Source organism: Burkholderia ubonensis, assembly GCF_001718695.1.
GTDB lineage: Bacteria > Pseudomonadota > Gammaproteobacteria > Burkholderiales > Burkholderiaceae > Burkholderia > Burkholderia ubonensis_B.
Map to the genome: position 1 here is coordinate 1264442 of NZ_CP013422.1, position 57671 is coordinate 1322112.

The 57671-nt window shown below is 66.9% G+C and carries 51 protein-coding genes and 1 pseudogene (2 of these 52 running past the window's edge); 28 read left to right on the top strand and 24 right to left on the bottom strand.

Translation table 11 applies throughout. The features are described from left to right. Window positions 1-435, bottom strand: partial view of a glutamate/aspartate ABC transporter substrate-binding protein gene (locus WJ35_RS25325; protein ID WP_069240275.1) — the beginning only. Its footprint begins 462 nt before the window's first position; 435 of the gene's 897 nt are visible here — the first part of the coding sequence; the start codon lies at window positions 433-435; the stop codon falls past the left edge of the window. A 427-nt stretch (window positions 436-862) separates the two neighbouring features. Here WJ35_RS25325 and WJ35_RS25330 point away from each other — a divergent pair, with 427 nt between their 5' ends. From WJ35_RS25330 to mgtA, 3 genes are all read left to right on the top strand, one after another. Beyond that, window positions 863-2509 (top strand): S8 family peptidase, encoded by a 1647-nt coding sequence (locus WJ35_RS25330; RefSeq protein ID WP_069240276.1) that lies wholly within the window; start codon window positions 863-865, stop codon window positions 2507-2509. A gap of 514 nt (window positions 2510-3023) precedes the next feature. After that, complete coding sequence (locus WJ35_RS31920) at window positions 3024-3182, top strand: hypothetical protein (protein WP_196222106.1); 159 nt, start codon at window positions 3024-3026, stop codon at window positions 3180-3182. A gap of 47 nt (window positions 3183-3229) precedes the next feature. Further along, entirely contained in the window at window positions 3230-5989 is a 2760-nt protein-coding gene (gene mgtA, locus WJ35_RS25335; RefSeq protein WP_080484450.1) for a magnesium-translocating P-type ATPase, read from the top strand. Between the two features lie 47 nt (window positions 5990-6036). Here the strand turns inward: mgtA and WJ35_RS25340 are convergent, their stop codons facing one another. Both WJ35_RS25340 and WJ35_RS25345 read right to left on the bottom strand, forming a co-directional pair. Then, window positions 6037-6321: a hypothetical protein gene (locus tag WJ35_RS25340; protein ID WP_034195131.1), complete on the bottom strand. Its 285-nt coding sequence runs from the start codon at window positions 6319-6321 to the stop codon at window positions 6037-6039. Between the two features lie 71 nt (window positions 6322-6392). Next, on the bottom strand, window positions 6393-7268 hold the full coding sequence (locus WJ35_RS25345; RefSeq protein ID WP_069240277.1) for a LysR family transcriptional regulator: 876 nt from the start codon (window positions 7266-7268) through the stop codon (window positions 6393-6395). Between the two features lie 93 nt (window positions 7269-7361). Between WJ35_RS25345 and WJ35_RS25350 the strand changes: the two genes are divergently transcribed. The 6 genes from WJ35_RS25350 (at window position 7362) to WJ35_RS25375 (ending at window position 11783) form a co-directional block, all read left to right on the top strand. Continuing rightward, window positions 7362-7604, top strand: coding sequence for a hypothetical protein (locus tag WJ35_RS25350; RefSeq protein ID WP_230459727.1), 243 nt, complete (start codon window positions 7362-7364; stop codon window positions 7602-7604). A 179-nt stretch (window positions 7605-7783) separates the two neighbouring features. Further along, window positions 7784-8875 carry a serine hydrolase gene (locus WJ35_RS25355; RefSeq protein ID WP_069240279.1) on the top strand — a complete coding sequence of 364 codons (1092 nt, stop codon included), beginning with the start codon at window positions 7784-7786 and terminating at the stop codon, window positions 8873-8875. 30 nt (window positions 8876-8905) lie between these two features. Next, a complete protein-coding gene (locus tag WJ35_RS25360; protein ID WP_046426382.1) occupies window positions 8906-9142 on the top strand; it encodes a DUF7661 family protein in 237 nt (78 codons plus the stop codon). A 115-nt stretch (window positions 9143-9257) separates the two neighbouring features. Then, entirely contained in the window at window positions 9258-9713 is a 456-nt protein-coding gene (locus WJ35_RS25365) for a MarR family winged helix-turn-helix transcriptional regulator (RefSeq protein ID WP_069240280.1), read from the top strand. A gap of 70 nt (window positions 9714-9783) precedes the next feature. Then, the gene (locus WJ35_RS25370) at window positions 9784-10347 is read left to right on the top strand and encodes an isochorismatase family protein (protein WP_069240281.1); all 564 of its coding nucleotides are present in this window, start codon (window positions 9784-9786) and stop codon (window positions 10345-10347) included. After that, window positions 10344-11783: a DHA2 family efflux MFS transporter permease subunit gene (locus WJ35_RS25375; RefSeq protein ID WP_034195136.1), complete on the top strand. Its 1440-nt coding sequence runs from the start codon at window positions 10344-10346 to the stop codon at window positions 11781-11783. Before WJ35_RS25370 ends, WJ35_RS25375 begins: the two co-directional genes overlap by 4 nt. 76 nt (window positions 11784-11859) lie before the next feature. On the opposite strand, the pseudogene WJ35_RS25380 reads toward WJ35_RS25375, so the two are convergent. Beyond that, window positions 11860-13277, bottom strand: a pseudogene (locus WJ35_RS25380) (PLP-dependent aminotransferase family protein). A gap of 162 nt (window positions 13278-13439) precedes the next feature. On the opposite strand from WJ35_RS25380, the gene WJ35_RS25385 reads away from it, so the two are divergent. The 4 genes from WJ35_RS25385 to WJ35_RS25400 all read left to right on the top strand — a co-directional run bounded on the left by WJ35_RS25385 (window position 13440) and on the right by WJ35_RS25400 (window position 18938). Beyond that, the gene (locus WJ35_RS25385; protein ID WP_069240282.1) at window positions 13440-15770 is read left to right on the top strand and encodes an FdhF/YdeP family oxidoreductase; all 2331 of its coding nucleotides are present in this window, start codon (window positions 13440-13442) and stop codon (window positions 15768-15770) included. Between the two features lie 13 nt (window positions 15771-15783). Further along, the gene (locus tag WJ35_RS25390) at window positions 15784-16704 is read left to right on the top strand and encodes a bestrophin family protein (protein ID WP_069240283.1); all 921 of its coding nucleotides are present in this window, start codon (window positions 15784-15786) and stop codon (window positions 16702-16704) included. Between the two features lie 197 nt (window positions 16705-16901). Next, window positions 16902-17231 carry a sugar ABC transporter ATPase gene (locus WJ35_RS25395; protein ID WP_069240633.1) on the top strand — a complete coding sequence of 110 codons (330 nt, stop codon included), beginning with the start codon at window positions 16902-16904 and terminating at the stop codon, window positions 17229-17231. 108 nt (window positions 17232-17339) lie between these two features. Then, window positions 17340-18938: an ABC transporter substrate-binding protein gene (locus WJ35_RS25400; RefSeq protein WP_060236611.1), complete on the top strand. Its 1599-nt coding sequence runs from the start codon at window positions 17340-17342 to the stop codon at window positions 18936-18938. Between the two features lie 45 nt (window positions 18939-18983). Here WJ35_RS25400 and WJ35_RS25405 read toward each other — a convergent pair whose 3' ends face one another. From WJ35_RS25405 to WJ35_RS25420, 4 genes are all read right to left on the bottom strand, one after another. Next, window positions 18984-20291 (bottom strand): Nramp family divalent metal transporter, encoded by a 1308-nt coding sequence (locus WJ35_RS25405; protein ID WP_060236613.1) that lies wholly within the window; start codon window positions 20289-20291, stop codon window positions 18984-18986. A 75-nt stretch (window positions 20292-20366) separates the two neighbouring features. Then, window positions 20367-21623 (bottom strand): oxalate decarboxylase family bicupin, encoded by a 1257-nt coding sequence (locus tag WJ35_RS25410; RefSeq protein WP_069240284.1) that lies wholly within the window; start codon window positions 21621-21623, stop codon window positions 20367-20369. A gap of 314 nt (window positions 21624-21937) precedes the next feature. Further along, on the bottom strand, window positions 21938-23272 hold the full coding sequence (locus WJ35_RS25415; RefSeq protein ID WP_059568403.1) for a type II toxin-antitoxin system HipA family toxin: 1335 nt from the start codon (window positions 23270-23272) through the stop codon (window positions 21938-21940). 3 nt (window positions 23273-23275) lie between these two features. Beyond that, on the bottom strand, window positions 23276-23524 hold the full coding sequence (locus tag WJ35_RS25420) for a helix-turn-helix domain-containing protein (protein ID WP_059453648.1): 249 nt from the start codon (window positions 23522-23524) through the stop codon (window positions 23276-23278). A gap of 255 nt (window positions 23525-23779) precedes the next feature. On the opposite strand from WJ35_RS25420, the gene sapR reads away from it, so the two are divergent. From sapR to WJ35_RS25460, 8 genes are all read left to right on the top strand, one after another. Beyond that, window positions 23780-24673, top strand: a complete 894-nt coding sequence (sapR, locus tag WJ35_RS25425; RefSeq protein WP_069240285.1) for a sap1 transcriptional regulator SapR — start codon at window positions 23780-23782, stop codon at window positions 24671-24673. A 16-nt stretch (window positions 24674-24689) separates the two neighbouring features. Then, the gene (gene ddpX / locus WJ35_RS25430; protein WP_014724757.1) at window positions 24690-25253 is read left to right on the top strand and encodes a D-alanyl-D-alanine dipeptidase; all 564 of its coding nucleotides are present in this window, start codon (window positions 24690-24692) and stop codon (window positions 25251-25253) included. Between the two features lie 73 nt (window positions 25254-25326). Beyond that, window positions 25327-26928, top strand: a complete 1602-nt coding sequence (locus WJ35_RS25435; RefSeq protein WP_069240286.1) for an ABC transporter substrate-binding protein — start codon at window positions 25327-25329, stop codon at window positions 26926-26928. Window positions 26929-26938: 10 nt separating this feature from the next. Further along, window positions 26939-28009, top strand: coding sequence for an ABC transporter permease (locus tag WJ35_RS25440; RefSeq protein WP_059952506.1), 1071 nt, complete (start codon window positions 26939-26941; stop codon window positions 28007-28009). A 75-nt stretch (window positions 28010-28084) separates the two neighbouring features. Further along, a complete protein-coding gene (gene nikC / locus WJ35_RS25445; protein ID WP_060236629.1) occupies window positions 28085-28999 on the top strand; it encodes a nickel transporter permease in 915 nt (304 codons plus the stop codon). Continuing rightward, a complete protein-coding gene (locus WJ35_RS25450; protein ID WP_060236631.1) occupies window positions 28989-29873 on the top strand; it encodes an ABC transporter ATP-binding protein in 885 nt (294 codons plus the stop codon). Before nikC ends, WJ35_RS25450 begins: the two co-directional genes overlap by 11 nt. Then, window positions 29870-30631 carry an ABC transporter ATP-binding protein gene (locus WJ35_RS25455; RefSeq protein ID WP_069240287.1) on the top strand — a complete coding sequence of 254 codons (762 nt, stop codon included), beginning with the start codon at window positions 29870-29872 and terminating at the stop codon, window positions 30629-30631. Before WJ35_RS25450 ends, WJ35_RS25455 begins: the two co-directional genes overlap by 4 nt. 137 nt (window positions 30632-30768) lie before the next feature. Further along, window positions 30769-31023, top strand: a complete 255-nt coding sequence (locus tag WJ35_RS25460; RefSeq protein ID WP_010089594.1) for a GlsB/YeaQ/YmgE family stress response membrane protein — start codon at window positions 30769-30771, stop codon at window positions 31021-31023. A 147-nt stretch (window positions 31024-31170) separates the two neighbouring features. Here WJ35_RS25460 and WJ35_RS25465 read toward each other — a convergent pair whose 3' ends face one another. Beyond that, the gene (locus WJ35_RS25465) at window positions 31171-32067 is read right to left on the bottom strand and encodes a LysR family transcriptional regulator (RefSeq protein ID WP_011882396.1); all 897 of its coding nucleotides are present in this window, start codon (window positions 32065-32067) and stop codon (window positions 31171-31173) included. Between the two features lie 117 nt (window positions 32068-32184). Here WJ35_RS25465 and WJ35_RS25470 point away from each other — a divergent pair, with 117 nt between their 5' ends. The 3 genes from WJ35_RS25470 (at window position 32185) to WJ35_RS25480 (ending at window position 34460) form a co-directional block, all read left to right on the top strand. Continuing rightward, entirely contained in the window at window positions 32185-33120 is a 936-nt protein-coding gene (locus WJ35_RS25470; protein WP_059464068.1) for an NmrA family NAD(P)-binding protein, read from the top strand. Between the two features lie 336 nt (window positions 33121-33456). Next, complete coding sequence (locus WJ35_RS25475; RefSeq protein WP_011882398.1) at window positions 33457-33765, top strand: hypothetical protein; 309 nt, start codon at window positions 33457-33459, stop codon at window positions 33763-33765. Between the two features lie 359 nt (window positions 33766-34124). Beyond that, window positions 34125-34460: a hypothetical protein gene (locus tag WJ35_RS25480; RefSeq protein ID WP_069240288.1), complete on the top strand. Its 336-nt coding sequence runs from the start codon at window positions 34125-34127 to the stop codon at window positions 34458-34460. Between the two features lie 25 nt (window positions 34461-34485). On the opposite strand, the gene WJ35_RS25485 is transcribed toward WJ35_RS25480, so the two are convergent. The 3 genes from WJ35_RS25485 to WJ35_RS25495 form a co-directional block, all read right to left on the bottom strand. Then, window positions 34486-35358 carry a LysR substrate-binding domain-containing protein gene (locus WJ35_RS25485; RefSeq protein ID WP_059706989.1) on the bottom strand — a complete coding sequence of 291 codons (873 nt, stop codon included), beginning with the start codon at window positions 35356-35358 and terminating at the stop codon, window positions 34486-34488. A 133-nt stretch (window positions 35359-35491) separates the two neighbouring features. Next, on the bottom strand, window positions 35492-36388 hold the full coding sequence (gene bla, locus WJ35_RS25490; protein ID WP_060236643.1) for a class A beta-lactamase: 897 nt from the start codon (window positions 36386-36388) through the stop codon (window positions 35492-35494). Window positions 36389-36531: 143 nt separating this feature from the next. Continuing rightward, a complete protein-coding gene (locus tag WJ35_RS25495) occupies window positions 36532-37353 on the bottom strand; it encodes a peptidoglycan DD-metalloendopeptidase family protein (protein ID WP_060236645.1) in 822 nt (273 codons plus the stop codon). Between the two features lie 468 nt (window positions 37354-37821). Between WJ35_RS25495 and WJ35_RS25500 the strand changes: the two genes are divergently transcribed. Beyond that, the gene (locus tag WJ35_RS25500) at window positions 37822-38718 is read left to right on the top strand and encodes a LysR substrate-binding domain-containing protein (RefSeq protein WP_069240289.1); all 897 of its coding nucleotides are present in this window, start codon (window positions 37822-37824) and stop codon (window positions 38716-38718) included. 53 nt (window positions 38719-38771) lie between these two features. Next, window positions 38772-39158 (top strand): ester cyclase, encoded by a 387-nt coding sequence (locus tag WJ35_RS25505; RefSeq protein ID WP_046426362.1) that lies wholly within the window; start codon window positions 38772-38774, stop codon window positions 39156-39158. A gap of 55 nt (window positions 39159-39213) precedes the next feature. Here the strand turns inward: WJ35_RS25505 and WJ35_RS25510 are convergent, their stop codons facing one another. Further along, window positions 39214-40386: a porin gene (locus tag WJ35_RS25510; protein ID WP_069240290.1), complete on the bottom strand. Its 1173-nt coding sequence runs from the start codon at window positions 40384-40386 to the stop codon at window positions 39214-39216. Window positions 40387-40728: 342 nt separating this feature from the next. On the opposite strand from WJ35_RS25510, the gene WJ35_RS25515 reads away from it, so the two are divergent. Together WJ35_RS25515 and WJ35_RS25520 are read left to right on the top strand one after the other, a co-directional pair. Continuing rightward, window positions 40729-41868 (top strand): OpgC domain-containing protein, encoded by a 1140-nt coding sequence (locus WJ35_RS25515; RefSeq protein WP_069240291.1) that lies wholly within the window; start codon window positions 40729-40731, stop codon window positions 41866-41868. 64 nt (window positions 41869-41932) lie between these two features. Beyond that, entirely contained in the window at window positions 41933-42814 is an 882-nt protein-coding gene (locus WJ35_RS25520; protein ID WP_069240292.1) for an alpha/beta hydrolase, read from the top strand. An 89-nt stretch (window positions 42815-42903) separates the two neighbouring features. Here WJ35_RS25520 and WJ35_RS25525 read toward each other — a convergent pair whose 3' ends face one another. The 11 genes from WJ35_RS25525 to WJ35_RS25570 all read right to left on the bottom strand — a co-directional run. Continuing rightward, window positions 42904-43236, bottom strand: a complete 333-nt coding sequence (locus tag WJ35_RS25525; protein WP_069240293.1) for a cupin domain-containing protein — start codon at window positions 43234-43236, stop codon at window positions 42904-42906. Between the two features lie 69 nt (window positions 43237-43305). Next, window positions 43306-44784 carry a sensor domain-containing diguanylate cyclase gene (locus WJ35_RS25530; protein ID WP_069240294.1) on the bottom strand — a complete coding sequence of 493 codons (1479 nt, stop codon included), beginning with the start codon at window positions 44782-44784 and terminating at the stop codon, window positions 43306-43308. A gap of 311 nt (window positions 44785-45095) precedes the next feature. Then, window positions 45096-45365: a PAAR domain-containing protein gene (locus tag WJ35_RS30755; protein WP_224056530.1), complete on the bottom strand. Its 270-nt coding sequence runs from the start codon at window positions 45363-45365 to the stop codon at window positions 45096-45098. Between the two features lie 128 nt (window positions 45366-45493). Continuing rightward, on the bottom strand, window positions 45494-46135 hold the full coding sequence (gene tssJ / locus WJ35_RS25535) for a type VI secretion system lipoprotein TssJ (RefSeq protein WP_069240295.1): 642 nt from the start codon (window positions 46133-46135) through the stop codon (window positions 45494-45496). Window positions 46136-46181: 46 nt separating this feature from the next. After that, on the bottom strand, window positions 46182-47162 hold the full coding sequence (tssG, locus tag WJ35_RS25540; protein ID WP_069240634.1) for a type VI secretion system baseplate subunit TssG: 981 nt from the start codon (window positions 47160-47162) through the stop codon (window positions 46182-46184). A 98-nt stretch (window positions 47163-47260) separates the two neighbouring features. Beyond that, a complete protein-coding gene (tssF, locus tag WJ35_RS25545) occupies window positions 47261-49075 on the bottom strand; it encodes a type VI secretion system baseplate subunit TssF (protein WP_060235350.1) in 1815 nt (604 codons plus the stop codon). Window positions 49076-49091: 16 nt separating this feature from the next. Next, complete coding sequence (locus tag WJ35_RS25550; protein WP_069240296.1) at window positions 49092-52658, bottom strand: ImcF-related family protein; 3567 nt, start codon at window positions 52656-52658, stop codon at window positions 49092-49094. 1 nt (window position 52659) lies between these two features. Beyond that, the gene (locus WJ35_RS25555; protein WP_011881744.1) at window positions 52660-53820 is read right to left on the bottom strand and encodes a hypothetical protein; all 1161 of its coding nucleotides are present in this window, start codon (window positions 53818-53820) and stop codon (window positions 52660-52662) included. 34 nt (window positions 53821-53854) lie between these two features. Then, window positions 53855-54673, bottom strand: coding sequence for a hypothetical protein (locus tag WJ35_RS31625; protein WP_124260072.1), 819 nt, complete (start codon window positions 54671-54673; stop codon window positions 53855-53857). Window positions 54674-54705: 32 nt separating this feature from the next. Beyond that, on the bottom strand, window positions 54706-56859 hold the full coding sequence (locus WJ35_RS25565; RefSeq protein ID WP_011881741.1) for a hypothetical protein: 2154 nt from the start codon (window positions 56857-56859) through the stop codon (window positions 54706-54708). A 12-nt stretch (window positions 56860-56871) separates the two neighbouring features. Next, a protein-coding gene (locus WJ35_RS25570) for a type VI secretion system Vgr family protein (protein WP_069240297.1) crosses the window boundary here: on the bottom strand, window positions 56872-57671 show its 3' end. Its footprint extends 1747 nt past the window's final position; 800 of the gene's 2547 nt are visible here — the last part of the coding sequence; the start codon falls outside the window, past its right edge; the stop codon is at window positions 56872-56874.

Below are 57671 nucleotides of genomic sequence, written 5' to 3' on the forward strand. Positions count from 1 at the left end.
CGGAAAGTCCTTCACGCCCGAATCCTTGCGCGTGCTGAAGCGGATGCCGTACAGAAAGATGCTGTTCGAGAACGCCGCCTGCTTCTGCCGTTCGAGCGTGTTCGTCGTCGATCCGCATTCGAAATCGATCGTGCCGTTCTGCAAGAGCGGAATCCGGTTCTGCGACGTGATCGGAATCTCCTTCACCGCGAGGCCGGGCAGGTTCAGCTCCGTCTTCAGCTGCTCGACGATGCGCGACGCGATGTCCCGCGAATAGCCGATGTTCTTCTGCTGGTTGTCCGAGTACGAGAACGGCACCGACGATTCGCGGATGCCGAGCGACACGACGCCCGTGTCCTTGATCTTCTTCAGCGTGCCCGTGAGCGCCTGCGCGTGCGCGGCGCCGGCCAGCGCACCGGCCAGCACGAGGGCCAGCCAACGAAAGCGGCGATCCATGCTTTTCTCCTGACGAAACGTTGATCGAATCGCGATCCTACGCCCGACAATATTCGCGCCGCATCGGCCAACGCGTAGTGACGCGTCGAGCCGGCGGCCCGCCGCGCGGGCGCGAGCGTTGCCGTGGCGCGCAAACCTCGTCCTCTCCGTCATCAGGGCCGCCGCAGCGCATCCGGTCGCGCACGGGCGAGCGCGCGGCCCGACAGGAATCGCAAACACCGCTGCGATGCAGCAACGAAATCGTTTGCGCAAACGCTGCCTTTTCTACCAAAACATACTCAAGAACCCCGCTGGACGGCCGTTACCCAATGCGTGGCGCTTCGCAGCAAGCCGCTGCAATCGCCAGACAAAAAAGACCAGATCCGGCATCGGCCGGACCATGCACTACCGCCGGCACGACGGTTATCCACGAGGACGAAGTTTCACCATGAGAGCCAATCGTTTCGATTTCGCACTGGCCCGCTCCGCTCACGCGCGCGTGCTCGCCGGCATGTTGTCGGCAGCCGCCCTGCTCCCCATCGCCGGCTGCGGCGGCGGTGGCGGCGACGGCTCGAGCCCGGCGACCGCAGCGCCGGCCCCCGCGCCGACGCCGGCTCCCGCACCTGCTCCGGCGCCCGCGCCCGCGCCGACCAACGGCACCACCTGTGCGGCCCAGCAGGCCGCGGTGCAGATGGCCGCGCAAACGGTCGCGCCGACCGAGCCGCCTGTCGATCATCTGATCGTCCGGCTGAAGCCGTCGACGGGAACGCGCGCGATGGCCGCGCTCGACGTCGGCACGCGGCTCGACGCGGTGATCCAGCGCTCGATGACGCGCTGGAGCGCGCCGACGACCACCGGCGCCGCGCGTGCCTATGCGGCCGCGACGACGTCGCTGAACGTGCAGGTCGAGCGGGCGATGGCGAGCGGCGCGGCCGTGCTGTCGATCGGTCAGCGCATCGCATCGGACGACGCGGCCGCACTGGCCGCCGCATTCGCGGCCGACAGCGACGTCGACTACGCGGAGCCGGATCACCCGATGCACGTCCGCGACACGCCGAGCGACCCCTCGTACAGCCAGCAATGGTATCTGTCCGACCCGGCGGTCGGCATCAACACGCCGCCCGCATGGACCCGCACCAAGGGCGCGCCGACCGTCGTGACCGCCGTGCTCGACACCGGCTTCCGTCCGCACGGGGATCTCGCGTCCAACCTGCTGCCGGGCTACAGCTTCATCACCAACGTCAACACGAGCAACAACGGCAAGGGGCGCGACCGGGACGCGACCGATCCGGGCGACTGGGTCACGCAGCAGGAGCTCGACGACGCAAGCGGCCCGTTCTATCACTGCGCGAGCAGCCCGAGCGACAGCAGCTGGCATGGCACCCGCGTCGCAGGCCTGATCGGCGCAGTCGCGAACAACAACACGGGCATCGCCGGCGTGTCGTGGCTCGGCAAGGTCCTGCCGGTGCGCGTGCTCGGCAAGTGCGGCGGCACGACGAGCGACATCGCCGACGCGATGCGCTGGGCGGCCGGCATTCCGGTCAGCGGCGTACCGACGAACTCGAATCCGGCGAAAGTCATCAACCTGAGCCTCGGCGGCACCGGCGCGTGCAGCCAGACGTTCCAGCAGGCGATCGACGACGTGACCGCGCTGGGCGTGACCGTCGTCGTCGCGGCCGGCAACGACGGTGTCTCGACGGCGTTCGACCAGCCCGCGAACTGCCGCGGCGTGATCGCCGTCGGCGCGAACGACGCGACCGGCCGGCGGGCGTCCTTCAGCAACTTCGGCAGCGACGTCGCGCTGAGCGCGCCCGGCGTCAACATCCTGTCGACGTCGAACAGCGGCAAGACCACGCCCGGCACCGACGTCTACGGCCTCGCGGACGGCACGAGCCTCGCGGCGCCGCAGGTGGCGGGCGTCGCGGCGCTGATGCTCGCCGTGAACGGCAACCTCACGCCGGCCCAGATCCAGCAGAAGCTGCAAGGCGGCGCACGCGCGGCGATGCTGCCCGCCGCCACGACGTCGTGCACCGCCCTGCCGGCCGGCGCCGGTATCGCCGATGCGGGCGCGGCCGTCACGGCCGCCGCGCAATAAGCGCTGCGTCGCCGCGACACGAACGCGCGCATGCCGGCCCGGCGTGCGCGCGTTTTTTCATCGCCGCGAGTTGCGGCTGCACGCCGATGCATCGATGAAAACGCCGTAAAAACGCGGGTAAAGCGGGTAAAGGGTTGACGCTTCGCGCAACGAACCATTACCATCGCCCCCGTCTAAACACATGGAGTGTTCTGTGAACACCGATGCGAGTTGTAGTTGGTGCTTGACCAACATGACTGCCGCCTGAGGAAACTGCGCAGAGCCTCGTCTTCTGCCGCATCCCGGGAAGCAGGATGCGGCGTCCTTCCGGCCTGACCGGCCAGAATCCCCGCCCGATTTTTCGCTGACGCCGAAGCGCGTCGCCGCGCAGCGCCACGCTGACGCGCGCGTGCATTCGCGCGACGCACTGCGCGCTGCCGCGCGTATTTCATTCACGTGCCGACCGGCCGTGCGCACGCTCGCGTGCGCGGCCGCCGATCGCTCGTGCCGCCCATCCACGACCGAAGGAGCGCAGATGAACTCCGACGACAGTAGTCGATTACCGCTCGCCGGCGCGGCGTCGCGCATCGGCTCTGCGCGCGCAGTCGCCGCGCCGGCGAGCGGTCCCCTCTTCACCGATCAACAGCCGATCGCGCCTGACGCGACGCGGCGGGGAGCGTTCGTTCGTCGATAACGTCGCGACCGCTCCCGGCGCGCCGCCGCATGCGCCAGGAGCGAGTCATGACACAACGAAACCCATCCAGGAACCCGCAGCGCGGCTTCGTCGGCGCCGGCAACGGCCGGCAGAACGAACCGCGCATCATGCGCATCGCGCAGGAAGCCGGCCGTCCGCTCGAGCAGACCTTCGAGGCGCTGCGTACCGGTGCACGCGGCCTCACGCACGGCCAGGCCGCCGACCGCCTGCAACATCACGGCCCGAACGAGATCGCGCACGACAAGCCGCCGCACTGGACCCGCCAGCTGCTGATGTCGTTCCACAATCCCTTCGTCTACGTGCTGCTGGTGCTCGCCGCGATCAGCTTCTGCACCGACGTCTGGTTCGCGGCGCCCGACGATCGCGACTACGTCGGCATGACGATCCTGCTGACGATGGTGACGATCAGCGCGCTGCTGCGCTTCGTGCAGGAATTCCGCTCGCTGCGCGCCGCCGAGAAGCTGAAGGCGATGGTGCGCACGACCGCGACCGTGCAGCGCGCGGTGACCGACACCGCCGAGCCTGCGCGGCGCGAAGTGCCGATGCGCGAAGTGGTGGCCGGCGACATCGTGCATCTGTCGGCCGGCGACATGATCCCCGCCGACGTGCGCCTGCTCGCATCCCGCGACCTGTTCATCAGCCAGGCCGTGCTGACCGGCGAAGCGCTGCCGGTCGAGAAATACGACACGCTCGGCGCCGTCGCCGGCAAGTCGGCCAATGCGCACACGGCCAGCGCGAACGACGCGTCGGCGTCGCCGCTCGATCTGGAGAACGTCTGCTTCATGGGCACCAACGTCGTGAGCGGCACCGCGACGGCGGTCGTCGTCGCGACCGGCGAGGACACCTACTTCGGGTCGCTCGCGCGCAACGTCGTCAGCCACAAGCGCATCGAAACCAGCTTCGACCGCGGCGTCGCAAGCGTGAGCTGGCTGCTGATCAAGTTCATGTTCGTGATGGTGCCGATCGTGTTCATGATCAACGGGCTGACCAAGGGCGACTGGCTGAGCGCCCTCACCTTCGCGCTCGCGGTGGCCGTCGGCCTGACGCCCGAGATGCTGCCGATGATCGTCAGCGCGAACCTCGCGCGCGGCGCGGTCGCGATGGCGCGCCGCAAGGTCGTCGTCAAGCGGCTGAACTCCGTGCAGAACTTCGGCGCGATGGACGTGCTCTGCACCGACAAGACCGGCACCCTCACGCAGGACAGGATCATCCTCGAACACCATCTCGACCTGTCCGGCCACAAGAACGAGGAGATCCTGCGGCTCGGCTGGCTGAACAGCTTCCACCAGAGCGGCCAGAAGAACCTGATCGACATCGCTGTCGTCAATCGCGCGAACGAGATCGGCGAGCGCGTGAAGCCGCAGGGCTACAGGAAGATCGACGAGCTGCCGTTCGATTTCGTGCGGCGCCGCCTGTCGGTCGTCGTCGAGGACACGCGCGGCACGCACACGCTGATCTGCAAGGGCGCCGTCGAGGAAATGCTCGCCGTGTCGACCCACGTGCAGGACGAGGACGGCGTGCGGCCGCTCGACTTCGTCGCCCGCAAGCGGCTGCTCGAACAGGCGAACGCGTACAACGAGGACGGCTTCCGCGTGCTGGTGCTGGCCACCCGCGCGATCCCGCGCGGCGACGAGCGCGAGCAATACCGCACCGCCGACGAGCGCGACCTCGTCGTGCGCGGCTTCCTGACCTTCCTCGATCCGCCGAAGGAATCGGCCGCGCCCGCGCTCGCCGCGCTGCGCGAGAACGGCGTCGCCGTGAAGGTGCTGACCGGCGACAACCCGACCGTCACGATCAAGGTCTGCCGCCAGGTCGGACTCGAACCCGGCAAGCCGATGCTCGGCGCCGAGGTCGACGCGCTCGACGACGCGACGCTCGCGCAGGCCGTCGAACGCACGACCGTGTTCGCGAAGCTCACGCCGCTGCAGAAGGCGCGCATCGTCACGGCGCTGCAGGCGAACGGCCACACCGTCGGCTTCCTCGGCGACGGCATCAACGACGCGCCCGCGCTGCGCGACGCCGACGTCGGCATCTCCGTCGACAGCGGCGCGGACATCGCGAAGGAAACCGCCGACATCATCCTGCTCGAGAAGAGCCTGATGGTGCTCGAGGAAGGCGTGATCAAGGGCCGCGAAACGTTCGGCAACATTCTCAAGTACCTGAACATGACGGCCAGCTCGAACTTCGGCAACGTGTTCTCGGTGCTCGTCGCCAGCGCGTTCCTGCCATGGGAGCCGATGCTCGCGACCCAGCTGCTGGTGCTGAACCTCGTCTACGACACGTCGCAGATGCTGCTGCCGTGGGACAGGATGGACCCCGAGTTCCTGAAGAAGCCGCGCAAGTGGGAAGCCGGCAACATCAAGCGCTTCATGCTGTGGGTCGGGCCGACGTCGTCGGTGTTCGACATCACCACGTACCTGCTGATGTGGACCGTGTTCGGCGCGGGCGCGCTGTATCACCTGCACGGCGGCGCGAGCGGCCAGATCGTGATGAATTCCGGCTGGTTCATCGAGAGCCTCGTGTCGCAGACGCTCGTCGTGCACCTGCTGCGCACGCAGAAGATTCCGTTCCTGCAGAGCACGGCCGCGCTGCCGGTGCTGCTGTCGACGGTCACCGCGATCGCGATCGGCTGCTGGCTGCCGTTCTCGCCGTTCGCGGACGCGCTCGGCTTCATGCATCTGCCCGGCAGCTACTGGCTGTGGCTCGCGGCCACGATGGTCGGCTACATCCTGCTCGCGCAGACGGTCAAGACGATCTACGTGCGCCGGTACAAGCAGTGGTTCTGAACCGCGTCGAACGTAGCGCAGCGGGCCGCCTTCGGGCGGCCCGCTTTTTATCGCGCATCGTTCGCGCCGAACAGCTGCGCGGCGAGCACGCGGCCCTCGTCGGTCAACGCGGCGCGGCCGGTGCCGTCGTCGTTCAACGTCGTCGCGGTGATCCCGGCCGCGTCGAGCTGCGTCAGCACGCGACGCAGCATGCTCATCGGCAACTGCGCGCGCTTCGCGATCTTCGGCAGCGACCACGTACCGCCGGACGGCGCGTGCGCGGCCTCGTTCAGCGTCGCGAGCGTCGCCACGAGCGCGGGGTCCAGCGGGGAGTCGTCAGGTTCTGAAGTCATGGATCGAGATCGGTGCGCCGGTGCCGACCGGCATTCAGGCAGCAGGTGCGTGGCGGACGCGCTGCGTGCGCTCACGCGCCCTTCAACGCCGCGCGCATGAACGACACGAAGCGCGTGGTCACGGGATCGTCGCGGCCGGACAACCACGCCAGGCCGACGCGCCATTTCGCGTCGCGACCGGCGAGCGGCAGCACCGTCGCGTCGCGCAGCAGGTGCTGCGCGCGCGAAGGAATGAATGCGACTCCCACGCCCGCGGCGACCGACGTGAGCACCGACTGGACGTCTTCGGCCTGCTGCGTCACGTTCGGCACGAAGCCGCGTTCGATGCACCACCGGTCGACCTGCGCGGCGAGGCCGGCGCCGCGCGCACGCTGCAACGCGATGAAGCCGATTTCATTGAGCGCGTCGAGATCGGCCGGCACGCGCTTGAAGCCGAGATGCGGCGGCGCGGCGAGCGCGAGCGCCTCGTCGGTCACCCTGAACGAAGACAGGCCTTCGTCGGCCGGCAAGCGCAGGAAGCCGGCATCGAGCTTGCCGGAACGCAGCCGGCGCGCCTGCTCGGCGGACGACAGGTCGCTCAGCGTGATCGCGATGCCCGGATTGCACCGCCGGAATTCCGCGATCAGCTTCGGCACGAGCGTCAGCACGGACAGGCAGATGCCGAGCCGCAACTGCCCGCGCTGGCCGCTCGTGACCTCGCGCGCACGCGCGAGCATCTCGTCCGCGTCGCGCACGAGCGCCTGCGCATCCGACAGGAAGCGCTCGCCGAACGGCGTGAGCGCCGCACCGTGCCGCCCCCGTTCGAACAGCCTGCCGCCGAGGCTCGCTTCCAGCGCGCCGATCTGCTTGCTGAGCGCCGGCTGGCTCATGTGCAGCGCGTCCGCCGCGCGGCTGAAATGACGCAGCTCGGTCACCGTCAGGAACGTCCTGAGGAGTTTCAGTTCCATTCCGGAAAAGAATCGTATCGGTCAAAACATTCATTTTACTGATCGAATCCGATGGCGTTCAATACGCACATGCCCTTCCTTGAACATACCGCGATGACCTTCGATCCTGCGGCCGCATGCGCGGCCGATCATTCATCCGACACGGCGGTCGTCGGCGAATCCGCAGCAAAGCCCGACGCCGACGCGACAGCGAACGAGCGGCGCGCGGCGCGCGCGGGCGGCCGCGGCCGCCGCGTCCGCTTCGGCGACGTGCCCGACGACGCGCCGCCGCAACGCGTCACGGGTGCGATCGCGATCAGCTTCGCCGTCGTGTCGCGGCGACACTGGCCGCGCTGACGTCGCCGACGATTACCTCGCACGTTCCGCTCCGATCGGCCGCGACGCATCGCAGGAACCCTCACGAACCCGCATGCATCGATCGTCATCGCCCTGCGATCGACCGTATAATTTCCCGCTCCCGTCCACTGTCCACGTGTTTCGCGCTGCCGTCGCGCACGCGAGAAGGAGTACTTCGCTTGATCGGCCTCATCGCGCGCCTGCGCCGCGCCCGCACCCCTCTGATCATCGCGCTGTCGTTCGTGACGCTCGCGTTCGCGGCCAATGCGTCGGCCGCGAACGCGCATCGGACCGCGTCGACGCACGCGCATCCCAAAGTCGTCAAGAGCAAGGCCGCGCATCGCGCGCACAAGGCCATCAAGCACCGCCGGCCGCGCGTCACGCACCATCCGGTCAAGCATCACGCGGCGCCCGCGCCGCAGCATCGCCGCGCCAAAGGCACGCATCGCAAGCCCCGCACGAACGCGAACCGCCCGCGTCGCATCGAACCGCCACGCCTGCTCGCAAGCTGCGGCTACACGCCGCGCGCCGTGCGCACACTGCACTCGCGCGCCGCGTACGTCGTCGATGTCGACTCCGGCACGCCGCTGCTGGCCCGCAACGCGCGCACCGTGCGGCCGATCGCATCGATCTCGAAGCTGATGACGGCGGTCGTCGCCCGCGACGCGGACCGCCCGCTGGACGGCATGCTGCGCGTGAGCTCGCACGATCGCGACACGATCAAGTTCACGCATTCGCGGCTGTCGGTCGGCTCGACGCTGTCGCGCCGCGACATGTATCGCATCGCGCTGATGTCGTCGGAAAACCGCGCGGCGGCCGCGTTGAGCCGCGACTATCCGGGCGGGCGCCCCGCGTTCGTGGCCGCGATGAATCGCGAGGCGCGGCGGCTCGGCATGCGCCGCACCCGTTTCCGGGAGCCGACGGGCCTGTCGCCGCGCAACGTGTCGACCGCCGAGGAACTCGCGCTGCTCGTCGACGCCGCGGCGCGCGACCCGCTGATCCGGCGCTTCTCGACCGCGAAGTCGGGCACAGTCCATCCCGGCGACGGCAAGCTGCTCTACGTGAACTCCGATCCGCTGGTGCGCTACGGCCAGTGGCCGATCCAGCTGCAGAAAACCGGCTTCATCAACGAAGCGGGCCATGGCGTCGTGATGCGCGCGCTCGTGCGCGGCCGGCCGCAAACCATCGTGCTGCTCGGCTCGCCGACGCGCGCGGGCGTGTCCAGCGATGCGCTGAAAATCCATCGCTGGCTGAGCTGCTCGATTCAGTAAGCGCCGCTCTTCCGGCGCAGGAGCGATGCGATGGAGCATGAGTACCGGTTCAACGCGTTCGGCCGCCTGCTTGCCGTCGTCCGCACAGGCGACGGCTGGCGCGTGTTCGATCTCGGCGCCGACGGCAAGCGCAGGTCGGCCGGCCTGCAGATTCCGGCGACGCTCGCGGCAGATGAACTCGCCCAATATCTCGGTGACCTGCTCCACGAGCATGCATCGCCGAAGTACCCCGACGTCGTGCCCGTTGCGCCGCCCGCGGGCGGGTAGCGGCGCGTCTCGCCGATTCAAAGCCGCGACGCGACGCCCTCTCGTTTGCCTCAACTCGTAGCCGCATGCCGCCCCATATCGACAGTCAAACTTGCAAGTTAGCCTGTCGTGTTCTATGCTTGGCCGCATGAATCCGCCACGCACACCCGGCGTTACCGCCGAAACCGTCGTCGCCGACCTGACGCTGGCTGTCGGCCAGCTCATCCGCCGTTTGCGCTCCGAAATCGACTCCGAAGGGCTCGGCATGTCGCAGATCAGCGCGCTCGCGCGGCTCGATCAGAACGGGCCGATGACGACCGCCGAGCTTGCCCGCACCGAATCGATGAAGCCGCAGTCGATGAAGGCCATCCTCGCGAGCCTCGAGGAGGAAGGTCTCGTGTCGCGCAAGCCGCATCCGACCGACGGACGCCAGATCCTGTTCCAGCTGACCGCGGCCGGCCGCGAAGCGCGGCGCAAGCGCAACGCGGCGAAGCACGCGTGGCTCGGCGCCGCGATCGGCAAGCTCGAACCTGACGAAATGCGCACGCTCGCCGACGCGATCGCGCTGATCCGGCGTCTCGGCGAGCAATGACCGCCGCCCGCATGCCGCGCGGCCGTCGCGCGCATGCGTTCCATCGTCCCCTTCACGGAGCATCGACACCATGAGCACGACCCGGCTCGACCCGAACACGGCGCTCGTCGTCATCGATCTGCAAAAAGGCATCGTCGCGCTGCCGGCCTGCCATCCGAGCGCCACGGTGATCGCGCACGCGCGCGAACTGCTCGACGCGTTTCGCCGGCGCGGCCTGCCGGTCGTGCTCGTGAACGTGGCCGGCGGCGCGCCGGGCCGCACGCAACAACCGCCGCGCACCGCGGCGCTGCCACCCGACTGGACCGAACTGCTGCCCGAGCTCGACCGTCAGCCGGGCGACCATGTCGTGACGAAGCGGACCTGGGGCGCGTTTACCGGCACCGGTCTCGACGCGCACCTGAAGGCCGCCGGCGTGACGCAGGTCGTGGTGGCCGGCATCGCGACGAGCATCGGCGTCGAATCCACCGCCCGCCAGGCGTTCGAGCTCGGCTACAACGTGACGCTCGCCGTCGATGCGATGACGGACCTCAGCGCCGACGCGCACGCGAACAGCGTCGAACGGGTGTTTCCGCGCCTCGGCGAAACGGGTTCGACGCGCGACATCGTCGCGCTGCTCGCGCGCCGCGACGCGTGAGCGAGCGACACGCGCAGCCGGTGGAGAACCGCCCGGCCGCCCCGCTCGATCCGACGGTCTGGAAAGTCAGCGCGGTCGCGACGCTCGGCGCGCTGCTGTCGCAGCTCGACGCGACGATCGTCAACGTCTCGCTGTCGAGCCTCGCGACCGACCTGCACGCGAGCCTGTCGACGATCCAATGGGTGACGAGCGGCTACCTGCTCGCGCTCACGCTGGTGTTGCCGCTGAACGGCTGGCTGGTCGGGCGCATCGGCGCGAAGGCGCTGTACCTGTGGTGTTTCTCCGCGTTCATGTTGACGTCGGCGCTGTGCGGGCTCGCGTGGTCGGCGGCGTCGCTGATCGCGTTCCGCGTGCTGCAGGGCGTCAGCGGCGGGCTGCTCGCGCCGATGGCGCAAATGATGATCGCGCGCGCGGCCGGCCAGCAGATGGCGCGCGTGATCGGCTATGCGGCGGTGCCGGTTCTGCTCGCACCGCTCCTCGGCCCGGTCGTCGCCGGCGCGGTCCTGCAGCACGCCTCGTGGCGCTGGCTGTTTCTCGTGAACCTGCCGGTCGGCGTGCTCGCGCTCGGGCTCGCCGTCTGGTTGCTGCCCGCCGACCGCGACGAGACGCAGCGCCGCGCGCTCGACTGGGTCGGCCTCGCGCTGCTGTCGCCGGCGCTCGTGCTGTTCCTGTACGGCGCGCAGCGGATCGAAGCGGCGCCCGGCATCGCCGCCGTCGCGGCCGCGATGCTGCTGCTCGCCGCGTTCCTGCGTGTCGAGCGGCGCCTGCGCGAACGGGCGCTGATCGACGTCGCGCTGTTTCGCTCGCGCGTGTTCGGCGCGGCCGCCGCCACCCAGTTCCTGTCGAACGGCGCGGTCTACGCGGGCCAGATGTTGATTCCGGTGTTTCTGATCCAGGCGTGCGGCCGCTCGCCCGGCGAGATCGGTTGGCTGCTCGCACCGCTCGGGCTCGGCATGCTCGTCACCTATCCGTCGATGGGCGCGCTGACGAGCCGGTTCGGCGTGCGGCGGGTCGCCGCCGCCGGCGCGCTGCTCGCGCTGATCGCGACGCTGCCGTTCGCGTACCTCGCGTTGCACGGCTTCGATCGCGACGTGCTGATGCCCGCGCTGTTTCTGCGCGGGATGGGTCAGAGCGCGATCGGCACGCCGTCGATTTCCGCCGCGTATGCGTCGGTCGAACGGCGCAGCCTGCCGATGGCGACGACGTCGCTGAATATCGTGCAGCGCCTCGGCGGGCCGACCTTCACGACGCTCTGTACGCTGTTTCTCGCGTGGCGGCTGCACGTCGAGACGGCGACGAGCGGCTCGCCGAGCGTCGCGTACGCGTGGGCCTTCGGCCTGTTGTGCGCATTGCATGCGGCGAGCTTCGCGACGGCGCTGCGGCTGCCGCTGCGGGCAAGCGGTGCGGGCGAACGGCCGCCCGGCGGCACGCGCTGAGGTTCGACGCAGCGGCCGGCAACGGGCCGCCGCCCGCCATCGCGCGGCGCGGCACAGCGCGCGCTCATCCCGCCGCTCACCGCACCGCGCATTCGGCCGCAAGCCGCCCGAGCACCTTCAGCGCCTGCTCGATCTGCGCCGACCATGGATAGCTGTAGTTCAGGCGGATGAAGTGCCGGTAGTCGCCGCTGGTCGAGAACATGTGCCCGGGCCCGACGGTGATCCGCTGCGCGAGCGCCAGCTGGTACAGGCGCATCGCGTCGACCTGCGGCGGCAGCTCGACCCACAGCACGTAGCCGCCCTGCGGCTGCGACAGCCGCGTGCCTTCCGGAAAGAAGCGCCGCACCATCGCGCTCATCAGGTTCGCCTGCTGCGCGTACTGCTTGCGGATCCGCCTCAGGTGGAAGTCGTATCCGTCGTGCTTCAGGTATTCGGCGATCGCCAGCTGCTCGGTCACCGGCGTCGCGAGCGTGTTCAGGAATTTCAGCTTCTCGACCTGATCGCGATAGCGGCCCGGCATCGCCCAGCCGATCCGGTAGCCGGGCGACAGGCTCTTCGAGAACGACGCGCAGTGCAGCACGAGCCCGTCCCGGTCGAACGACTTCAGCGCGCTCGGCCGCGCATCGCCGTAGTACAGCTCCTGATAGACGTCGTTCTCGATCACCGGCACCCGGTGCTTCGCGAGCAGCTCGACGAGCGCGCGCTTGCGCGCGTCCGGCATCTGGAAGCCGAGCGGATTCTGGAAATTCGGCATCACCATGCACGCGGCGATCGGCTCACGTTCGAGTATCCGCGCCAGCGCGTCGATATCGATCCCGTCGCCCGGATGCGTCGCCACCTCGATCGCGCGCATCCCCATCCGCTCGATCGCGTGCAGCATCGCGTAGAAGGTCGGCGACTCCACCGCGATCGTGTCGCCCGGCTTCGCGACCGCCTGCAGGCACAGGTTGATCGCTTCCGTCGCGCCGATCGTCACGATGATCTCGTCACGCTCCACCGTGATCCCGCTCTCCAGATAGCGCCGCGCGATCTGCCGGATCAGCTCCTGGTTGCCGGGCGGCAGGTCGTCGATCACGCCCCAGCGCGTGCGCCGGCGCGCGATCGTCTGCGCGTGCCGCGCGAGCCGCTGCACCGGAAACTGCGCCGCGTCGGGATACGGCGAGCCGAGCGGCACCGCGTCGTCGCGCGCGATCGAGCGCAGCGTCGACAGCACGAGCCGGCTCACGTCGACCGACGACGGCGCGGCCGTCGGCGTGGACGCATGCAGCTCCGCGACGGCGGCCTGCGCGATGCGCGCACGAAATAGCCGGACTGCGGGCGGCTCTCGATCAACCCGCGGCTTTCGAGCACCAGGTACGCGCGCAGCACGGTCGTGATGCTGAGCCGGTGCTGGCGGCTCGCCTGCCGCACCGACGGAATCCGCTCGCCGGGCCGGTACACGCCGTCGTCGATCTGCGCCTCGAGATCGTCGGCGAGTCGTTCGTATCGCTTCACGCGCGCTCCTTTCAGCTTCCCTTCAACGATGCCGTCGCGGGCCCGAATGACTCGTACGGCCCGAATGGCCGCAACTGTACTCTTTTTTGATATGAGAAGGTGTACACACAGCGGTCACGGCGCCGCGCGTACCCTGCACGCACCAACCCCGACACACGCATCATGAAAAAGAAGCCCGCCAACGCACGCATCGAGCCGTACACCCATCCCGCCGCCGGCTGGGGTGCGCTGAAGGCCGTCACGATCAACCTGATCAAGGAAAAGGTCTCCGGCGGCAACTACCGCACGCTGTTCCGCCAGAACCAGCCGGACGGCTTCGACTGCCCCGGCTGCGCGTGGCCGGACCGCAAGCATGCGTCGACCTTCGAGTTCTGCGAGAACGGCGTGAAGGCCGTCGCGGCCGAGGCAACCGGCAAGCGCGTGACGCGGGCGTTCTTCGCCGCGCACACGGTCACCGAACTGCTCGAGCAGACCGACTACGCGCTCGAACAGCACGGGCGCCTCACCGAGCCGATGATCTACGACGCGCGCACCGACCGCTACGTGCCGGTCGCGTGGGACGACGCGTTCGAGCTGATCGCCCGTCATCTGCGCGCGCTGCCCGACCCGAACCAGGCCGCGTTCTACACGTCCGGCCGCGCGAGCAACGAGGCGGCGTTTCTGTATCAGCTGCTGGTGCGCCGCTACGGCACGAACAACTTCCCCGACTGCTCGAACATGTGCCACGAGGCGACGAGCCGGGGGCTGCCGCCGTCGGTCGGCGTCGGCAAGGGCACGGTTACGCTCGACGACTTCGAGCTGGCCGACACGCTGCTGATCTTCGGCCAGAACCCGGCGACGAACCATCCGCGGATGATGGGCGAGCTGCGCGAATGCGCGAAGCGCGGCGCGACGATCGTGTCGATCAACCCGCTGAAGGAGCGCGGCCTGGAGCGCTTCGCGGACCCGCAAAGCCCGCTCGAGATGCTGACGATGTCGGGCACCAACATCGCGTCGACGTTCATCCAGCCGACGATCGGCGGCGATTTCGCGCTGATCAAGGGCATCGCGAAGCGCGTGCTCGAACTCGACGACGACGCACGCAAGAACGGCGCGGCGCGCGTGCTCGACACCGCGTTCATCGCGGAGCACACGGCCGGCTTCGACACGTTCGCCGCCGACCTGCGCGCGGAAAGCTGGTCGGCGCTCACCGCCGAGAGCGGCGTGCCGTACGAGCAGATCGACGGCCTCGCGCAGCTTTACGCGCGCAGCGAACGCGTGATCGCGACGTGGGGGATGGGCCTCACGCAGCACAAGCATTCGGTCGCGACCGTGCAGATGCTGACGAACCTGATGCTGATGCGCGGCAACATCGGCCGCCCCGGCGCGGGCCTGTGCCCGGTGCGCGGCCATTCGAACGTGCAGGGCAACCGCACGGTCGGCATCGAGGAAAAGCCGTCGCAGGCGTTCCTCGACCGGCTCGGCGAGGTGTTCGATTTCGAGCCGCCGCGCCGGCACGGCTACGACGTCGTCGAGACGATCGAGGCGATGCTCGAAGGCCGCCTGAAGGTGTTCATCGGCCTCGGCGGCAACTTCGCGATGGCGACGCCCGACACGCCGCGCACGTGGGAAGGGCTGCGCCGCTGCGACCTGACCGTGCACATCACGACGAAGCTGAACCGCAGCCACCTGATCCACGGCCGCGACGCGCTGATCCTGCCGACGCTCGGCCGCACCGAGATCGACCTGCAGGACAACGTGCCGCAAGGCGTGACCGTCGAGGATTCGATGAGCATGGTGCACGTGTCGTACGGGATGAACAAGCCGGCGTCGCCGCACCTGATGTCGGAGACGGCGATCGTCGCGCACATCGGCCATGCGCTGTTCGGCAGCGGCAAGATCGACTGGCTCGCCTACAAGGACGACTACGCGAAGGTGCGCGACGCGATCGAGGCGACCCTCGACGACTTCTACGACTACAACGCGCGCATCGCGAAGCCCGGCGGCTTCCATCTGCGCGTCGCGTCGCGCGACCGCGAATGGCTGACGCCGACGGCCAAGGCGAACTTCATCGCGCACGCGCTGCCGTCCGACACGCCGATCCAGCGCGCCCGCGCGCTGCACGGCGCGCGCCTGATGACGCTGATGACGACCCGCTCCCACGACCAGTACAACACCACCGTGTACGGGCTCGACGACCGCTATCGCGGCGTGTTCGGCCAGCGCCGCGTCGTGTTCGTGAACCCGGACGATCTCGCGATGCTCGGCCTGAAGGCGGGCGAATGGGTCGACATGGAGACGGTGTGGCACGACGGCATCGAGCGGCGCGCCGACGGCTTCCTGCTCGTCGCCTACGATATTCCGCGCGGCTGCATCGGCGCGTATTACCCGGAGACGAACCCGCTCGTGCCGCTCGACAGCGTCGGCGACGTCTGCAACACGCCGACGTCGAAATCGCTGCCGGTGCTGCTGCATCGCGCCGCCGCGCCGACGGCGCAGCAGGCCGCCGCCTGAAGGAGAACCACCGATGATCGTCCGCCCCCGCGAGCACTGGCTGCGGATGCTGTTCGTGTGGAACGGCTCGGTGCTGCAGACGATCCTGCCGCAGCTCGCGCTGACGCTGGCGGTCAGCATCGTCGCGCTGTGGACCGGCGGGCGCGTGATGGGCGAGAAGGTGCCGCTGAACCCGACGCCGTTCACGCTGATCGGCCTCACGCTGGCGATCTTCGCCGCGTTCCGCAACAACGCGAGCTACGACCGCTATCGCGAGGCGCGCCATCTGTGGGGCGGCGTGCTGACCGCCGCGCGCACGCTGGCGTCGCAGACGCTCTGCTACGGCGCGATCGGCGACGACGCGGGCGCGCGCCACGCGTTCGTGCGCAAGGTCGTCGCGTTCGTGTACGCGCTCAAGCATCAGCTGCGCGGCACCGATCCGGCCGCCGACCTGCGCGCGCGCCTCGACGACGAAGCCTGCGCGCGCATCGCCGCCGCGCGCTTCGGGCCGGTCGCGCTCGTGCATGAACTGCGCGGCGCGTTCGCCGCGCGGGCGGACGCGGGCAAGCTCGCCGAGACGCGGCTGTGGATGCTCGACGCGCGGCTCGACGAGCTGGTCGCGATGGTGAGCGGCTGCGAGCGCATCGCGTCGACGCCGATCCCGTTCTCGTACGACGTGCTGCTGCACCGGACCATCTATGCGTATTGCGTGCTGCTGCCGTTCGGCCTCGTCGATTCGATCGGCGCCGCCACGCCGTTCGTCACGGTGTTCGTCGCGTACACGCTGATTGCGCTCGACGCGATCGCCCATGCGATCGCCGAGCCGTTCGGCGCCGGCCCGAACCATCTCGCGCTCGATGCGATCGCGCGCACGATCGAGCGCTCGTTGCTCGAGCTGAATCAGGAGCCGCTGCCGGACGAGCTGACGCCAGGGCCGTCGTATCGGCTCACGTGATGCGGCCGCGCCGGTTGTATCGAATCGTTTCAGCAGTCAACTCGCGTCGTATGCCGCAGGTATACTCCGACGTCAATCCAGCCGCCTGCCGTGTCGACCGTCACCGTCGGCGCGATGCCGGCGGTTTCGTCGCGAAGCCGCCCGTTTCGCGTCCCCCGCTCGCCGGCCCCGACACGACCTGCACGACGATCCCGACCATGAAACGATTCCTGCTGCTCCTCCCCACCGTTGCCGTGCTCGCCGCCTGCGGTTCCGCGCCGACGTCCGATTCGTCCGGCTCGGCGCCGATGATCTACGTGTCGTCGCAGCGCCCCGCCGACGCGATCGCCAACTGCCTCGACAGCCGGCTGTCGGACGTGCAGCGCTCGCACCACGGCGGCGTGACCGACATCACGGTCGGCTCGCGCTCGTACTTCGTCACGCTCACGCCGTCCGGCTCCGGCTCGGTCATCAAGGTCGTGCGCGGCACCGCGAGCGAGCCGCCCGAGGAAGCGATGCGCTTCGCGATCGCGCGCTGCGCGATCTGATCCGGCGCGCCCCGCGCGCGATCGCCCGATCCGCGCGCGCCGAATATTTTTACCCGGGCGTCCGTCGATGAGAGAATCGCACCACGATCTCTTTCCGATGGAGCCCGCATGAAGCATCTGCTGTCCAGGCTGTTCGTCAGCACCACGCTCGCCGCATTCACTGCGCTCGCGCCGATGGCGCCGGCCCACGCGGCGACGCCGCCCGGCATCTTCGTCGTCGCGACGCAGCTCGCCGAGTTCACGACGCTCGACCCGAGCGTGATCTACGAGCTCGTGCCGTCCGAGTATGCCGCGAACACCTACGAACGGCTCGTGCGCGTCGACCTGAAGGACCCGACGCGCTTCGACGGGCAGATCGCGCAATCGTGGAGCGTCGGCGCGGACGGCGTCACCTACACGTTCAAGCTGCGCCCCGGCCTCACGTTCCATTCCGGCAATCCGCTGACCGCCGACGACGTCGCGTGGTCGCTGCAGCGCACCGTGCTGCTCGACAAGGGCCCGGCCGGCGTGCTCGGCGATCTCGGCCTCACGAAGGCGAACGTCGCGCAGAAGGTTCGCGCGCTCGATCCGCAGACCGTCGTGCTCGAAACCGACCGCAAGTACGCGCCGAGCTTCGTGCTCAACGTGCTGAGCGCGTGCCCGGCTTCGGTGTTCGACCGGAAACTGCTGCTGTCGCACCAGCAGGGCAACGATCTCGGCAGCGGCTGGCTGCGCACCAACGACGCCGGCTCCGGCCCGTACAAGCTCGTCAAGTGGACGCCGAACGAGAGCATCGTGCTGCAGCGCTTCGACGCGTACCGCACGCCGTACCCGATGCAGCGCGTCGTGCTGCGCCATGTGCCCGAGGCGTCCGCGCAGCGCCTGCTGCTCGAGAACGGCGACGCCGACGCGGCGCGCAACCTGAGCCCCGACAGCCTCGCCGCGCTGTCGAAGGCCGGCAAGATCAAGGTCGCCGCGTGGCCGGTGTCCGCGCTGATGTACCTGAGCCTGAACACGAAGAACCCGAACCTCGCGAAGCCCGAGGTGCAGGAAGCGATGAAGTGGCTCGTCGACTACGACGGCATCCAGCGCAACATCGTCAGCGCCAGCTACAAGGTTCACCAGACGTTCCTGCCGGAAGGCTTTCTCGGCGCGTCGAACGCGCGCCCGTACAGGCAGGACGTCGCGAAGGCGAAGGCGCTGCTCGCGAAGGCCGGGCTGCCGAACGGCTTCACGGTGTCGATGGACATGCCGAACGACTACCCGTTCCTGGAGATCACGCAGGCGCTGCAGGCGAACTTCGCGCTGGCCGGCATCCAGGTGAAGCTGATTCCGGGCGACGCGAAGCAGGCGATCGGCAAGTATCGCGCGCGCCAGCACGACATCTTCATCGGCGAATGGTCGCCGGACTACATGGACCCGAACAGCAACGCGCGCGGCTTCGCGTGGAATCCCGACAATTCGGACCAGTCGACGACCAAGCTGCTCGCGTGGCGCAACAGCTGGGACATCCCGCAGCTGACGAAGGACACCGAGGCCGCGCTGGCCGAGCCGTCGCCCGCGAAGCGCGCGCAGCGCTACGAGGCGCTGCAGAAGGCGGTGCTCGCGCGCTCGCCGTTCATCGTCATGTTCGAGAAGGTCGTGCAGGTCGCGACGCGGCCGGGCGTCACCGGCCCGGAAATCGGGCCGATCAACGATCTCGTGTCGTACCGGACGCTGAAGAAGTAAGGCCCCTCGCCCGCGCGCCCGGCGACGCCGGCGCGCGCGGTGCGCTCAATTGAGCGCCGCCCACGCCAGATACGCATTCAGCGCGACGATCACGACCGTCGCCGCGCCCGCCGCGATCCGCAGAGGCGCACGCATCGCGTGCGCGCCCATCACGTCGCCGCGCGCGGACAGCATCAGCAGCGCGATCATCGGCATCGGCAGCACGAAGCTCAGCACGACCTGGCTCAGCACCATCGCGTGCGTGACGTCGCACCCCAGCGCGACCACGACGAACGCCGGCGCGACCGTCACCGCGCGCCGCACCCACACCGGCATCCGGCGTCGAATGAAGCCCTGCATCACGACCTGCCCCGCCATCGTCCCGACGACCGAGCTCGACACGCCCGACGTCATCAGCGCGACGAGGAACAACGCGCCTGCCGCCGGCCCGAGCACCGGAATCAGCGTGTGATACGCGTCGCCGATGTCGGTCATGCCAGGCGCGCTCCGATGGAACGCCGACGCCGCCATCATCACCATCGCGAGGTTCACGACGCCCGCCAGGCCGAGCGCTGCGACCACCTCGCGATTCGAGAAGCGCACGAGCCGGCGGCGCTCGGCGTCGTTGCGCGGCGCGGTGCGGCCCTGCGTCAGCCCGGAATGCAGGTACAGCGTGTGCGGCATGATCGTCGCGCCGATGATGCCGACCGCGATCGTCAGCGCCGCGTGATCCGGAAGCTGCGGCACGACGAGATGGAAGGCCGCCGCCGGCCAATCCTGCGGCGCGATCAGCAGCTCGCCCAGATAGCAGGCGCCGATCACGCCGACGAGCGTCGCGATCGCGGCTTCCAGAGGCCGGAACCCGCGCTTCTCCAGCGCGAGGATCGCGCAGGTCGCGAACCCGGTCGCGACCATCCCCGCGAGCAGCGACAGATGGCACAGCAGCCCGAACGCGAGCGCGCCGCCGAGGAATTCGGCGAGATCGGTCGCCATCGCGGCAACTTCCGACGCGATCCACATCCCCCATACGACCGGCGCCGGAAAGTGCTCGCGGCACAGCTCGGCGAGATTGCGCCCGGTCACGATGCCGAGCTTCGCCGACATCGCCTGGAACAGCATCGCGATCGCGTTCGCGGCCAGCACGACCCACAGCAGCCGGTAGCCGTACGCGGCGCCCGCCTGGATGTTGGTCGCGAAGTTGCCGGGGTCCATGTAGCCGATCGATGCGATCACGGCGGGACCGACGAACGGCAGCAGCGCGGCGGCGCCGGTGCGGCGCCCTTCCAGGGCGGCGCGCGCCGCGTGCTCGGTCCGTTCGGTGGACAGGCCCGGCAGCGCGAGGCTGCCGGCGGGTTTGCTCGAAATGGGAAGCATGGTCGGGTTCGGTTCGAAAGAAGGAGGCGGAGGATGGCGAAGGCGACCGGCGCGCCGCTTGCCGGCCGCACCGGCTTACACGGGCACGACGTCCGGGCGGTTGCGCGGAATCTGCGCGATCACGTCGGGCGCGAGATTCAGGTGCGCCTCGACGAGCTGCGGCGGCGTATGCGCGAGCCAGTCGGACAGCGACACTTCCGCGTAGCGCTCGGACTTGAAGATCTCCAGGAACACGAGATCGGTGTTGCCCGTGTTCTGCACGTAATGCCCGAGGCTCTTCTTCACGTAGCCGACGTCGCCCGCGCGGAAATCGGCGGTCTGCGCCTTCGGGCCCGTGTCGAACACGGTCATGCGCGCGTCGCCCTGGATGTAGTACTGCCACTCGTCCGCGTTCGGGTGCCAGTGCAGCTCGCGCATCCCGCCCGGATGCACGGTGACGAGCGCCGCCGAGACGGTCTTCGATACGTTGAAGTTGCTGCTGTCCGCGATCCGCACTTCGCCGCCGCGCGTCTTCACGACGGGCTTCAGGTCGCCGAGCGAGAAGATGAACGGCTGCGGCGGCGCGCCGCGCGACGACGCGGCCGCGCGCTGCGCCTGCGCGAGCGGGCCCGGATCGTCGCCCTGGAAGATCCACAGGTTGTCGAGCGGAATGTTCCGGAACGCGTCGGCCGGCACGCCGAAGTTGCGCGCGAGCACGTCGGGCGGCGTATGCGCGATCCAGTCGGTCAGCAGCAGCGTGTTGAATTCGGACGCGCGGCCGTTATCGAACGCGAGCAGGAATTCCGCGCCGTCGCTTCCGAGCCCCTGCAGCGAATGCGGCAGGCCGGGCGGGAAATACCACAGGTCGCCCGTCTTCACGTCCTGCACCGACGGCCGCCCCTGTTCGTCGAGCACGGTGATCCGGCAGCGGCCGTCGAGCATGAACGCCCATTCGGCCTGCTGATGCCAGTGCATCTCGCGAATGCCGCCGCGCGTCAGCCGCATATTGACGCCTGAAATGGTTTCCGAAATCGCGAAATCGTCCTGCGTGACTTCGCGTGCCCAGCCGCCGTTCTGAATGCGCTTGTGCGCATTATTGAACGACGCCCAGAATAACGGCATGCCGTTGATATCGGTCGCGGGCGGATCCTGAAACGACGGAAATTGATTCGCCAATGCCGGATTCTTCGGCCCCGGATCGGTCAGGCTCTGGCGATTGCGCGCATTGACCGCGCCTTCCGGCGGGCTGTCCGGATTGCCGAACGAGGCGGCCTTCGCCGTTACCGCAATGCCCGCGGCGGCAATTGCGCCGACCGTACTCGTCAACATTCTGCGTCGGGACAGATTCGTCATGATTTCCTCTTCATTTTTACATTCGAGAGAATTCCCATTACGGAATACCGGCCGTTTTCGAATCATCGAAAATCGAACATCCCGTGACGCAAGTTAAATCCATATTCATCTAAAAATTAAATGAATTATTAAGCTTAATTAATGAATAAAACTGATCGACTTTAATTTTGTAATTATTGCGATGCAGCAGCCGATGAATGTCGAGGAGAAGATAGCGGGATGCGCGCCGCGCGATGGCGGCTCGATGCCATCGACGGGAACGCGAAAGTGCGAATGCGCCGGCTTTCAGCTGCCGAGTCCGGACGGCGGCCGGGTCACTCCCGCGGCAGGTCGGCAAGTCGTTGCGCAGCGAAGCGCAATCCGCCGAGGATGCGTTCGGCGATCCGCGCCGGAAACCCGGCCGGCAGCGCCGCGCCGACCGATTCGATCACGTGCGGCGTCATCGCTACGAGTCGTTCGACGATCGGCGTGGCGATATCGCCGAGCAGGCAATACTCCGCCATCGCAGTGAAGTGCCGACGCGTGATGTCGCGCATCGCGTAGTGCTTGCGCTTGCCGTGCACGGCCATCGCGAGCTTCGCCTTGTGCCACGACCACTGGTTCGCGCCGTCCCCCTCGACCGGCCAGATCGACATCACGTCGTAGAGCGGCGTCAGCCGGAAGCGGCCGCCCGGCAGCAGGCGCAGGCTGAAGTTCTTTGCATGCCCGTCCGGCGCGGCGAGCATCCAGAACACCACCAGCGCGGTAAACAGCGTGTCGAGGTCGGCCTGCGCCGTTTCCGACCGGCGCAGGATGCCGGCCAGATCGGGCACGCCGGGGCCGCCCTGCGATTCGTATTTCAGATGCGGCGGCACGCCGAGCGCCTGGCAAAAATCCTCTTGCGGCAAGCGCAACAGCCATCCGCCGTCACGATGCAGCGCGCGATCGAAGCGCGCGACCGACAGCACCTTGTGTGCGCCGAAACGCAGGATGTCGGCATGCGCCGTCGGCAGGCCGAACGCGCGCAGGATCGCAAGGCACAGCCACTCGTTTTCGACGGATGTCGTCAGATCCGCACGCTTGTTGCCGACCAGCCCGAGCGGCAACTTGAGGATATGCGTGGTCGGCGTCGAGCCATGCGGGCGCATCCAGCGCCCGTCGTGAAACAGCAGCGCGGTCTTTTCCTGCGCGCCGGCCAGCGACAGGCGGAAGTCGTCGTCGTCCTGCGCACCGCCCGCCGCCCCGCTCGCCTGATCGAGCACGCGCACCACGTCGTCGTCGGACAACGGCGTACCGTCGATCCGGTCATGGCCGCTCGGCGTTTCATCCTCGCCGAGCAACTGCACCGCGCCGACGCAGTCCCGGCCGAGTGCGGCGAGCAGATCGAAGGGCTCGGTCGTCGCCGTGCCGAACCGCGACGCAAGCCGGCGCCGAATCGCGTCGCTGTCGGGCAGCAGATTGTCGAAATAGTGATTCACGCGTTCGCCGCGCAATGGCGCAGCGCCGATGCCGAACGGCAGCGACAGCGACAGCGGGCGGCCGGCATCCGACTGTTTCCAGCCGGCGTCGTACAGCAGTTCCATGTCGCCGCGCGCGGGAATCCGCCAGATTCCGACCCGCACGCCGTTGGCCCAGATCGATAGCGCGCGGCTGCGCGATTTGCGTCCCATCGATTACCACTCGACGTCGGCAGCGTCGCGCCCGTCCTTCGTGCGGATGCTGAGCTCGAGACCGTACAGCGCGGTCAGTTCGAGCAACTGCTTGAGCGACAGGCTTTCGGTGCGGATCGTTTCCAGCGACGACAGGCGCGATTGGCCGACGCCGATGCGTGCCGCCGCCTCGGCTTGCGTCAGCCCCTTGGCCTGACGCGCGGACGACAGGATTTCGCCCAGTTGAGCAGCGGTATTGACGATCAGATTCACGGCGGGCGTCCTCGATGCAATCGTTGCAGTATATCTCTGACAGGCATAAACGCAAATTATCTCTGATAGACATAAACACACAATATCCCTGTCAGGAATATTTTCACCGTACAGCGCGTTGCTGCCAGCCGTTGCGCGTACGCCAAATCCCTATCGCCAATCGTCATCCCATAGTTTTTATTCGCTGGCGCCGATGATTTTGGCTTTGTCAGATAGATGACACCGAATCGTCAAATGACAACGATCTAACAGCCGATGACCTGCACGTTCGCCCACACCGTCGAAGCGCACTTTGCCGAGCTGACGCCGACCGCGAAACGCATCGCCAGCTACATGCTCGCGAACCTCGACCGGCTCGGCCTCGAAACCGCCGACCAGATCGCGCAGCAGACCGGCACCAGCGGCATCTCGGTCGGGCGCTTCCTGCGCAGCATCGGCTACCGGAACCTCGACGACCTGAAACGCGAACTGCGCGGCGGCGGCAACGATCGCCCATGGATGATCACCGACCGCCTCGACGAGTACCGCCGCGCCGCCGCCGCGCCTACGACGACCGCCGACGCGCGCGACGGCGATCACAGCGGCAGCCCGCTCGCCGCGTCGCTCGAGCGCGAGCTCGACGCGATCCGCCACGTGTACCGGCTTGCCGAAGAACCGGTGTTCGCGCAGGTCGCGAACCGCATCGCCGATGCCGATGCCGTATTCATCCTCGGCATCCAGTCGACGCGCGGCATCAGCAACGCATTCAGCAGCTACCTCGAGTACCTGCGCCCGCGCGTGTTCTATTCCGACGGCCAGTCGGGCTCGTACGTCGATTCGCTGAACTCCGAATTCGAGCGGCCGTACTGCATCGTCACCGACACGCGCGCGTATTCGCGCAGCGCGCGCCGCTATTGCCAGGCAGCCGCCGAGCGCGGCCAGCCGTTCGCGCTGGTCACCGACCTGTATTGCCCGTGGGCGCGCGAATGGCCGGCCGACCTGCTGCAGGTGAAGACCGACGTCGGCCAGTTCTGGGATTCGCTCGCGCCGCTCACCTGCCTGTTCAACCTGCTGATCACCGCGGTGGTCGATCGCCTCGGTCCGGCGATCGACCGGCGCGTCGCGCGCAACCGCGAGTTGCAGCGCACGTTCGACCAATTCGAATCCTGAGCAAACCGGACCGCCGATGAACCCTCACCGCCTCGTCGAAATCACCCCCGCCACGCATCGCGTCGAGATCGATCTCGTCTACGCGAGCGCGCGCAACCTGACCGGCAAGCCGATCTACCGCCACACGCACTGCCTGCTGCTCGAACCGGCGGAAGCCGCGCTGCGTCGCGCGATCGACGTCGCCGCGCAGGCCGGCTTCACGCTGCGCATCTACGACGCGTATCGGCCGCCGCAGGCGCAGCAGGTGTTGTGGGATTTCCTGCCCGATCCGAACTTCGTCGCCGACCTCGGCCGCGGCTCGAACCACAGCCGCGGCACCGCGCTCGACCTGACGCTGGTCGGCGCGGACGGCGCGCCGCTCGACATGGGCACCGGCTTCGACGAGATGGTGGCCGCGTCGGGCCACTTCCATGCGGGGCTGCCCGAGCACGTGCAGCGTAACCGGCTGCTGCTGCTCGGCGTGATGCACGCGGCCGGCTTCGCGCATATCGACAGCGAGTGGTGGCATTACGAATTGCCCGGCTCACGCGCGTTGCCGCAGATCGACAACGCCGCGAGCGGCCCGTGGCAACTGATGTAGCGGCGAGGCACGCCGCCGTTTCGATGCACGTGCAACGACTTCAACGACTTCAACGAAAGATGGAGAAGCGCCCATGAAACTCCCGATCTCCCGGCTCGTCGCGGCGCTCGCCGCCGCGTCCGTCCTCGCCGCCGCCCCGCTGTCCGCCGCACGCGCGGCAACCCCGAAGGACCTGTTCGTGATGGCCACGCTGCTGGACGAATTCACGACGCTCGATCCGGGCGAGATCTACGAGCTGGTGCCGGAGGAATACGTCGCGAACACCTACGACCGCCTGGTCCGCGTCGACCTGCGTGATCCGTCGAAATTCAACGGCGACGTCGCGCAGTCGTGGACCGTGAGCCCGGACGGGCTGACCTTCACGTTCCGGCTGCGCCCGGGCCTCAGGTTCCATTCGGGCAACCCGCTGACGGCCGACGACGTCGCGTGGTCGATCCAGCGCACGGTGCTGCTCGACAAGGGCGCGGCCGCGGTGCTCGCCGGCATCGGCCTCACGAAGGCGAACGTGGTCGCGAACGTGAAGAAGCTGGACGACCTGACCGTGTCGGTCACGACCGACCGCAAATACGCGCCGACCTTCGTGCTGAACGTGCTCGGCGCGTGGCCCGCGTCGGTGGTCGACAAGACGCTGCTGCTGTCGCACCAGCAGGGCAACGACTTCGGCAACGGCTGGCTGAAGACCAACGAAGCCGGCTCCGGCGCCTACAAGCTTGCCAAGTGGACGGCCGGCGACAGCCTCGTGCTGCAGCGCTACGACGGCTACCGGCTGCCGCTCGCGATGAAGCGCATCGTGCTGCGCCACGTGCCCGAAGCGGCCAGCCAGCGCCTGCTGCTCGAAAACGGCGACGTCGACGCGGCGCGCGACCTGAGCCCCGACGACCTCGCGGCGGTCGCGAAATCCGGCAGCGCGAAGGTCGCGCCGTCGCCGCAGGCGACGCTGCTGTATCTCGGCCTGAACACGAAGAACCCGACGCTCGCGAAGCCCGACGTGCAGGAAGCGCTGAAATGGCTCGTCGACTACGCGGGCATCCAGGGCCATGTCGTGAAGACGACCTACAAGGTGCACCAGACCTTCATGCCGGACGGCTTCATCGGCACGCTCGACGCGAACCCGTACCGGCTCGACGTCGCGAAGGCGAAGGCGCTGCTCGCGAAGGCCGGCGTGCCGAACGGCTTCTCGATCACGATGGACGTGCGCAACGACTATCCGTACACCGAGATCGCGCAGGCCATCCAGGCGAATTTCGCGCAGGCGGGCGTCAAGGTGCAATTGATTCCGGGCGACAACAAGCAGACGCTCGCGAAATACCGGGCGCGCCAGCACGACATCTACATCGGCGAATGGTCGGCCGACTACATCGATCCGCACAGCAACGCGCAGGGTTTCGCGTGGAATCCCGACAATTCCGACAGGTCGAGCTATAAAATGCTGGCCTGGCGCAACGGCTGGGACATTCCGCAGCTCACGAAGGACACCGACGCCGCGCTGGCCGAGCCGTCCGCCGCGAAACGCGCGCAGCGCTACCAGGCGATGCAGAAGGACCTGCTCGCGCGCGCGCCGTTCGTGATCCTGTTCGAGAAGGTCGCGCAGGTCGCGACGCGGCCCGGCGTCAGCGGGCTCGAGGTCGGGCCGATCAACGATCTCGTGTCGTACCGCAACTTGAAGAAGCAATAACACTCGCCGCATGTCGACCCCCGCCTCCTCCCTCGAATCCCTCCGCACGCTCCCCGCGCGGCGCCCCGGCGTGCGCTGGGCGCTGCGCGTGCTGCGCTGGGCGCTCACGCTCGCCGTCACGTTCGCCGGGCTGCTCGCGCTGACGTTCGTGATCGGCCGCAAGGTGCCGATCGACCCCGTGCTCGCGATCCTCGGCGATCGCGCGTCGGCCGACGCATATGCGGCCGAACGCATCGCGCTCGGGCTCGACAAGCCGCTCGCGACGCAATTCCTGATCTACGCGCGCGACGTGCTGCACGGCAATCTCGGCATGTCGCTGCTGACGGCGAATCCCGTGCTCGACGACATCAAGCGCGTGTTTCCGGCCACGCTCGAACTCGCGACGCTCGCGACGCTGATCGGCATCGCGATCGGCGTGCCGCTCGGCGTCGCGGCCGCGGTGAAGCACAACCGGCCGATCGATCACGTCGCGCGCTTCGTCGGGCTGATCGGCAGCTCGGTGCCCGTGTTCTGGCTCGGCCTGATGGGCCTGCTGCTGTTCTATGCGCGGCTGCACTGGGTCGCGGGGCCCGGCCGGCTCGACCCTGTATTCGACGGGATGGTCGACACGCGCACCGGCAGCCTGCTGATCGATGCGGCACTCGCCGGCGAATGGGACGTGTTCCGCAACGCGCTGTCGCACATCGCGCTGCCGGCGGCGATCCTCGGCTATTACTCGGTCGCCTACCTGAGCCGGATGACGCGCTCGTTCATGCTCGACCAGCTCGGCCAGGAATACATCGTCACCGCGCGCGCGAAGGGATTGTCCGAAGCCCGCGTAATCTGGCGCCACGCGTTCGGCAACATCGCGGTGCCGCTCCTGACCGTGATCGCGCTCACCTACAGCAACCTGCTCGAAGGCTCGGTGCTGACGGAGATCGTATTCGCGTGGCCGGGGCTCGGCTCGTACCTGACGGGCGCGCTGCTCAACGCCGACATGAACGCCGTGCTCGGCGCGACGCTCGTGATCGGCGCGATGTTCATCACCGTCAACCTGCTGACCGACGCGCTGTACCGCGTGTTCGATCCGCGCGCGCGTTGAGGACCGTTACCTCATGACCGCTTCACTGTTCGTTGTTCCTACGCTTCTCGCCCACGCGCCGACCGGAGGCCGCCGATGAACGCCGCACGCGTCACGCTGCGCGCGTGGCTGCTCTGCGACGCGCCGGCCTCGCGCTCGCAGGCCGCGCTCGGCCTCGCATACCGCCGCTGGCACCGCTTCGCCGCGAATCCGCTCAACCTGTTCGGGCTCGCGGTCCTCGTCGCGCTGCTCGCCGTCGCGATCGTCGCCCCGCTGATCGCGCCGCACGACCCGCTGCGCCAGGTGCTCGCCGACCGGCTGCTGCCGCCCGGCTCGCCGTCGCACTGGCTCGGCACCGACCAGCTCGGCCGCGACATCCTCTCGCGGCTGATCGGCGGGTCGCGCCTGACGCTCGGCATCGCGCTGCTGGTCGTCGCGATCGTCGTGCCGATCGGCCTCGCGATCGGCACGACGGCCGGCTATTGCGGCGGGTTCGTCGACAGCGTGCTGATGCGCATCACCGATGTCGCGCTCGCGTTCCCGAAGATCGTGCTCGCGCTCGCATTCGCGGCCGCGCTCGGGCCCGGCGTGATCAACGCGGTCGTCGCGATCTCGATCACCGCGTGGCCCGCGTATGCGCGGCTCGCGCGCGCCGAGACGATCCGCATCGCGCAGGCCGACTACATCCATGCCGCGCGGCTGCAGGGCGCGTCCGGCCCGCGCATCCTGCTGCGCTACATCGTGCCGCTGTGCATGTCGTCGGTGATCGTGCGCGCGACGCTCGACATGGCGGGCATCATCCTGACCGTCGCGGGCCTCGGCTTCCTCGGCCTCGGCGCGCAGCCGCCGAGCCCGGAATGGGGCTTCATGGTCGCGTCGGGGCGCAACGTGCTGCTCGACGCATGGTGGGTCGCGACGCTGCCCGGCGCGGCGATCCTGCTCGTGAGCCTCGCGTTCAACCTGCTCGGCGACGGGCTGCGCGACGTCTTCGATCCGCGACATGGAGCGTGACATGACGACGAATCTCGACTCCACGCCGCTGTGCGAAATCAACGGCCTGCGGATCGGCTTTCGCGGCCACGACGGCGCCGTCACCGACGCCGTGCGCGACCTGTCGCTGACGCTCGCGCCGGGCGAGCGGCTCGGCATCGTCGGCGAATCGGGCTCCGGCAAGTCGCTGACGGGCCGCGCATTGCTCGGCCTGTTGCCCGAGGCCGCGCGCTGGTCGGCGCGCACGCTGCGCTTCGCGGGCCACGACCTGCTCGCGATGGCGCCGCGCGAACGCCGGCGGCTGTGCGGCAGCCAGATGGGGATGATCCTTCAGGATCCGAAGTATTCGCTGAACCCGGTGATGACGGTCGCGAAGCAGATGGGCGAGGCGTTCCGGCTGCGCGAGCCGGAGCTGCGCGGCCGCGCGCTGCGCGAGCGGATCGTCGACGCGCTCGCGGCCGTGCAGATCCGCGACCCGGCGCGCGTGGCCGATGCGTATCCGCACGAGCTGTCGGGCGGCATGGGGCAGCGCGTGATGATCGCGATGATGGTGTCGACCGGCCCGCGCCTGCTGATCGCCGACGAGCCGACCTCGGCGCTCGACGTCGCGGTGTCGATGCAGGTGCTCGCGGTGCTCGACGCGATGATCGCGCGGCACGGCACCGGCCTGATGTTCATCAGCCACGACCTGCCGCTCGTGATGTCGTTCTGCGACCGCGTCGCGGTGATGGTCGCGGGGCGCGTCGTCGAGACCTGCGCGGCGCGCGACCTGCGCCACGCGACGCATCCGTATACGCGCGGCCTGCTCGCGGCGACCCCGCCGCTCGCGAACCCGCCCGACGAACTGCCGGTGCTGCAGCGCGACCCGGCCTGGCTCACTGAGGCTGCCCGATGATCGACGTCGATCACGCATCAATCCGTTTCCCGACCCGCACGGGTCACGTCGACGCCGTGCGCGACGCGAGCTTCGCGGTGCGCGAAGGCGAGGTGTTCGGGCTCGTCGGAGAATCCGGCTCCGGCAAGTCGACGCTGCTGCGCGCGCTGACGGGCCTCGTGCCGGTGGCGTCCGGCAGCCTGTCGATCGACGGCCGGCCGGTCGGCGGCAAGCTCGACCGCGCGTTCCGCCGCCAGGTGCAGATGGTGTTCCAGGACCCGTACGCGTCGCTGCATCCGCGCTTCACGGTCGACCAGACACTGCGCGAGCCGCTGTCGATCCATGGGATCGGCGACGCCGATGCGCGGATCGCGCGCGCGCTCGCCGAAGTCGGGCTCGGGCCCGCGTTTCGCTTCCGCTACCCGCATCAACTGTCGGGCGGCCAGCGGCAACGCGTCGCGATCGCCCGCGCGCTGATCGTCGAGCCGCGCGTGCTGCTGCTCGACGAGCCGACCTCCGCGCTCGACGTGTCGGTGCAGGCCGAGATCCTGAACCTGCTGCGCCGCCTGCATCGCGAGCGGCGCCTCACGATGATCCTCGTCAGCCACAACCTCGCGGTGGTCGGCTTCCTGTGCCAGCGCGTCGCGGTGATGCAGCACGGCGAGATCGTCGAGCAGTTGTCGGTCGAGCACGTGCGCGCCGGGCAGGTCACGCGCGACTACACGCGCACGCTGCTGCGCGCGACCGAGGGCTATCGCCGGATCGATCCGGTGGCCTGACACGCGCGCGACGCATGGGCGTGCAATGCTCGGCACCCCGCGCGCCGGTGCATCGGTGTGCCGAGCAATGGAACCTGCGCAGCGCGCGCTGGTCCATTGCTGTTCGTCAACAACTCAATGGCAACAGGGAGGCGTTCATGCTGCAATTCGTCGAAACCCTGGTGGTCGGGTTCATCATCGGCCTGCTCGCACGCGCGCTCAAGCCGGGCAACGACACGATGGGCGTCGTGATGACGACCGTCGTCGGCGTCGTCGGCTCGCTGATCGCCGGCTACGTCGGCCACCTCGCCGGCTGGTATGCGCCTGGCCAGGGTGCAGGCTGGATCGCGTCGATCATCGGCGCGATCGTGCTGCTGGTGATCGTCGGTGCGGTGCGCAAGCGCGCGGGCTGAGCGAAGCTGCGGTAGCACGAGGCGGCCGCCCGGAATGGGCGGCCGTTTTTTTGGGTTCTTCGTGGAGTGCAGAAGAGGCACGTCGGTGATCGGCCAGTTCAATTGCCTGTATCGATTGCCTGGCGCTCGCCTGGTACACCCCAGCCGCTAGACGCGCGAGGACGTTAGCCCGACTGTCTCGAGGTGACCAACAAGGGCATCGATGAAAACGCGGACCTTTGCCGACATACTGCGGTGAGTCGGATACAGCGCGTGAAGCTCGATGGGTTCTCGTCTCAATGACGGAAGCACCCGCACCAAGGTACCTGCCCTCAAGGCGGGAGCAGCGAGGTAGCTTGGAAGAAAACCAATCCCGCCCCCGCCTTCAAGCACGATCTTCTGCGCAGCCGCATCAGGAATAATTGCGCTACCACGCGGCCGTATGGTCAATTCCGCCTGGCCATCCTGAAACACCCAGCTCGTGGGCGCCTCTCGAACGACGAGCCGATGTCCATGAAGCTCGCTTGCCGCCATCGGCGCGCCCGACCGCGACAGGTAGGATGGACTTGCGCACAGCCACAATTCGACCGGCGGCAGCCTGCGTGCGACGAGCGACGAGTCGGGAAGTGTACCGACGCGCACCGCTACGTCGATACCTTCGCGCGCGATGTCGACGTAGTTCGAGTCCGTCGTCAGCTCGACGGTGAGCGCCGGATAGCGGTCGAGAAACTCGGGCAGCATGGGCGCAACGAGCCCCTGTGCGAACGATTGCGTCGTGTTGATGCGTAGCAGCCCGCGCGGTTCCCCCGCGTAGCCATCGATGATCGCCTGCGCTTCCTGCAGGTCGTGAACTGCCCGCGACGCGTAGGGCAGCAGCAGTTTTCCCGCATCGGTCAGCCGGAAGTGTCGGGTGGACCGGTCGAAGAGCGCCGATCCAATCTCCGTCTCCAACCGGACGAGTGCCCGGCTTACGGACGATTTGGGCGACTTCAGCGTGCGTGCCGTGCCTGAAAGGCTTCCGCTATCGGCTAAGCGAAGAAATATGATGAGGTCGGCCTGGTCCATTTCGTGTCGTTTTCCGGAACGCGGAGTCTCGATTCAGCCATCTTATATTCAAATTCGGCACGACCTAGACTTCTCCTCGACGCCGTCCACCGAGCGTCGTGACGAACCGAGGGAGTCATGGACAATACACACACGAGCTGTTTGGTCGTCGGCGCCGCCGGCAATCTTGGGCACCGAATCATCGATGCGTTACTTCGCACGCGACCCGCCGGTGAGATCCGCGCGGGAGTGCGCGGCGGTTCAGCAGGTAAACACGGCAATCGTGCAAGGCAGTGGCTTGCGAACGGCGTAACCGTCGTCAATACCGACCTGGACGACCCGCTCAGCCTCGAGCAAGCCTGTGCCGGCGTCGATACCGTTATTTCGGCAGTTCAGGGTGGCCCCGACATCATCGTCGATGGCCAGGCCCGTTTGCTCGAGGCAGCGCTCGCGGCAGGCGTCCGGCGATTGGTCCCGTCGGACTTCTCCGAGAACCTGTTCTCGATTCCGGAAGGCATCAACCCTTACCTCGACATGCGGCGGACCTTCGATCGCAAGGTCGTGCCGAGCGGCATCGGCCACACCCACATCCTGAACGGTGGCTTCATGGAGGCCGTGTTCTCCAACCCCGGTCTGATCGACGCCAAAGCGGGCACGATCGCTTACTGGGGCGACGACGAGGTGCCCCTCGATTTCACGTCCATGAACGACGTTGCAGCCTGGACCGTGGCTGCCGTCGAGGATCCGGCGGCGGCTAACAGGATAGTGTCCGTGGCAGGCGACTGCCGCACCATTGCCCAGATCGCAGCGGACTATGCAGCAGCGACCGGCAAGGAGCTTCATCGGGTGCGTCGAGGCTCGATCGCGGACGGCTATGCCGAGCTACGGCGAATGGCGAAGGCCGGTGCTCATCCGATGGCAATGCTGCCGCTCCAGTATCTGCTGCCGATGATGTCGGGCGAAGGCACCTTGCGCGACATCGCAAATGACCAATATCCGACCGTGCGGCCGACATCGCTCCTGGACTTCATGAAACGTCACTACGAAGGCGCACGCACGAAATTCGACAGCTAAACTTGCAAGTTAGACTGTCGTGATCTATGCTTTTCGCAAGGCCGCGCTCGGGAGCGCCGCCTTGCGCTGGAAGGTGCCGCCTCTGACCTGACGTTGGCGGTCGGCCAGTTTTCTTGCACCGGTCGTGGTTCATCGATTCCGGCGAACCGAATCTGTCGCGCTCCAGCGGGCTTGCCCGCCTGGACCGCGAGAGCCTTCCTCGCAGATGTCGATCGAGACAGTTCGAGCCTCACGACGTCGCGACCCGGGCTGCTGCCAATCCTTTCGGCTGCCGACTCGGCGATTCCGCGCGTCCCTATCCATTCATGCGTTTCACTCCCTTCGAAAGGACGAGTCATGAGCTTCGTTTCAGCCTTCTTTGCAGGTGCCTTCTTGTGCAACGCGATGCCGCACCTGACTGCCGGTCTGCGCGGCGAAGTTTTTCCGTCTCCGTTTTCGCAGCCGCCCGGAAAGGGGCCATCGTCGCCGCTCGTCAATGTCCTTTGGGGCTTTCTGAACGCACTGATCGGCTTGGCGCTGCTGCTCCAGCATCCGTTCCCGCCCGGGGTGAACGTTGATAGCGCGGCGATGCTCGCCGGCGTGCTGGTCATAGGTGTCTTCTCATCGGTTCACTTCGGCCGTGTACGCCGCGAAGGCTTGTTTTGAGCGTGCACGACGTCGGCACGCGAGTGCCCACCTGCGCAATTGACCAACGGCGACCACGACGAACCCATTGTTGGTACTGCGATTCACACGATCGCCGTTGGTTGACTCCCCAACGATTGGCCGGCAAACCGCCGTTCCTTCCACAGCGCTGCATGCGCCATCCGTACTACCCCGAGTTGCAGTAGTACAAGTTCGAGATAGATTGATCACCGGAACCCGACGTCCCTTGCGTGCCGTCGTCTCCCCGTTCTCACTCAAGAGGTTCGATGAACTTGCCGTTTACGCACTTAGCTTCGCAGCGTTGACGGACTGCCATTCGAGCGGCCTCGCTGCGACGCGCTTCTACCCTGGAGCCTGTCATGAAGCATCGCCGTGCTACCGCCTCGTTCGCCCTCGCTGCCGCGCTTCTGGTTTCATCGTCTTCCTTCGCGGCCGGCGCGTCCGGCATAGTTCGCTTCAGCGGCATGATCGTCGAGCCGCCCTGTTCGTTCACGGTTGACAGCGCCGATGCGCAGCATGCGCGCATGCGTCCCGATTGCCCGCGCCCGGCCACCGGCCAAGTCGCGTTCGTCGACGCGGCCACGCTGCGCACGGTCGCCACCACGTCGTTCTCCCAGGGTTCGCGCACGATCGTCGTCCCCGAGCGCGCCGGCACCGCCCATGCGCCGCTGATCGCCGTCGTCACCTACCAGTAGGAAGCGTCGCCCGATACTGCGCGCGTCAGTCGCGATGGCGCGCGATCCAGTCGCTGAATGCGCGGATTTTCTGCTGGCTGCCGGCGCTCTCGGGATAGACGAAGAAATAACGTGCGCCGGTTTCGAGCACGACGTCGAACGGCCGTTCGAGCCGGCGCGCGCTGACGTCGTCGTCGACGAGCGTCACGTCGCCGATCGCGACGCCGAAGCCCTCCATCGCCGCGTTCGTCGCGAGATCGAGCGTGTCGAAGCTCGGCCCGCGATCGGCATCGACCGTGCGCACGCCGGCGTGGTCGAGCCACGCGCGCCAGTCGCGATGGTCGCGCGTCGGGTGCAGCAGCGTGTGGCGCGCGAGATCGCCGATCTCGGCGAGCGGCGCCGTTTGCCGCAGTCCGGGCGCGCAGACGGGCGTGAGCCGCTCATCGAACAGCGGCAGCGCGCAAACGTCCGCGCCCGGCGACGTGCCGTAGACGATCGCCGCATCGAACGGCTCGGTCGCAAAGTCGACGTCATGCTGCCACGCGGTCGTGATCTGCACGTGCAGATCGGGATGCTCGCCCTGGAAACGCATGATGCGCGGGAGTATCCAGCGCATCACGCAGGTCGGCACCTTCAGCGCGAGATCGGTGCGCTGCCGCGTGAGCTTCATCGAGATGTCCTCGATCCGCGCGAAGCTCTCGTTGACGACCGGCAGCAGCTGCTCGCCTTCCGCCGTCAGCGTCAAGCCCTTCGCATGCCGCTTGAACAGCGGGAAGCCGTAATGCGCCTCGAGCGTCTGAATCTGCCGGCTCACCGCACCCTGCGTGATGCAAAGCTGCTCGGCCGCGCGCGTGAAGCTGCGGTGACGAGCGACGGTCGAGAAGATCTGCAGCGCGTGCAAGGGCGGAAGTCGGCGCATGGCGAGGCGAAGTGAGCGGACGGAGCGCGCGCCGCCTTCGGCGCGCGCAGACCGACACGATAAGCGAAACGCCGGTTTCGCGCGAGGCGGCGCCCCGGGCTGTCGGATAGCGGTGAATCGGGCAGCGGTGAAATCAGCCGGCGGCAAGCGCGGCGGCCGCGATGCGCGCCGCCTCGGCGACGACGTCCGCGCGCGGCGCCGCATCGGCGCCCGGCTGCGTGAACGACACCGCGATGACGAGCGGCGCATGCGACGGCGGCCACAGCACGGCGACATCGGTCGTCGTGCCGTAGCCGCCCGTCCCGGTCTTGCCCGCGACGCGCCAGTCGGACGGCACGCCCGCGCGAATGCCCTTGACGCCGTTCGCACTGCCGAGCAGCCACTTCGTCAGTTGCGCGCGCTCCGGTGCGCCGAGCGTATCGCCGAGCAGCAGCCGGCGCATCGTTTCGGCCATCGCCAGCGGCGTCGACGTATCGCGCTCGTCGTCGGGCCGCGCCGTGTTCAGCTCGGGCTCCCAGCGATCGAGGCGGAACAGCGTATCGCCGCTGGCGTGCGCGAACTCCGTGACCGTCTGCGGGCCGCCCAGCACGCTCATCAGCAGGTTCGCCGCGGACTTGTCGCCGGATTGCAGCATCGCTTCGCACAGCTGCCCGATCGTCATGCCGGTATCCGCATGCCGCTCCGTGATGGGCGAGCCGGGCGCGAGCTCGTAGCGCCGATACAGGATGCGACGCGGCAGCAGCGATGCGTCGAGCGCGCTGCGCGCGAGCATCGCTGCGGCGGCAACGACCGCGAAGGTGCCGCAGAGCGGGAAGCGTTCGCGCGAGCGGTGCGCGATCCGCGCGCCGGTCGCGGTGTCCAGCGCGGCGACGCCGAGCCGGCCGTTCGACGCTTGTTCGAGCGCGTCGAGCTGCGACTGCGCGGCACGCAGGTGTTCATGATCGCCGACGGGGGCCGGCGCGCACGCGGCGACGAACGGCGCGGCGACGGCGGCAAGCAGCAGCGAGCGGCGTGACGGAGAGTGATCCATGGATGGCGGGTCGACTGCTTATCGGTGGCGGCCTGTCGGGACGAGCATTCACGCTTGCGCGAACCGCCGCGCGCGTGCTCGTGCGCTGGCGACAAGCGTAGCAGCGACCGCGCGCGCATTCCAGCGGCAGCCGTGCGCCGCGCTCAGCCTTGCGTCGACGGCAGGTACGGCAGCGGGTTGACCGGCTTGCCGTCGCGCCGCACCTCGAACAGCAGCGCGACGCGCGAATTGTCGAGATCGCCCATCTCGGCAATCTCGTCGCCCTGGCGAACGACGTCGCCCGTCTTCACGAGCAGCTTGCGGTTGTGCGCGTAGGCGGTCAGGAAGTCCGCGTTGTGCTGGACGATGATCAGGCTGCCGTAGCCGTTCAGGCCGACGCCGGCATACATCACGCGGCCGGCGGCGGCCGCGCGCACCGGGTCGCCGGGCTGGCCGGCGATCTGGATCCCGCGGTTCTGGCCGGGCCTGAACGATTCGATGACGCTGCCGCGCGCGGGCCACGACAGCGCGACGCCGCTCGCATGCCGTTTCATGTCCTTGACGACCTGGCGATCATTCGCCGACAGCGCGGCCGGCGGGCTCGACGCCGCCCCGCTCGCAGCCGCCGCGGCCGGCGCCTGCGGCGCTTGCTGCTTCACGATGCGCAGCGCCTGTCCGGCCCGCAGCCGGCTGTGCGCGCCGAGCCTGTTCCACGTGCGCAGGTCGGCCACGCTGCAGCCGTTCGCCGACGCGATGCGCGACAGCGTGTCGCCGCGTTTGACGATATAGCGATGCGCAACCAGGATCGGGGCTGCCGGCGGCGCGGACGCGGCGGCGGCCTCCGCCGGGGCCGCATTCTGCGCCGACGCGCCCGCGAGCGTATCGCTCGGCGGCACCGGCGGCGTGCTGGCGCAGCCGGCCATGACGAAGACGGCGCCCAGGGCCGACAGCCATGCCGTCCTGACGTTGATCTCGCGCTGTTTCATGGTCGACACGACTCCGGTTTGACAATCTTTGAAGCATCTCAAAAACGGCGCGGCCGACGTGTAACCGGTTGCAAACATTGATGACAAACGATCACGGAGCGAGCGGCGGCGCAGACTCGATACCGGTAATACGGTCAAATCGGGAAAAACTTGACGCCTGGCGACAGGATTCGCGCAAAAAATTCCGGCGTCACCTCAACCATTCGGCCAGGTCGGAACAGGCGAGCGCGACGCCGACGCACAGAAAGAACAGGTGCAGCGCGATCTTGAACGCCACGCCCCACGACGGATCGACATGCATGACGGGTCTCCTCGGGTTGATGTGCGGGCATGTTCCGGCAATGTTCGCGCCCCGAAAATGCGGAACCGGCGAAGCCTGCCTCAGGCAATGCCTGAGCCCGCGCCCGCCGTTCCTGCTACCTTATCGACGAACCCAACGCGGCAAACCCAACGACATCCGTCCCCATCATGCGCTTCGACCTGACCGACCTGCGGCTTTTCCTGCACATCTGCGAGGCGGGCAGCATCACGGGCGGCGCGGAACGCACGCACATCACGCTGCAGGCCGCGAGCGAGCGCATCCGCGGCATGGAGGACGAGCTCGGCGTGCCGCTGCTGCACCGGACCAAGTCGGGCACGCAGGTCACCGACGCCGGACGCGCGCTCGAGCATCATGCGCGCACCGTGCTGCAGCAGATCGACCACATGCGCGGCGAGCTGCAGCAATACGGCCGGGGGCTGCGCGGCCATATCCGGCTGCTGTGCAACACCGCGTCGCTCAGCGAGTACCTGCCGGACGCGCTGGCCGAGTATCTGCCGCATCATCCGAAGCTGTCGATCAGCGTCGAGGAGCGGTCGAGCCAGGACATCGTGCACGCGGTCCGCAACAAGACGGCGGACGTCGGCATCGTCGCCGATTCGGTCGGCCTCGGCGGGCTCGAGCAGAAGCCGTTTCGCGAGGACTGGCTGATCGCCGTCGTGCCGGCCGGCCATCCGCTCGCCGCGCGCGACAAGGTCGCGTTCGACGAAATCGTCGATGCGGATTTCATCGGCCTCACCGACGGCAGCGCGCTGCAGGTGCATCTCGCCGATCAGGCCAGGGCGCTCGGCAAGCGGATGCGCTATCGCGTGCAGTTGAAGAGCTTCGATGCGATCTGCCGGGTGATCGAGAGCGGCGTGGGGATCGGGATCGTGTCACGGCATGCGGCGTCGCGGGCGATGCAGACGATGGATGTGCGGATGGTCGAGCTGTCCGATGCGTGGAGCCATCGGAAGCTCACGCTGTGCGCGCGGTCGTTCGATGCGTTGCCGAAGTACACGCGGGCGTTCGTATCGTTTCTGTCGAACGACACGCCGCCGCGCTGAGCGACGCGCGGCCATCGAAGCAACCGGAGGACATACGAGGAGGCATTGCCATCATGACCGAATCCGACCTCGCGATCCGCTATCGCGCATACATCGACTGCCTGAACCGTCAGGATTGGGCGGCGCTGGGCGACTACGTCGCCGACAACGTGATCCACAACGATCGGCCGCTGGGCCTGGCCGGCTACCGCGCGATGCTGGAGCAGGATTTCCGCGACATCCCGGACCTGCGTTTCGAGATCCGGCTGCTCGTGTGCGAGCCGCCGCGCATCGCGGCGCGGCTGCGCTTCGCGTGTGCGCCGCGCGGCACGTTCATGGGGCTGGCCGTCGACGGCAGGCGCGTGACCTTCGCCGAAAACGTCTTCTACGAGTTCGACGACGGCAGGATCCGGCAGGTCTGGTCGGTCATCGACAAGGCCGCGATCGAAGCGCAGCTGTGATGGTCGCGCGCCGCCGCGGGCGCAGCGGCGGCCGGCGCTGCACTGCGCTGCCCGCTCAGAACTTGTGGCGAATCGCCGCGCGCACGGCGAACTGGTTCGGCGACGACGACGGGCCGTCGGTGCCGACCACGTAGCCGCCGTCGGCGGCCGTGCCGGTCCGGTCGCCGGCGACCTTCTGCCACGCGCCCTGCAGATACACGTCGGTGCGCTTCGACAGGCTGTAGTCGGCCATCAGGCCCACGGTGTGGTACTTCGGCTTGATCGAGCCGGTCGCGGCGTCGAACTTGCCGTCCGTGTACACGTACTGCGCGCCGACGAAGAAATCAGACGTCAGCTGGTACTTGCCGTTGATCTCGAAGTTCTGGAACTTGGTCGCGGTCAGGCCAAGGCCCGAGAACGTCGCCGTCGGCAGATAGACGGTCGACACCGGGTTCTTCACGTCGGTCTTCGTGTAGACGAAGCCGACGGTCGCCGGGCCGAACGTGTAGTTGATGCCGCCGCCGAAGATGCGCAGGCGGTCGGCGACGAAGTTCGCGTCGTCGGCCGCGATCGCGCCCGCATTGCCGTTGCCCGGGCTGTTCGCCTGCAGGTAGGCCGCGGCGACCTGCAGGCCGGCCAGCGAATACTGCGCGCCGATGCTGTACTGGCGGTTGGTCGAGAAGCCGGTGCTGTTGCTGAAGCTGTAGGTGCCGCCGACCTGCAGCCCGTTCCAGTCCGGGCTCGCGTACTTCACCGTGTTGTTGACGCGGAACGAGTTGTCGGTGTTGTCGTTGTCGAACGGATGCGAGAACAGCGTGCCGCCCCAGTTGCCGTTCGCGGTCAGCGGCGCGAGATAGTCGACGAGCGCATCGTACTGGCGGCCGAACGTCAGCGTGCCGAAGCGCGACTCGGACAGGCCGACGTACGCCTGGCGGCCGAACATGCGGCCGCCCTGGCCGAGCCGGCCGTTGTTCACGTCGAAGCCGCTTTCCAGCACGAAGACCGCCTTCAGCCCGCCGCCCAGGTCTTCCGAGCCGCGCAGCCCCCAGCGGCTGCCCTGCGCATAGCCGCTCGCGAGCTGGTAGTTGGTCTTGCCGACGCCGTTCACGCGGACATTGTTCGTATAGTTGAAGCCCTCGTCGATCAGGCCGTACAGCGTCACGCTGTTCTGCGCGAACGCCGGCGCAGTGAAGGCAGTGAAGGCGGCAAAGGCGGCGAGCGCGGCGGCGGAAATGACGTGCTTCTTCATGGCGAATCTCCAGAACCGGATGGCCGGGCGCACCCTCGAGGCGCTCCGGCGTGAGTCTTGTATGGCCCGCTCGGCGGGCGGCGCGGAGTGGCACGCCGCGCAATGTCCAAAATGGTGTCACGTCGGAAACCAATCGTCTACCGGGGAGCGGCTCCCCTTCGGCAAGCGTTGCGCCCTTCCAACTGGCCCCATTGTGCCGATTGCCGGGCAAGCCTTGCGGGCCGCGGGCGGCGACTATGCCATTCGCGTAAACCCGAAAAATGTCGCATCGATGGCACAATGCGCATCTGTTTGTCACATTTCCTCACGAATTCATGCTTGACCCCGATTCATGCGCGGCGTGTGCCTGCCGCGCACGCGGCGGACGCCGGGAGCCGGGCCGATGAGCGCCGCCCCGCCAAGCCCGGCCGCTACGCCGAACTCGATTTCTTCCGCGGACTCGTCCTGCTCGTCATCGTCATCGACCACATCGGCGGCAGCATCCTGTCGCGCGTCACGCTGCACGCGTACGCGCTGTGCGATGCCGCCGAGGTCTTCGTGTTCCTCGGCGGCTTCGCGACCGCGATCGCGTACAACTCGCTCGCCGAGCGCCACGACGAGGCCGCCGCGCGCCAGCGCTTCATCCGGCGCGCGTTCGAGATCTATCGCGCGTTCCTCGTCACGGCCGGCCTGATGCTGCTGATCACCGCCGCGCTGAGCGCGCTGGCGATCGACGGCCCGAACATGCCGACCAACGATCTCGACGGGCTGATCCAGAAGCCGCTCGCCGCGCTGCGCGACATCCTGCTGTTCCGGCGCCAGCCGTACCTGGCGTCGGTGCTGCCGATGTATGCGTTCTTCGCGCTGCTCGCCCCGCTCGCGCTGCCGCTCGCGCGCACCCAGCCGTGGCTGCTGCTCGCGTTCAGCACGTCGCTGTGGTTCGCCGCGCCGCACGCCGCCGGCTACCTGCCGACCGTCGAAGGCACGCCGTGGGACTTCAATCCGTTCGCGTGGCAGTTCCTGTTCGTGCTCGGCGTGATCTCGCGCTGCCAGCCGGTCTACCAGACGCTCGCGCCGAAACCGCAGGGCTGGCTGCTGACGGCCGCGTCGCTCGCGATCGTCGCCGCGGGCGCCTATTACCGGCTGCGCATCGAGCCGTTCCCGACCGATCCGTCGATCAAGCAGAACCTCGGCGCGCTGCGGCTCGTGAACTTCCTCGCGATCGCGTGGCTCGCGGCCAAGCTCGTGCACCTCGGCTGGATGAAGAAGGTCGCGCACGCGATGCCGTGGATCGGCACGATCGGCCGCCAGGGCCTGCTGAGCTTCGTCGCCGGCACCGCCATCTCGCTCGCGGTCGATTCGCTGCTGTACCAGGCGACCGACGGCTACCTCGACGTGCCGCTCGGGCTGACCGCCGACGTCGTCGCGATGGGCCTGCTGTATCTCGTCGCCAAGCTCTACGCGCCGCTGACGTCGCGGCTGCCGTTCCGCGCGCGGCGCTAAACCTCCGCACGGCCGTCATCCGCCGCTGCTACGATAGGCGGCGACACTCCTGAACCCGCTCGACATGCGCCGATTTCTCCTCCTGCTTGCCGCCGCGCTGACCATCGGCTTCGCCGACTCCGCCGAAGCCACCCCTTCCGCCCAGGCGGCCCAGGCCGCCCCGATCAACGACGACGGCAGCGTCGTGATGCGCACGTTCCGTTCGGCGTCGCTGCAGCGCGACTGGTCGTACACGGTCTACCTGCCGCCCCGCTACAACCCGGAAGGCGCGCGCTACCCGGTGCTGTACCTGCTGCACGGCAATGCGGGCAACGCGAACGACTGGATCACGCAGGGCCGGCTGCAGGTCACCGCGGACTCGCTGATCGAGCGGCACGACATCCCGCCGGTCGTGATCGTGATGCCGCAAGGCGGCACCGACTGGTACGTCGACCGCAAGGAGCGGATGCAGAGCGCGTTCCTCAACGACCTGCTGCCGGACGTCGAGGCGCATTTCGCGGTGTCGAACCAGCGCGCGGGCCGCGCGATCGGCGGCGTGTCGATGGGGGGCTTCGGCGCGCTGCGCTTCACGCTGCTCGAGCCGGGCCTGTTCTGCGGCGCGATGCTGCTGAGCCCGGCCATCTATGCGAACGAGCCGCCGCTGAACTCGGCGGCACGCTATGTGGGCGTGTTCGGCGACAAGCAGTTCGACTCGCGCGTCTGGCACGAGCTGAATTACCCGGCGCTGCTGCGCGGCTACTTCGCGCGGAACTGGCGCGTGCCGATGTTCATCGCCGTCGGCGACGACGACCTGTCGATCCAGGCCGAATCGAGCGTGCTGTATACGCAGCTGCGCCGCGCGCAGAACCCGGCCGAGCTGCGCATCGTCGACGGCGGCCATACGTGGGACGTGTGGCGCGGGCTGCTCGGCCAGGGGCTGAGATACGTGCTCGAATGCGTGAGGTAAGGACGCGGGATCTTGCGCGGGCCGCCCGGCATCGGCGCTGGCACCGGTGGGTGCAGTCACGGGCCGATCGCTTGCGGCAGACCTGCGCGTCAGCGTTCGTGATAGACGGCGAGCCATACGGACGGCTCGTCCGGATGCGTCCATGCGACCCGATGACGACAGTGCGGTTCGATCAGCAGGTAGTCGCCGGCGCGCATCTCGAGCCGCGACCCATCGGCTTCGAACTCGAGCACCGCCGCGCCGGACAGCAACGCCACCCATTCGGCGCGCGGATCGTCGTACCAGAACCCCGCGGGACTCGCGTGACCCATCGATACGATTCGCTCGATATCGACGCGCGCGCCGTGAACCAGCACGTCGACCTGCTCGTCGCTGCCGCGGCTTGCTTCGGGACTGAACAGGTTGCCGGTGTGAAGTTGCATCGTCTGATCCTCGTGTTCGCCCTTGGGTCAAGGCGGTTGACGCTCACTGTAGCCCACTGTCGCGCAGCGTCATGTCGACGGCCGGAACGCCGCAACCTTGTTTCGCCCGGTCGCATTCGCGCGGTATAGCGCCCGATCCGCGGCCTTGATCATGTTGTCGGCTTCCTCATCGCGCTCGGGCGTCCAGCTGGCCAGGCCGATGCTTGCGGTCACGTGCCCATGCTCGCTGCCGACGTGTTCGAGCGCCAGCTCGTCGATTGCCGCGCGAATGCGCTCGGCGATCCGCGCGGCGCCCGGCTCGGGCGTGTCGGGCAACAGCACGACGAACTCCTCGCCGCCGTAGCGGGCTGCGCTGTCGACCGGCCGGCGAATGTTGTCGCCGATGCAGCGCGCCACCGCCGCGAGCGCGTCGTCGCCGGCCTGATGACCATAGGTGTCGTTATAGGCCTTGAAACGGTCGACGTCGACGAACAACAGCGAGAACACCGAGCGCGCGCGCCGTGCGCGACGCCATTCGCGCTCCAGGACTTCCGCGAAGCTGCGGCGATTGCCGAGGCCGGTGAGACCGTCGGTGCGCGCGAGCAGCACGAGTTCCGATTCCGCGCGCATCCGATGCCGCAGCTGCGCGCCGAGCATCACCGACACCGCGATGAACGCCGCACCGAACGTTGCGACCAGCGCGCCGATCGTCGCGGCGCGGTGCCGCCACGCCGCGTAGATGTCCTGCTCCGCTTCGGCGACCATCACGATCAGCGGCAGCTTCGGCAGATGCCTGAAGTAGTACAGACGGCGCACGCCGTCGAGCGACGATTTTTCCGAGAACACGCCGTCGCGCGCGGCCTGGAAGCGCCCGAAGGTTGCCCCGCGGCTGACGTCGCGGCCGATGGTTTGCGCATCGTATGGCTGACGCATCACCATGACGCCGTCGTCGCGGATCAGCGACATCGAGCCGTGCTGTCCGAGCGACAGGCCGGCAAACAGCTGGTGGAAGTATTCGAGGTTCAGTGCGATGAGGACGACGCCGGCAAACGAGCCGTCCGGATTCGAGATCCGCCGCGTGAGGCCGATGCTCAGCGCGCCGCCGCGCAGCCGCGACGCGAACGGATCGCTGACATAGAGCCCGACATCCGGATGGTCGCGGTGGACGGTGAAGTACTTGCGATCGGCAAAATTGCCGCGGCGCGGCACGTCGGTAGCCGAATCGAGGACGATGTTACCGTCGGCATCGAGCACCAGCATCGAGCCGAGAAAGCGCGCGGTCATCGCGTTGTCGAACAGCACTGCGCGGCGCACGCTCGGCGGCGCATTCATCACGTCGGGACGCTTCAGGCCGTCGATGACGGCCTGCAGCGACAGGTCGTAGAGCTCGAAGTTGCGTTGGATGTCGCGCTCGACGATCAGGCCGAGGTTGCGCGACGTTTCGCTTGCCCGCTCGAGCGCGTCGGTGCGGCTCTGGAACAGTTGCAGCACGCACAGGCCCATGAGCACGCAGGCAACCGCGATGCCGATCACGACGATGGTTATGGGAGCCGCCGGCCTCGACTGCATGTGTCTCCTTTGCGACGGAACGGGTGCGTACGCGCATGCCTCGATTACTTCATACTAAAAAAGGTGCGGGCGCAGATCAAGCGGCGGAGTTAGTTGGTGCGTGGGCGAGGGTTGCGCGTTGGGGCCGGCGCCGGTTGTATTTTTTTCACGCGGATCGAAAATCGTTCAAGTGCGTGAAGCGGGCGATCTGTGCGGGGTGGGCGGGTAAGCGTTGAACTTCGGGGGGCTGATGCAGATCGGTTTCGATGGCGTTTGGTGCACCCATGCCTACCGGGGCCGCATATGACTAAGTGAGACTCCCGGCCGCCAGGCTATTCGCCGTAGTACGACGTCGACCGGGCAATGACGCGATTTTCGCCGGGCGGACATGCGCACATGACGATGTCGCCGTCGAGTACACCGTGTGTATTGCCTACACCCCACGTTTTCGCCGTACCGAAAATCGACCCGGTCTGGCCGCAACGGCCGCAGGACGCTCGGCCCATGTGATAAGCATAGGGTTGTCCGTGGTCCAGATCGGACTCGTCACCATCGAGCACGTGACCGCCCGTTGTCGTTGCATTGCCTTTCAGCGCCATCATTTTGTGCATTTCCCGCTACCTCCGATTTTTCCAAGCCCAGTCATCTGCTATCCGGCCGATCCAGGATCATTCGGTAGCCCGATACACCGCATCTCGTTGCGCCGCTCAAGATCGAATAGCGTAATTGCTCAACCCTCATCCTGCGTACCGGGCTGCACCGACGCTTTCGGCTTCGGCGCCGGCGCGCTCTGCTGCGGCGCCGATCGCACGATCGGCCGGTCCTTCGCGTCGACCAGCACAAGCGTGTTGTCGCGCACTTCGACCTTGACCGGATCGGTCTGCTTCCATTGCTTTTTCGGCACGGCCAGCTTCCAGACCGCACGCTCACCCGGCTCGCGGAAGAACGCCACGACACCCACCACCTGCGCATCCGGGTGCATCGGTTCGCTCACGCTGGCATTCGCACCGGGGCGAAGCACCACATCCTTGGTGGCGAGCAGATCGGCCTTGAGCGCGTCCAGGTCATGGGTCTGCAACCGGGTGTAGTCGAGCTGGTCGAAGGTTTTCGCGTCCTTCAACTGGTAGAGCCTCACGACCGTCGACAAAGGCTGTCCAGCGGCATTTGCGTTCAACGACGACCGGGCGACGAGGTCCACATTCATCGTCTTCACCTGCGTCGTGAAGACCCATTTCGCCGCGCCCACCGTGCTGTCCTTCACGGCTTGCCCGACGCCGCAGCCGGCGGTCGCAACGACCACCACGGTGGCCACTGCACCGGCCAGGCTTCGTCCAATCGGTATCCTTAAAATGTTCATCTGATTGTTGTCCATGTTTCGAGTTCTGCGTCGCGTTGTGCCAGCGATTCGTACTGCGGGCTTATGCGGCTTCCGTCGCGCCGCGCCAGCGGCCCAGCTGCACCCGTGTCACGCGAGTGGGTCCGTGCCCTACCGCAGGCGGCGACCCGAGCTGCGTGGTCAGACCCAGCTTCGCCTGACCGGACGCCAGCAACGGCTCGGGCATCAGGTCCGGGTGCACCTGCATCTCCAGCAGCGCTTCGCTTTCGTAGCCGAGGTAGAAGCGCAGCAACGCGGTGATCTGGCGGTAAGCCGGTTGTCCCGGCACGAGCGCCGCGACTGCGTCGCGCGTGTGCGGCGTGAACACGATACGCAGTGTGTTCGCTCGATCGCGGAACCCGCGTCCGAGCAAGCATTGCTCGCCGAGCGCCGCCGGTTCGAAGTCGCTGACGGTACGCCACACCGGATAAAACTCCTCGACCGCAATGGCGGCGTCCGGAATCGCGGGGCTCAGCACGCCGGCGAGCCCTTCCGCGGTGCGCGTCTTCTGAGCGGCCAGTCCCAGCATCGACAGCAGTGCGCGCGCGCCGACGTCGCGCGGCAGCCCCCAGTCCGGCGCGCGCGTTTCAGGCGAGCGGAACCCCAGTCCGACGAGACTGAGCGCGCCGCGCGAGACGGTATCGAAGCCATCCGGCTGGAAGCCGGCCGGATACCGGTATTTGCGCCAGATCCGGTAGAACTGCGTGGCAATGCGATGGTGAAACAAGTCCAGGAACGCAGACAACGGCTCGGCGCCGTCGCGGTTCTGCGCAACCTCGTCAACGAAATACGCCGGCATGCGGGCATCGACGCCGTACAGGCCGAGGAATGTCGTGCGAACGGCGGGCGGCCTCGCCGGATCGTCGGGATCGCATTCGACCGCATCGATCTCGCGCGCCGGAAATCCCAACTGCGCACGGGACCGGAAGCGAACCGGATCCGTCGCAGGCGAATCGGTGGTACCCAGCGGCGCGGCATCCGTTGCGGCCAGTTCGATCAGCGCGCAGAAACGAAAGAAATTCATCCGGTGCGCCTGATTCAGCAGCGCCGGGAGCAACGTACGGTCCGCCCGGGCCGGCGGCAAAGTCGTCAGACTGCGCTCGGGCGCTTTCGCGGAGTCGTTCAAAACGGCGCTCCTCCACCCTTCGTATCGGGCCATTCGAGGCGCTGGCCGGTCGGCTGCGACACGATCACCAGCTTCGTGTACAGGTTGACCGTCGCGTACAGGCCCAGAAACCGGTTGAGCATGGCGCCGAACAATTCGAGATCGCCGTCGCCTGCAAAGTGCGTGCTGTCGACCGTCGCGGTAATTTCGACGCCGCGCATCAACCCACCCTTCACGAGCTTTTGCAGCGGCCGGTGCCGCACGTCGACGATCGCCTCGATCCGGCGGCGATTCAGCTCGCCGTCGGTCCAGTCGTACAGGGCCAGCGATCCGCGCAGGATTTCCGCATCGAGCAGCGACAGGTAATTCGGCGCCAGATGCGAGAGCACCCGCCACTGGAAGCGATCGGCTGTCGGCGGATAAACCGGTAACGTGGGCGCGGTCACGTTGCGCACCGACGCGATGTTCGTGAATCCTGCCCGCATGCGCGTGATGCTCGCTTCCCGCAACGCCTTGCGCGGCAGCATGCCGTTGGTGCCCGTGACCGACAGCGACAGTGTTTCCTGAGGCAACGCGTGCTCGGTTTCCCACGCATGGCCGCCGAGCACGACCCAGGTATCGAAGCGTCCGGACGGCGCGCGCCGCACGTGCGTGTGGAAATACCGCTCCGGCATCGCATGGCGCAGCATGCCGCCGTGGTGGCGGAATGCTGCGAACGGCACATATTCAAAGCGTCGGCCGCGCTCGATCCCGTGCACCGCGTCGACCGAGTAGATGTCGACCAGCGGCCCATGCTGCTCGCGCGCCCGCACCCGGTATTCGGTCTCGAACTGCGTGACCTTGACCGGATCGGCCTGGACGGGAAACAGGTTGATGATCGGCGTGCAGTACAGCCGCACGTTCTCCGCGGTGAAGCGCATGTTGTCCTGCCACGGCTTCGCCAGCACGATCTCGACGTCGACGTACGGGGCGGATGCGGGAAGCGCCTGGATGTCGAGCCCGAGCAGGTCGACGAACATGAACTTCTCGGGGAACGTGAAATACTCCAGCAGCAACTGATAGCCGCCGAACGCGCTGTCGGCCTTCGGCCACAGGCGCTCGTCACCCGCGAAGCCGGCCGCCTCCATCCGCAGGCCCGGCATCTGCTGCGGCGCGCCGGGACGATCCGCCGGGAAGCCGGGTATGCGTACGTGCATCGCGAGTGGTTTCCCCGTGAGCGCCGCGTGCAGCGCGAGGGCGACGGGACGATCCGCGTCGAGATACAGCCGCAGGCGCGGCACATGCAGTCGCTCGCGCTGGGCCTGCTGCTGGATCGCCAAGCGAAGCCGGATCACGGAACGACCGTCTTCGCGCGCCCATGCCCCCGCGTCGGTGAGGGTCAGCGGATACAGGTCGATCGGTTGTGTGGTGCGGTAGACGCATTCGACGTGCGTGGCCGCCCCTTCGCCGGTGCCCGTCGCGATCGGTCCGGACGTCACCTCGAGCCCGGCCGAGAGCGTCTCATGCTTTTGCAGCACGCCCATGTCCGGCGTGAGTTCGAGGATCGACAGCGACGGAATCATGCGCAGGTAGTGCGGCCAGAGCATGCTGACGAGCCCTTCGGTCAGCTCGGGCAGTTCGTCGTCAAGCTTGTGGCGCAGCCGCCCCATCAGGAACGCGAAGCCTTCAAGCAGCCGCTCAACGTGGGGGTCGCGCTCACCACCGCGGTCCAGCCCCAACTCGCGCGCCCGATCAGGAAACGCGTGGGCAAACTCCCGGCCGGCTTCGCGCAGATAGCGCATCTCCGCTTCGTAATAGCGCAGGATCTCGTTATCCTTGATCGGATTCGTCATTCGGTGTCCTGTTGTGTCATTCGGGCAGCGACCCGCCCGGGATGGGCACGGACGCGTGGCGCGCCGCGGCGAGTGCGCCCGGCGGCAGCGGTGGCGGCGGTTGCAAGGCAGACCCGCCCGCACGGGGCGTCGTAGCTCGGGGCACGAAAATGCGCGACGGCAATGCGAACCCGCGCAGCGACAGCAGCTCGAGCGGCCCCTTGCCTACGTCGGTGCGCATCAGATAGGTCAGCGGATACGTGAACGATGCCGGCGCAGGAGTCAGCGGCGCCTGTGCCGTCAATGCATCGTGATCGTCCGTCGTCGCGGTCGCTGACCTGGATGGCGGCGCCGGCGGCACGGCCTGCCAGGTAATCTGGTAGGTGGCCGTATCCACCGGACTCACGTGGGCCCGTTCCAGCAGGCGCACCAGCGCCCACCGTCCGCCGAACTCCAGATTCAGGTTTGTGCCGGCCCGCTCGGTCTGCCATTCGAGACGCGTCCCCGCCTTCTGCGGCTCGTTCGACGGCCACGTGAGCGTCTGCCACGTTTCCTGCTGGTTGTAGTAGTGCAGTGTCTGACCGTCGACGCTCAGGCGCGTATCGGTCACGCCCGACGTGGGAACGGGCTTCAGGTCGAACGCATACCGAGGCTCGCCCTGCGCGAGCAGGTGAGCGGCGATCCGCTGCAACATGTTGATCGCGTTGAGGAAGGCCGGATCGATCGTGCGTGCCGCACGACTCGCGCCGGACCCGCTCGACGCCGGCACCCATTGATCGCCTTGCAGCGTCAGCACGCCCGCAAGCTGGGTCGCCAGGAATGAACCGACGAGCCCGCCCCGCGGACGCAGGAAGCGCGCCAGTTCGGGCAGCGACGCGTCGTTGGCCGTGTTCGCGAACGGATAGCGGCCGGCAAACGACCGATTCCAGGTCGCGACGATCGTCTGCCGCCACGCGTCGTTCAGGCTGGCCTGGGCCGGCTCGAGCACGGCCTGCGTGGCCTGCGCAATGGGCTGCACGAACAGCGCCTGGCCCATCCCGGTCCACTGCTCGCCGAGGCTGGCGGCGACCAGCTGGGCATAGGCGAGCGTATCGGCCAGTTCCGAACTCCTGCCCTGAAACAGCGCCTGCGCGACCTGCCGGGCTTCGCTGTCGGCGTCCGGACTGTCGGCGATCTGCTGCAGCTTCAGGCGCAGCATCGTGATGCGCTCGGTGAAGCGCTGCAGGCTCAGGTCGCTCGTTGCGCCTGCCGTCGCCGCGTTACCCGGTGCGATCAGATGCAACACGGGGCCGAATGAAACGCCGAGCGGTCCGGCCGGATCGGGCGCGGCCGGCTGCGGCCCATTGTCCTTGCTGGCGAGCATGCTCTGCGCTTTGGTCACCAGCGTGTCGGACAGCGAGGTCCGCACTGCGCCGGCGCCGCCCTGGTATTCGACCGATTTCATCAGTGCGATCACAGGCGACTGCCGGGAATCGGCGATCAGCTTCAACTGCGCGATGGCCGCCGGCAGCGTTCGCGCCGGCTCGCACACGATGCCGTTCATGAAGGTTTGCCAATGTTCCGCGTAATCCGTGAAGTACCGCGCGCGCAGCGCGGCGCGCAATGCGTCCGGCGTCATCGCCGACGCGTTGCGATTGGCACCGGTAGAGCCGAGCACCCAGTCGGCGGTCACGCCGTTGCGTTTGGCCGATGCATCGATCGCGGCCTCGATCGTGCCGTCCCACGCCTGGCGCGTAAACGCACCGGGGACGCTCGCCGAGGTCCGCAGCAAGCCTCGCGTGTCGGTTCCGGCGGTCAGCGACGCGAGCGTCTGATCGGGGTATTTGTGTCCGACCGAATCGAGGATCCCCTGGTAAATCGTGTCGTCCGAGTTCTTGACGCCGATCACGGCGAGCAGCGTCTGGCGAGCGCCGCCAACGAGTTCGTCACGCGGTGCGAGACGCCAATCGGGATGCGCGCTCAGGTGCTGCGCGTAGAACGACAGCAGCCGCTGGGACTGGTCGAGTTTTTCGCCCGAAGACAGTCCGATGCCGCCGTTCCAATGGCGCACCAGTTGCGGCGTCAGGAACGCGGCATCGGCACGCGTCGGCTCGGCCAGCATGAGGTACGTCTTGAGTGCGGCGTGACCGTCGAGCGCGAGACGATTGACCTGGTCATCGACTTGGGTGGTCGGCATCTGGGTAAGATCGACCAGTTGCCCCTCGATGTCCTGTTGCACGGGCGCAAGCAGTTGCGGGCGCGCTTCGCGCACATAGGGCTTCCATAACGCGGTCAGCACGTCTTGATCATGATTCAGGCCGAAGCGGGAGAAGAGCGTCGGGTGCTGTGTGCGCGCCTCGTAAAATTCGATGCGCTGCTGGAGCGCGAGCAACGCGCGCAGACGGGTCGCCGGATTGTTGGCGCCGTCGAACGTGCGCAGCACGTCGTGCGTGAACGCGAGGCCGCGCGCGTTCGTCAAGCCGGAGGTCAGCATGCCTGCGCCCCACAAGCCGACGGCCGCCAGCGCGATTCCCGAGACCATCGTGAGAGGATGCGTCGCCGTACGGCGGCCCGGCGTACGCCTGGCTGCATCGGTCAGATAGCGCCACAACGGAAAGTGAAGACTGTCGGTGCCCGTTGTCGTCGCTCCGGATGCCGGCCACGGTGCGAACATCACACCGGCAACCGGTTGGGCACGACGTTGCCAGTCGGACAAGCTCGCGATCCAGCGCGCCAGCGGCCCGCTGCGCGTATCGAGCCGGGTCGACAGGTCCGATGCGTAGCGGTCGGCAGGGTTGTGCGCGAGCTGGCCGACACTGACGTGGGCCAATCGATTGCGTAATTCGAGTAGCGCGGTTTCGATTGCAGGCGCATCAGCAGCGTGCGGGATTTCACAACCGGTGACGGGCGTATCCACACGGTGAACGGTGTCGGTGCCGTCGAGATCGAGGACGAATACCGACGCAGACCAGCGCAGGAGGTGCGTGATGCGCGCGAGGTGGAGGCCCCATGGACTTGTCGTGCCGCGAACTGCGTCGGGCAGCAATGTCGATTCGTCGACCATCAGGATGATCGCATCGAGCGGGCGCGCGCGGCGAAAGCGACGGATCTGCTTCAGCCACATCTCGTCGGGCCGACCGTCCGATCCGGTGCGCCCCCACAGCAGCACCGCGTCATCCGCGAGCAGCCAGCCGCGTTCTTTGAGGTCGGGCAACAGGCGGCCAATAGTTGTCTCGTCGCCCGTCAACAGCAGCCAGGGGCGCGTATAAGCCCATCGAAACCATCGGATTTGCTTCATCTGGAAGCGGAGGTCCTTCAACTGCAAGGCGGCCGATTCAACCTGCTTCTTCCCGGCGTCGGCAGCGGGGTTGATCGGAGGAGGAGGCTCGAGCCCATGATCTTTGGACGCCTGCTGCGCACCGAGCTGCACGAGCCCGCGTCGCTGCAAAGTGACACCGATCGCTGCCAACAGCATCACTCCAGCGCCGACGATAGCTAGCCGATTTTGGGAGGACCACGCCTTCAGATCCTTGAGATCGACGGTGTACAGAATCAACGCCGTCACGGCCGCGATCGCCGCGATGACGAGCAGGCACCGGCCCAATATGCGTCTTTTCAACGTCACCTCAGATTTCCTTTTGTCTTTTTTGCGGCTGGGCACCGCGAACGATGCAGAGATGCAGCACCTCGGCGCCCGGCTCACGCCAGGCGACGAGGTGTGGTTCCCCTTCCTGCGATGCTTCATACGCAGTGGCAAGCGCAATCCAGCTGGTGGCTGGCCCCGGCTCGCCCACGATGTGATCGAAGGATCTCTCGATCGGTCTCACCTTAGTGTCGGTAGTGAACGCCGCCGTAATCGCACCGGACTCCGCTTCGCATCGGGTGAACCAGGCGTGAGTGATGTGATCGGGTGAGAGCTGCATCTGCGCGAGTTGCTTCAGGTCTGCGTCGCGCGTGCCGGCCGTGCTGATCATCGGACGCAAGACACGGCCCGGCCCCTCGTCGGCCGATTCCATCAGGAGTGCTGCGGCGCCCTCGCTGAAGGTATGCCTGGTCGCACTGTCTGGCCAAATTTGTGCAGTAATGATCAGATGCGGCTCGGTACCGACAAGGTCGACCTGCTGCGCAAGAAACGATGCACAAGCCATTGCCGGTTCGGTGTCAATCTTGAATTTGCAAGCAGGCGCGACCCTGCAAAGCGCGTCCTCCGCATCCGCTTTCCAGCCGAGCAGAGATTCTTCCGGTGCGTCGGCGACAACCAGCTTGACGCGCAACTCCTTCCGCCCAGCAAGCGCCACCTGCAACTTTTCTGCGATTTGATTGAGCAACTTCTCGCGTCGTTGCTTAAGCGTTTTGTTCTTCGACCATGGAAACGCGCTCGCCCGCCCTCTATTCACTGGGAGTTCCGCATCGGGCTCCCTCATCCCAGCAGCTGGAACAGGTATCGGTAGGATGGCCACGGAAGCCGTTACACAAACGTGGCGTCGGCACCATGATTGCCAAAGAGACATGATCCGCTCTTGCTCACGCTCCAGTTCTTCCGCAACCGTCTGTTCGCGCTCCCAGCGGTCCAGCCGAATGCCGAGCGCTATCGCGCAAGACACAAGCGGAGCGCCGATGAGCAGTCCCCAGAATTGAAGCCCGTGCGTGGATTTTCCATGAGGCCACAGCAGCAATAAGGCGCCCGCAGCGCCGACCGCGAGTGCCAAGAGGCCGGGCACCCATACTCGAAGTTCAAGCGGCTTCGGGTAGAAAACCGAGGTCAGCGTTGGAATAGGCCAGGACATAGTGAAGTAACCAGACGACGATCGATACGTACCTTCAGCGCTGCAACTGCGGAGAGACAAGATCAACCAATCGCTGCGCCTGATTGACCAGTTTGGGATACTCGCTTTGGGAGGGCAGTTTTTTCGCAAAGCATTGCTCATAGGTGATCGATGTCTGTTGATTCGACACAGAACACGCCGGCATACCCTTTACCGTAGCTTTCTCGGTGAAAATGAAAATGCGATCGCCCTGCATGACCGTCACGGCGAGGTTGTCGGGGGGACTAGGTGCGGGGTCATCCTGTCCGACGGCAAACACAATCGCCCGCGCGATTGAATCGCCGCCTCGTGCAGCCACCGGTATTTCGCCATAGGAATAAACGGCTGCATCTCCGTTGAGCGTTGCGGTCGCATTGTAAAATTCTTCAGTCCCCAGCATTTTCCGAAGCGTCGAATAATGCTTGAAATCTTTCCGATGAACCGCCAACCATGACTCCATAATCGGCACAGTCGTAACGAAAAGTAGTGTTTTGGCATCGAATGATTTCACCTCGACTCCGTCCAATCCATCGTACTCGTCGTCCGACCTTGAACCAATAACGCTCTTGCCGCTTCTCGGAAAGCCTTTCGCATTGACCGCGCCCACCAGTCTTTGCAATTTGATCCGCACGTCTTGCATCGCTTTATCGGCGGCCCGACTCAACCGTTCGCTCCCTTGATCGGAGTATTTCGCATGAACGGCTTCGACCGCGTTGTTTCTCGAGGTAACGTAATCGCGGATCGATGTTTCCGAAAAGACCGAAATTGACGTCACCAGAAGAGCGGTTCCAACGATTTTTAAAAGTCTGCTTTTCATTTGATTTTGATGGCCCATAGAAATTTCGTTTTTCGTATTCCGATCAAATTCTAGGAGCCTCCGTATTCTCTCAGGTACTTGTCGAAGTCCGCCTTCATATCGGTCATCGTGTAGCCTTGGTCTTGCCCTCCACCAGGAAGCGATGGCCATTGACGCTTGCGAAGCAGACTCACTGCCTGATCGATATCACCCTGCCGGATATAACCCAAAGCACTGGGAGCGGGCAGACATTCCGGTTTCGGGCCAAAACGTCCCGGCTCGCCCTCCATCAACCACACCGCATAGCGGTCTTGGGTCTGGGGAGTGAAGTCTGAAGGTAACGCGCCGGTGCCCAGAGCGTGTCCTCTTTTCCATGATGACCTGGCAATCTGGTATGCACCTTGGTGGTCTTCCGCTTTTTGGGGATTGGATGGATAGGTTGAAAAATCCTTGATCCCGTTCTGAATCTTGTAGACGCCTTGCGATGCAAAATAGGTCTTTTCATCGCCGAATGAAAAAAACGCTTTGGCCTCCCGTGACCGGATGATCTTCAAAAAAGCTTTCATGCGCGCAAGGGCAAGTGGATCGAAGTATCCAGGCTTGCGATAGATCCCGCTCACCTCATAGAAATGCGTACCCCCGCCTCCACTGAAGCAAAGATAGTTTCGTTTGAAGTCGCTGACATAGTAGTGGTACGTGCGTATGTCAATGTGACCGGGCTGGCCACGACCGTCAGCCGTTTCCGCGTCACCCTTGACGTGGTAGACGATCACGTCGCCGGGTAAGGCCCATCTCGCATCCGGAAGCTGATCGGTGACATTCACGAATCCCTGCGACATCAAGAATTCTCCCGCCACCTTCGCATAGCTACCCCCCGCCGCGTCAAAATCTCCTTTCTTGTTTTTTATGAACTTGATCGCGTTGCCTCGCCACAGCGCGATCTTCACATACATGTAGCATTGCCCCTTCGATTTTTTGGAAGGCTTGCTTCCATACGTAATCGAACCATCCGCGATCTTCTTCAGATTGACGACCGTGGCCGACGACGGCATCGAGTGCTCCGTCTGGCCCTCCGCAATGGAGATCAGCGATTGCACCGCAGTGAGATTTCGTGGCGCACTACTCGTGTTGGCAGCACCGCCCTGTGCAGACGCCGGTGTTTGCGGCCGGACCACTGTCCCTGCCACCGGGTTCGAGTCGAGCCCGAAGATGTCTTCGATGAAGTGCCATGCCGCATGTACCTTGTGGCTTGCCCAGTCGGTAAATGTTTCGGTCGGTGCCGCTTGCGGATGTCCAAGTTTGTCCCGAGCGGCGGTCGTAGTGGTCGACGGCGCACGTTTCCCGGAACTCCCTTTAGCGATCGTGGTGCCTTTCTTCGGCAAGGGAGTCGTCGACGGCTTTGCTGAACCGACTGGCGGCGTCGAGGACGCCGCCGCACCCGGCCTCCCGTCCGTGGCCTTTATCGTTTCGGAATTTCCCGACGTCGCAGCGGCCGGGGTGTTGTCGTTTGTGGTACTTGGTGCACTCGAAGCCCCGCCCGCCGTCGACTCATCTTGAGACGAATAGGCTGGATGCGATTGCGAGCTACGCGTGTCATCGACGGGTGGCGATGGCTCACGCGCCGCGTCGTCGGACGAACCAGCGTGTGGCTGCGTCTCGCTTTCCAACACCATGCTTCCGCTCATCAGCGTCGCCGATGTGTCGGCTGTTGGCACGGTGTAACAGGCGACCTGTTTGTAAGCGCCACTGTCCGTCAATACCAAAACCGCGCAGTCCGCCCCCGCGGAGAACGAATTGACGGGAGCGGCCTTGCCATCGCCATCCGTCACCCCGTCAATGATTGCGCCGTCGGATTCGAAGCGGTATTTGAGCCCATTGATCGGCGTGCCGTCGAGGCCGACAAACACGTGATCGAGCACCGGCGCGCCCGACTCCAGGCCCGAGCGTGGCGCAGAGTCCTGCGTCGTCGTGGCCTCCGGCAACGGCCCGTCGTTAGACGAAGCAGTCGATGCTGTCTGGGTTGCAGGAAATTTGTCGGCCTGGGCAACCGCGGACGTGGTCGTGTCTCCCGATGCGGGAGCGCCCGTCGATGTAGTCGTGATTTCAGATGCTGCTTCGTTCGTCGTCGCCGATTCTTGAACAGGCACTTGTGCGTTGGAAGCGGCACCATCGACCGGGAGAACCGTTGTCGATCCCGTTGCTGCATCGTCAAAAGTCGTTGCCATGTGCGTGCTTCCCTATTCCTGAGGCTCGTTGTCGATCTCGGCGTGCTTCGAGTCGAGAAACAGACGCCAAGGATCGTTGCCGATGTGGTACTTCAGCTTTGAAGACTGTTTGGTGAACGTACGCCCCGTATACCCTGCTTCGTCGAGCATGCCGCTATCAACGATCCGCCCGGTTGAGTCTTTCACCGCATACGGAATATGGTGCAAGGGAAGCGAGAATTCCTTGCCGAGCAGCGGACTGACATCGAGCCGTTGGCTGAACATTTCAACGCCAGCGGGGACGGGCAATTGCGGAACCGGCAGATTCAGAGACTGCGCTCCCTGCTTCTGAATGGTGAGTACTTTCAGGAATAGGTCGCCCGGGCCGCCCAGTGTGATATTGCCGTCCGCGATCTTGATGAACGCCCCGCCACACTCGAGAATGAGTTCTTTCGCGGCGGAGAGATTCACCTTTCCGTTCGCACTGGCGATGCTTACATCCTTCTCTGCCGTGAGTGCCATGGCGTTGCTCTGCGCCTGCAACTCGACTGGCCCCTTAGCCGCAAAGATCTTGATTCCAAGCTTCTGCGCGAACAACGAGACCGCCTCGCCCGCGGCCGCCGTGAAACGCTTCATCACGCTGAAGTCAGCGTTCTTGCCAGCCACCGCCGAGATACTCTCCTTCGCAGCCATCTGCACGCCGCCACCTGCCACGACGCCGATCGAGGCCGGCGCACTCGCCAGTAAGCCCGGCTGCTTCAGCCCGTCGAACTCGTCCTTCATCTGCTGTTGCGCATCCGTGTCGGCCGGCATCGCCTTCGCCGTACGCGCCG

Coding starts and splice junctions, on each gene's coding strand:
- WJ35_RS25450 (WP_060236631.1), top strand. CDS start 28,989: ATGGAGCGTGACATGACGACGAATCTCGACTCCACGCCGCTGTGCGAA.
- WJ35_RS25400 (WP_060236611.1), top strand. CDS start 17,340: ATGAAGCATCTGCTGTCCAGGCTGTTCGTCAGCACCACGCTCGCCGCA.
- WJ35_RS25485 (WP_059706989.1), bottom strand. CDS start 35,358: ATGCGCCGACTTCCGCCCTTGCACGCGCTGCAGATCTTCTCGACCGTC.
- WJ35_RS25435 (WP_069240286.1), top strand. CDS start 25,327: ATGAAACTCCCGATCTCCCGGCTCGTCGCGGCGCTCGCCGCCGCGTCC.
- WJ35_RS25475 (WP_011882398.1), top strand. CDS start 33,457: ATGAGCTTCGTTTCAGCCTTCTTTGCAGGTGCCTTCTTGTGCAACGCG.
- WJ35_RS25390 (WP_069240283.1), top strand. CDS start 15,784: ATGATCGTCCGCCCCCGCGAGCACTGGCTGCGGATGCTGTTCGTGTGG.
- WJ35_RS25455 (WP_069240287.1), top strand. CDS start 29,870: ATGATCGACGTCGATCACGCATCAATCCGTTTCCCGACCCGCACGGGT.
- tssJ (WP_069240295.1), bottom strand. CDS start 46,135: ATGGACAACAATCAGATGAACATTTTAAGGATACCGATTGGACGAAGC.
- WJ35_RS25405 (WP_060236613.1), bottom strand. CDS start 20,291: ATGCTTCCCATTTCGAGCAAACCCGCCGGCAGCCTCGCGCTGCCGGGC.
- WJ35_RS25500 (WP_069240289.1), top strand. CDS start 37,822: ATGCGCTTCGACCTGACCGACCTGCGGCTTTTCCTGCACATCTGCGAG.
- WJ35_RS31625 (WP_124260072.1), bottom strand. CDS start 54,673: ATGGGCCATCAAAATCAAATGAAAAGCAGACTTTTAAAAATCGTTGGA.
- ddpX (WP_014724757.1), top strand. CDS start 24,690: ATGAACCCTCACCGCCTCGTCGAAATCACCCCCGCCACGCATCGCGTC.
- WJ35_RS25395 (WP_069240633.1), top strand. CDS start 16,902: ATGAAACGATTCCTGCTGCTCCTCCCCACCGTTGCCGTGCTCGCCGCC.
- WJ35_RS25480 (WP_069240288.1), top strand. CDS start 34,125: ATGAAGCATCGCCGTGCTACCGCCTCGTTCGCCCTCGCTGCCGCGCTT.
- WJ35_RS31920 (WP_196222106.1), top strand. CDS start 3,024: ATGAACTCCGACGACAGTAGTCGATTACCGCTCGCCGGCGCGGCGTCG.
- bla (WP_060236643.1), bottom strand. CDS start 36,388: ATGGATCACTCTCCGTCACGCCGCTCGCTGCTGCTTGCCGCCGTCGCC.
- WJ35_RS25470 (WP_059464068.1), top strand. CDS start 32,185: ATGGACAATACACACACGAGCTGTTTGGTCGTCGGCGCCGCCGGCAAT.
- sapR (WP_069240285.1), top strand. CDS start 23,780: ATGACCTGCACGTTCGCCCACACCGTCGAAGCGCACTTTGCCGAGCTG.
- WJ35_RS25345 (WP_069240277.1), bottom strand. CDS start 7,268: ATGGAACTGAAACTCCTCAGGACGTTCCTGACGGTGACCGAGCTGCGT.
- WJ35_RS25510 (WP_069240290.1), bottom strand. CDS start 40,386: ATGAAGAAGCACGTCATTTCCGCCGCCGCGCTCGCCGCCTTTGCCGCC.
- tssG (WP_069240634.1), bottom strand. CDS start 47,162: ATGAATTTCTTTCGTTTCTGCGCGCTGATCGAACTGGCCGCAACGGAT.
- mgtA (WP_080484450.1), top strand. CDS start 3,230: ATGACACAACGAAACCCATCCAGGAACCCGCAGCGCGGCTTCGTCGGC.
- WJ35_RS25460 (WP_010089594.1), top strand. CDS start 30,769: ATGCTGCAATTCGTCGAAACCCTGGTGGTCGGGTTCATCATCGGCCTG.
- WJ35_RS25385 (WP_069240282.1), top strand. CDS start 13,440: ATGAAAAAGAAGCCCGCCAACGCACGCATCGAGCCGTACACCCATCCC.
- tssF (WP_060235350.1), bottom strand. CDS start 49,075: ATGACGAATCCGATCAAGGATAACGAGATCCTGCGCTATTACGAAGCG.
- WJ35_RS30755 (WP_224056530.1), bottom strand. CDS start 45,365: ATGATGGCGCTGAAAGGCAATGCAACGACAACGGGCGGTCACGTGCTC.
- WJ35_RS25330 (WP_069240276.1), top strand. CDS start 863: ATGAGAGCCAATCGTTTCGATTTCGCACTGGCCCGCTCCGCTCACGCG.
- WJ35_RS25350 (WP_230459727.1), top strand. CDS start 7,362: ATGACCTTCGATCCTGCGGCCGCATGCGCGGCCGATCATTCATCCGAC.
- WJ35_RS25525 (WP_069240293.1), bottom strand. CDS start 43,236: ATGCAACTTCACACCGGCAACCTGTTCAGTCCCGAAGCAAGCCGCGGC.
- WJ35_RS25340 (WP_034195131.1), bottom strand. CDS start 6,321: ATGACTTCAGAACCTGACGACTCCCCGCTGGACCCCGCGCTCGTGGCG.
- nikC (WP_060236629.1), top strand. CDS start 28,085: ATGAACGCCGCACGCGTCACGCTGCGCGCGTGGCTGCTCTGCGACGCG.
- WJ35_RS25415 (WP_059568403.1), bottom strand. CDS start 23,272: ATGGGACGCAAATCGCGCAGCCGCGCGCTATCGATCTGGGCCAACGGC.
- WJ35_RS25555 (WP_011881744.1), bottom strand. CDS start 53,820: ATGTCCTGGCCTATTCCAACGCTGACCTCGGTTTTCTACCCGAAGCCG.
- WJ35_RS25365 (WP_069240280.1), top strand. CDS start 9,258: ATGCTTGGCCGCATGAATCCGCCACGCACACCCGGCGTTACCGCCGAA.
- WJ35_RS25360 (WP_046426382.1), top strand. CDS start 8,906: ATGGAGCATGAGTACCGGTTCAACGCGTTCGGCCGCCTGCTTGCCGTC.
- WJ35_RS25520 (WP_069240292.1), top strand. CDS start 41,933: ATGCGCCGATTTCTCCTCCTGCTTGCCGCCGCGCTGACCATCGGCTTC.
- WJ35_RS25505 (WP_046426362.1), top strand. CDS start 38,772: ATGACCGAATCCGACCTCGCGATCCGCTATCGCGCATACATCGACTGC.
- WJ35_RS25410 (WP_069240284.1), bottom strand. CDS start 21,623: ATGACGAATCTGTCCCGACGCAGAATGTTGACGAGTACGGTCGGCGCA.
- WJ35_RS25440 (WP_059952506.1), top strand. CDS start 26,939: ATGTCGACCCCCGCCTCCTCCCTCGAATCCCTCCGCACGCTCCCCGCG.
- WJ35_RS25370 (WP_069240281.1), top strand. CDS start 9,784: ATGAGCACGACCCGGCTCGACCCGAACACGGCGCTCGTCGTCATCGAT.
- WJ35_RS25530 (WP_069240294.1), bottom strand. CDS start 44,784: ATGCAGTCGAGGCCGGCGGCTCCCATAACCATCGTCGTGATCGGCATC.
- WJ35_RS25495 (WP_060236645.1), bottom strand. CDS start 37,353: ATGAAACAGCGCGAGATCAACGTCAGGACGGCATGGCTGTCGGCCCTG.
- WJ35_RS25565 (WP_011881741.1), bottom strand. CDS start 56,859: ATGGCAACGACTTTTGACGATGCAGCAACGGGATCGACAACGGTTCTC.
- WJ35_RS25465 (WP_011882396.1), bottom strand. CDS start 32,067: ATGGACCAGGCCGACCTCATCATATTTCTTCGCTTAGCCGATAGCGGA.